The organism is Oribacterium sp. Sow4_G1_1 (assembly GCF_052116105.1).
Taxonomy (GTDB): domain Bacteria; phylum Bacillota; class Clostridia; order Lachnospirales; family Lachnospiraceae; genus Oribacterium.
The window spans coordinates 54,812-105,822 of record NZ_JBQKLS010000012.1 but is presented as its reverse complement, the minus strand read 5'-3'; the positions used below and the strand labels follow the sequence as shown (position 1 = coordinate 105,822).

Here is a 51,011-nt window from a genome sequence, read left to right as displayed (position 1 = left end):
TTTTCCATCGTTTCCGCTCTTTTTCGGCACAAAAAAACTCCACCCCGTGGAATTTACTCCTACAAGGTGGAATTTAGTCTTACAAACTGGAATTAGCTTTTACAACTGACCTAAGTTTACTTTTTTGTTACTGTTCACTCGTAGTTCCAAACGTTGGTGAGATCGCCGAAATTTAAATTTTTTATTTTAACTGGTTTTTCTTATCCGGAAGGTTGTTTGTGGACAGCCTATCCGGATTTTCTTATCCCGTTTTCCGGATAGAATCGATATCCACATTTACCGGTCTCCTTCATGCCTACACGCCCCAAAATGTGGATATCAGTTCGGTCTAGTGGCTAAAAAGCGCCTTCTGCAGGCACCTGTACACATGGCATTTTGACTAATACTGAAACTCCTGCGATTCGCGTAAATACGTGCTTTTTTCTATACTTTTCGCATTGGGAGGTGACGAACTATGGGCATTGAAAAGATTATGCATATGCAGGAAGAACTGATCAAGACATATAAGAAGCAGATTTCTGGCCTCGAAAAAGAGAACGCAAGTCTACGCAAGATGCTGGATATGCAGAATGAAATCATAGAAACACAAAAGCAGGAACTTGAAGTTTTCGAACGGTTTTGGGATAAGGTACAGAAAGCTCATGAAAAAGCGGGATCTGATCGGAACGCTGCAGATGCAGCTGAAAGCGGCACAACATAAGATTGATGGTTACGAGTCTGGAAAAAGATACCAGAGGATCGAAGAAAGTCATCGTAAATCCAGAAGACACTATCAGCGGATCATCGAGCAGAAGAATGCCCGTATCCGCGAGCTTGAGCATACACTTGAAAAAGTCTGGAAATGGGTAGAGGAAATCTGCGAGGATCAGGAAAAAGAGCATCAGAAGGTTGTCAAAGAACTTAGGCGACAGCTTTCCGAGGCAATCGAACGATATCAGGCTGAAGCCAGAAAGTGTGACGAGGAGCATGCAATCAATGCTGCTCTTCGTCAGAAAAAATATGCACTCGAAACCGAACTGGAGGATGAGCGGGAAAAGAATAGAAAGCTGATCGCCCAGATCCGACGTGATTACGAGAATTCCTCGAAGCCATCCTCCCTGTCCCCTAATCATAAGAAGATCACCAATAACCGTGAGAGAACTGGGAAAAGACCGGGCGGCCAGCCTGGTCACCAGGGTCATAGACGTGCAAAGCAGGACGCAACCGAGGTGAAATACCTTGAAGCCGCTCCGGAAATCGTGAATGATCCGGATTTCAAGAAAACCGATAAGGTGATCAGTAAGCAGCTTGTCAACGTAAAGCTTGTCCTTGAAGTGACCGAATTCGGGCACACATCTACAGAAACTCAAAAACCGGCGAAACCTATCACGCTCCGTTTCCTAAAGGGGTGGTCGATGATGTCAACTACGGAGGAAGTGTCAAAGCTTTCCTGTATCTTCTGAATAATGACTGCGACACTTCTATCGATAAAAGCCGGAAATTCCTGTCCGAACTCACCAATGGAAAACTGAACATCTCCAAAGGCATGATCAGCCGGCTCGGCCATGAGTTTGCCATAAAAACCGAGGATGAACGTAAGAAGACCTTTAAAGATATACTCCTTACGCCTGTCATGCATACCGACTGCACCAATGCCCGCTACAACGGAAAGAGTGCCTATGTATTCATCTGTGCGGATCCGCAAGGGAACGCGCTCTACTTTGCGCGGGAGCACAAAGGACTTGAAGGCGTAAAAGGAACCGTGACAGAGGATTACCAGGGAACACTGGTACATGATCACGAGCTTACGTTTTTTAATTTCGGATCCGAACATCAGGAATGTCTCGCACACGTCCTCCGCTATCTGAAAGACAGCATGGAGAATGAACCTGACCGAACCTGGAACCAGGAAATGCATGCACTCGTGACAGAAATGATCCATTATCGGAATGAAACTGCCATCCATGCTGAACCCGATCTTAGCCAGATCTCTGCATTTGAAGCAAGGTATGACGAGATCCTGAAAAGGGCAACAGACGAATACGAATACGTGCTGCCCAGCAAATACTACCGAGATGGATACAACCTCTATCGCAGGATGGAGAAGTTCAAGGAAGCTCATCTCCGGTTCCTCTATGATTACACGATACCAACGACAAACAATGCTGCCGAGCGGTATCTGAGAAACTACAAAAGAAAGCAAAAGCAGGCTATATCGTTCAGAAGTTTCACATCTATCGAAGACCTCTGTAACGGAAAAAGCGTGCTTATTAAGATACGAAATAATGATGGAGCCAATGTGTTCCAGGAAGTCGCACAAAGATTTGACTCATAATAGCCAGAAAGGCCGGTCCGCATCAACTGAGATCAGTTTAGCGGTCCGGCCTTAACTATGCAAGGTTACGAGTGAACAGTAACTTTGTTGATGCTACCCGTAAGCACCAGCAGCTTCTTCACTGGTTCCTGTCCTTTTGTTATCGGAGTATTAACGCCATTTTTAGTGCCAAAATTAACGTCATTTTCGACGCCAATGGCGTTAATTTGTAAATCATCCCCAACTTGGGGACGATTTGCATCTGTAATCAATCGTCCTCAACCTGAGGACAAAATACTGCATCCTTATCCAGTTCATATGTAATGATGAATTCCACCTTTATCTAAAATCTGATGGCTTAAGTTCAGTGTATCGTGAAATCCAAGATTATCTAAATCATTTGTGGCATGGTTCAGTGCATCGGCAAACTTATCTACCATGTCATCGAATCGGCGAAGTGCCATTTTTACGCCGAGACCACATAACTTTGCTTCATTTGCAAAATGATCTCGAGATATTTGGCGGATGTCATAAATCCCATCGATACTAAAGGCCATATTTTCGGTGCTGCGTTCATAAACTACGGTACTTACGATATCATAAGCCGGTGCGATATGAATGGATCGTAAATCTTCGCTATATAGTAGTGAAACATTTTTTATATGATTATCGGTGTTGCCGATAAGATAGTTGAAAACACAAAGATCCCATAATTTCAGCTGGTCATGTAGTGGGTCCGAACAGTTTTTTCGGATCGTATCAAACATTCTTTTGAGATAATGCTGCCCATTTTTTTCATATTTATTTATGGCGGCAATCCCTAATGCCTGTGAAAAATCTTCTTGATGTAAGCGGTACGGAACCGGCATATGATTCAGCATTCTTTTTGAATCCTGCATTTTTCGATCGTAACGCTCAGTTGCAAAAAGAATATCTGCGTCATCACTACCGTTCAATTGTAAAATAAAGCTGTTTGGGACATCAATCCCGACATTCTTTGCGGTCAGCAAACATAATTGCTCATTTGCGACAATTCTCTTTAATCGAACATGGCTCTGCTTTATGATATGTGTGCTTGGTGCATCTCCGATAGGTAAATACCACTGATGTTTCTCATAATCATAATATAAACCGACTTTTCCAGATGCACCAGTGAGCGAAAGATGGGATTTACTTACAAATTCTGCGGATTCGCTTGCGCCTTCCGCCGCAAGTGCAGTTATTTCGTGATCTTCTAAAGGTCTATAAGCTGCTTTGATTTCGCCATTTATCGGATCAACTATTTTAATAGCCCCCAGGCACTCGCTGCCGAGAACGGAAAGAAGTGTCAAGTAATCTGATTCATCAGCGCAAAGTCTCTCTGCGACACATCTGCGTGTAAAACCTTCTGGCAGTAATCCCTCGAAGAAACATTTCGTCTCTTCGGGACTGAAACGCTTTTTCTCGATCGGTAGACTGATCGATATGGGGCGACAGTCAGGTGTCGATAAATAGATATCGTCATACGAAAAAAAAGAATTAGAAGAATCTGTACCGGTAATGTGCCCGACACAGGTGCTGATTCCGCATATTTCCATCATAACAGTAAGATTAAACATGGCTATCCTCGTTTCTCGGCAATGATGTCCATGCCTAAAATGTTTGCAAGGTGTATTGCTTTTTCAAGCTCTGCCGTAGGTTTGCCACGCTCCAGATCAGAAATATAGCTTATACTGAAGCCGGTTAACTCAGCAAGAGTACTCTGCGTATAGTGAAGTTCTTTTCGACGATTACGAATCGCAAGTCCGAAATCGCTTGAATCATAAAGCTTCATAAGGTTGCCTCGATTCTGCCGTACGGCTTATTTTAAAGTTGAGTTTGGTTATTTGGTTCGTACGGCTAAATTATACTTGCATTTATAAATAATGAGCCGTACGGCTAATTTATCACAAATGAATTATATAATTAGCCGTACGGCGTAGTCAAGCGATATACATCATCATTATTCGCACCATTCCGTCAGCAGGTTGCCGTCCCCTTCGGTCCTCTGCCGGATCAGTACACGAGTGAACTATAACCAGTAAACTTGACCGTCAGATCATCGCCTAGAACTGTGTATTCCGGTGCAGAGGAACCCAGCTCTCTGCCATGTTCAAAGACTCCTCTTATATATGGTTTCGTCACTTTATCTTCGCCAGCACGTCTTGGAACTTCGCATAGTTCACCTTCACTCCGTCATTAAAAAATCTCGCCCCACAAAATTTGCACTTTCGCCCCAATTTTTCATGCTGTAAACGTTCATCCAGTGTGAATACACCGTTATGTAACATCGATGGATGAACATACAGAAAGAGCCCGGAAACAACGTATTTACGTCATTTCCGGGCTCTCTTCCAAGTGATTTCTCACCCTATAAAGAAAGCTGGCAACCGGAATCGGACCGGTGACCTCCGCACTACCAATGCGACGCACTACCGACTGTGCTATGCCAGCATTCCGTTCCCTCTCGAGAACTTCTATACTTTATCATGGAGACCCTGCTCTGTCAACCACGAATTTACTTTTTTTGTAAAAAGTTTATGTGGACATTATTTTGCACATAACGGCACGGCGCAGATATACGGATACGGTGCTTATCTGCGTTGTGCAGGGCGTTTCCTGCGTGCTCTTAGCCGAAGCCGATATGAGGGCCAGTTAAGCTGTGAATTATTCCGAGAAAAACTTCGCCTTGATCTTCTCCGTCGGCATCCTCTCGCCGGTCCAGAGCTCGAAGGCAGCTGCGCCCTGGTACAGCAGCATGTTGATGCCGTTGAAGGACTTGAGGCCGCAGGCCTCAGCCATCTCGAGGAGCTTCGTCTTCCGCGGATTATAGATGACGTCGGCGACGACCAGCGGAGCCGCTGCCCGCTGCGTAAGCCAGGACGGATCCTGGATGATGCAGGCATCGGTATGCGGTGCCATGCCGACATTCGTCGCGTTGATGAGGAGACAGGACTCCGCGATCTGCTGCTGCATCACAGCATCCTCATAGTCATAGACCGTGACATGGCAGTGGGTACGTTCGTTCAGCTCGGCGACGACACGAGCGGTCCGATCGTGGAAGCGGCTGGTGGCGCGCTCGAAGACCGCTACCTCGCGGGCACCATCGAGCGCGAGCTGCACGAGGATGGCGATCCCGGCCCCACCGGTACCGAGCAGCGTCACCTTCTGTCCGCGGAAATCGACGCCTTCCTGACGTGCCGACTCCGTGAAGCCGATACCGTCCGTGGTATGTCCCGTCGCCGTGCCATCGTCCTCGAGGACAACGGTATTGACTGAACCGGCGATCTCTGCTGCCGGACTCAGCCGGTCACAGAGCGCGACGGCCTCCGTCTTCAGCGGCATCGTGAGGTTGAAGCCGCGCACGCCCATCCTCCGGAAGCTGTCCATCACGCCGGCGAGCTCCCCCTCTTTCACATCGAAGGCGAGGTAACGGTAGTCGAGCCCGAGCTCCGCGAAGGCCTCGTTGTGCATCGCCGGGGACATGCTGTGCGCCACCGGGCTGCCGAGCAGACAGATCATTTTCGTGCGTCCTGAAATTTCCATATTTCCTCCATCATCCAGAACAGGGAACCCGGCGTCCCGCCTGCGATTCCCTGCCATTTTCTTCCTATACGATTATATGTGGCCAATGTTTACATCAGCCCACATGCCGTCAGTTCAGTCGCTGCCGTACGATTTCGTACGCGAGCACGCCGCACGCGACGGATGCGTTCAGAGAGTCGATGTCGCCCTTCATCGGGATGGAGGCGACCATATCGCACTTCTCCTTCACGAGGCGGGAAACGCCCTCGCCCTCGTTCCCGATGACGAGTCCGATCGCACCCTTCAGATTCAGCTTATACATGAGCTCGCCGTCCATATCCGCACAGACGAACCATATGCCCTCCTTCTTCAGCTCCTCGATGGTCTGGCCGATGTTGGTGACCTTCGCCACACGGGTATGCTCCAGCGCGCCGGCCGAGCTCTTCGCCACGGTCGAGGTCAGCCCAACGGCACGCCGCTCGCGGATGATGACACCATGGGCGCCGGCGAGATTCGCCGTACGGATCATCGCGCCGAGGTTATGCGGATCCTCGATGCCGTCGAGGATGAAGAGGAACGGATCCTCGTTCTTCTCACGGGCAGCGTCGAGCATCTCCTGCACGCTGCTGTAGTGGAATGCCGCAAGGTAGGCCGCTACACCCTGGTGGCTCGCCCCCTGTCCGGCGATCTCATCGAGGCGCTCCTTCTTCACGAATTCCGGCTTCACACCGGCCTTCTTCGCCTCACGTAAAATCGTGGAAATCGGGCCGTCGTGGAGCCCGTCCTGTACGAACAGACGATCGATCGCCTTGCCCGCACGAAATGCTTCGATGACCGGATTTCGTCCGATCAGTGTAAATTCTTCGTCTCTCATGCTTAGATCCTTCTCCTATGCTCACATCCATGGCCGACTCCGAGAGCCGGTACACATCGGAGACGGTCTCCGATACAGGATGTGATGTTTGAACCGAAAAAACGCAGTTTTTCAACTGGCTTATTCTTTTTCTGCTTCTGCCGCCGGCTCGTGCCGGATCTCGCCGTAGCGGTCCTCCAGCGCCTGCAGGTGGGTGATGCCTCTCGCCTCCAGATCGATCATGCGCTCGTACTGCTCCGTCAGATACAGGTATCCGATCAGCGCCTCGAAGCCTGTCGCGCGGCGGTACTCCTGGATGGAGCTGTTCTTGCTGTGCGTTGCAGACTTCTGATTGCGGCCACGACGGTAGACGGACATCTCCTCGTCCGTCAGCACGCCCTGTCCGATGAGAAAGCCCATGATCTCCGACTGCGCATGTGCACAGACGAAGGTCGTCTTTTTCTGGTTGACAGCATTGACCACACCCGGGAAGTTCGACACCACATACTCCCGCACGGCGAGGTCATAGAGACAGTCGCCGATGTACGCGAGAATAAGCGGTGAAGTCGTCTGGACATCCACCGCTTTCAGATTCAGCTTTTCCTTATAGAGCTTGAAAATCTCGTAATCCATCAGGCACGACTCCACTTCACGCCTTCTCTGGTATCCTTGAGAACGATACCCATGGCGAGCAGCTGGTCACGGATTTCATCCGCCCGGGCGAAGTCCTTCGCCTTACGTGCTGCCTGACGCTCCTCGATCAGCTTCTCGACCTCACTGTCGAGATCATCCTTCTTGAGCTCCGTACGAATGCCCAGGACACCCATGAGAAGCTCGAGTTTCGCAAGCACATAGTCCACGTATGCCTTCGTGCTCTCCTCGGTCGCCGTGATGTTCGCCACACGAACGAGCTCGAAGATCGCCGTGATCGCATCTGCGGTGTTCAGATCGTCGTCCATCTTGCTGTTGAAGGTTTCCTGCAGCTGATCGACCGCCTTCTGATCCTCCAGCTCCTTCTCCGTCATCGCATCGCCCTGTGCCTTCGCACTCAGCTCACGCAGACGATCCAGCGCCGTGTAGATACGGTCGAGGGAGGTCTTCGCAGCATCCATGAGCTCCTTACTGAAGTTCAGCGGATTACGGTAGTGGGCGCTCAGCATGTAGAAGCGGAGCACCATCGGATCATACTGCGCGGTGATGTCACGGACGGTAAAGAAGTTACCGAGGGACTTACTCATCTTCTGGTTGTTGATATTGATGAATCCGTTGTGCATCCAGTAGTTCGAGAAGGTCTCGTGGTGTGCACTCTCATACTGTGCGATCTCGTTCTCGTGGTGCGGGAAGATGAGGTCCTCACCACCGGCATGGATGTCGAGACGTCCGCCGCAGTACTTCGGAGCCATGACGCAGCACTCGGTGTGCCAGCCCGGACGACCCTCGCACCATGGAGACTCCCAGTACGGCTCGCCGTCCTTCTTCGGCTTCCAGAGTACGAAATCGGTCGAGGTACGCTTGCCCTCCTCACCGGACACCTTCAGATCACGGAAACCGGACTGCAGCTCATCGATGTTCTTGTGACTCAGCTTTCCGTAGCCGCGGAAGGAGGTCGTATCGAAATAAACGGTACCATCGGCAGCGACATAAGCATTACCGCCCTCGATCAGGGTCTTGATCAGATCGATCATGCCCTGGATCTCCTCGGTCGCCTTCGGGTGTGCGCTCGCCGGCTCGATGTTCATCGCATCCATGTCCTTCTCGACCTCGGCGATGTACTTCTTCGTGATCTCGCCGCAGCTCACGCCCTCTTCGATGGACTCCTTGATGATCTTGTCGTCGACATCGGTATAGTTCGACACATAGGTCACCTTATAGCCCTGATACTCCATATAGCGACGGAAGGTATCAAACACGATCATCGGACGCGCGTTACCGATATGGATGAAGTTGTAGACCGTCGGTCCACAGACATACATACGGATCTTGCCCTCCTCGATCGGCTTAAACTCTTCCTTCATGCGGGACATCGTATTAAAAATCTTCATAGTATCTCCTCTGCCCATGATTTCTGCCCGCCCGGTAAAATTTCTATGACGGCACATCCTGCGTTCGCCAATGCTTCTGGCGCTACATCATCGCTTCTCATAGGGTCATATAAAACTATTTTAAGGCTTAAAGACGCGCGCGTCAATGACAATGAGGCCCTGCCGGACGGCCCTCTCATGGAGTAACAAAGAAGCCTTGCCATAGGCAAGGCTCTGAATACGTTCGCCACTAGGGCATCCATGCGCCGCTCCGTCCTTTGGACGGCCCTCTCATGGATTAGCAAAGAAGCCTTGCCATAGGCAAGGCTCTGAATACGTTCGCCACTAGGGCATCCATGCGCCGCTCCGTCCTTTGGACGGCCCTCTCATGGATTAGCGCTGATACTGGTTGAAGAACTGCTGGAACTGCTGCCACAGCTGCTCCTGGTCGCTGCTGCCGGAGCCGTTCGAGCCCTGGCTGCCGTCCGAGCCGTTGCCGTTTGAGCCATTACCGTTCGAACTGCTGCCGCCGTTCTGAGAGAACGGGTCGTTTGCGGAGCCCTGGTTCTGCTGACTCTGTGTGCCGGACTTCTTGTTGGTGTTCGAGGTCTCGGAGGAGCCCAGGGTGACGTCGACGGTTACCTCGTCATACTGGCTGCCGTTCGGACGCTTGACGGTGACCTTGACAGTCTCGCCGGCCTTATACTTCGAAAGAAGGTTCGAGAGATCGTCGAAGGTGTTGACGCCCTGACCATCCAGTGCGGTGATGATATCCTTCTCCTGGAGGCCGCTGTTCTCAGCATTGGAGCCCTCAGTGAACTTATAGATGAAGACGCCCTGCGGCATGTCGAAGGTCTGTGCGGTCTGCGCATCGATGTTCTTGACCTGGATGCCGAGGTAACCACGCTCATCCTCCGGAACGGCCTGACGTGTAGTCAGTGTGGACAGTGAGTCGATGACCTTCTTCGCCTTCGCGGATGGGATGGAGTAGCCCATACCCTCGACATCGGTATCACTGTACTTCGCGACGTTGATGCCGATCAGCTCGCCCTGCATGTTGAGGAGTGCGCCGCCGGAGTTGCCCGGGTTGATGGCGGCATCCGTCTGGAGAAGTCCAGACTCGCTGCTCTCACTGGTCTGTACATCTCTGTCCTTCGCGGAGATGATACCGGTGGTGACGGACTGACCGTAGCCCAGTGCGTTACCGATCGCCACGACCTGATCGCCGACCTGTATGTCATCGCTGTTGCCAATGCTGATGACCTTCAGCGCATCCATCGTCGCCTGAGGAATATCGGAAAGCTTTACAGCGACCACGGCGAGATCCGCGGAGGCATCGGTACCCTTGATTTCAGCATCGACACTCTCGTTATCACAGAAGGTGACGGAGAGGGAGCTCGAATCAGCGACCACATGGTTGTTGGTGACGATCAGAAGCTCGGTATCATTCTTTCCGACGATGACGCCGGAACCACTCGCCGGTACCTCGGTCTCATAATTCTGGTAGTTCCCGAACAGGGAGAAGCCGTTCGCCTGATACTTCATCATATTGGTGATGGCGACAACCGACGGCATCGCGTTCTTCGCGACCTCACTGACGGAGCCATAGCCAAGCGTGGATGCCGGAGCGGTACCACTGCCCGCTGCGCCTGCCGCCTGTGTTTCCGCGGCAGCCTGGGTCGCGGCGGCGGTGGTCTCCGGTGTGACGGCCTGGGCGCCACTGTCACTCTGGTAAGCGATGCCGGCCTTCTGGGCGGCGACATTGACCCCGACCATGGATGCACCGGCGACGGCACCGAACAATACAGCACCTAAAACTATTCCTGCTACTTTTTTCATCATGAACCTCCTGAGAAAGTGTAGTTCCTGATCGATCGTATATGTTCATTCATCGTGATCTGGTAAAGCCGGACTGCGATCGCAACAGACCTTCTGCGTTCTGCTGCCGACCGCCGCTTCGACGATCACGGATGATGCTCATGCACATCAGCTATCTTTCTGTTTACATCGAGTATGATACGTGATTTCTGTGTTGAATTTGTGTCTTAGATTTGGAGAATTTGTGAAAAACGCGCTCGTGTACAGTCGATATAGAAGGTATTCTGAAGCGAAGATTTTCACAGGTGAAGCATAGAATTTCGAAGGGATTCGAAGGGGCAGTTTATAGTCTTTTTAGAGATGAAGCGACTGAAAAATGCTATAATTTTTTCATATAAAGCTTCGGAGGAAGTATGTATTATTTCATCATCAATCCGGAGGCCTCAGGTGGCCGCGGACGAAAAATCTGGGATAAGGTACTCAAATATTTAAAACGGACACATAATACGGAGAACTACGAGGTATATCTTACGGAGAAGGCCGGCGATGCGCGCCGCTACGCACAGCAGCTGTCCGAGCGCTGTCCGGAGAAGCGGACGATCACCGTCATCGGTGGCGAGGGTACGCTGAACGAGGTCGTGGACGGACTGCACATGGACGGTGACCGTGTGTCCGTCGCCTATATTCCGACGAAAACGGATAACGACATCGCGCGCTGCTATCGGAAGCGCTATACACTGCGCGCGCAGCTGAAGCGTCTCCGGAATCCGTCGGATGAGCTGCTGCTCGATTATGGTGTGCTGAACTGTGCGACCATGAATCGCCGCTTCGCGGTGAGCTCCGGGATCGGCTTCGATGCGGCGCTCTTTCCAGCGCTGTATGCCGAGGGGTATGACGGTGCGGGCGACACGAAAAAGCCGTTCTTCCAGCGACGGCGGGCGAGCTATTTCCATATCTTCGTGCGGGAGCTGATCCATGCGCGTCCGAGTCATGGCTATGTGATCCTCGATGGCGATAAGCGCCACGAGTTCAACAACATCCTGTTCATCTCGGCGCATGTACATCCCTTCGATGGTGGCTATATGGTCTGCCCGAAGGCCGACGGAGCGGATGGTTACCTCGATATCTGTATCGTGAGCACGAAGTATAAGTGGCGGCTCCTCCTGATCATGCTGGCGAGCATCTTCGGAAAGCATGTCACCCATACCGGTGTGCATCTCTACCGCTGCCGTGAGGCCGTGATCCATACGGATCGGGCACTTCCGGTGCATGTGGATGGCGAGTCGATCGGTGAGCAGACGGACTATACGCTGACCTGCATTCCGAAGAAGCTGCGGCTGCGGCTCTGAGCGGATATACACTTTCGTCAAAAGACCCGGAGGGCCAGCCCTCCGGGTCTTTTGACGGAAACTTAAATCAGCAGTGCGACGGCCTGTGCGCTGATGCCTTCGCCACGACCGGTGAAGCCGAGATGCTCCTCCGTGGTGGCCTTGATGGACACCTGGTCGACGGAAAGGTTCAGGGCCTTCGCGACATTCGTACGCATCTCCGGGAGATAGCTCATCAGCTTCGGACGCTGCGCGATGATAGTAGAGTCGATGTTCTCGATGCTGTAGCCATGAGCGGCGAGGATGAGGCCGACCTCATGAAGCAGCTGTACGGAATCAGCGCCCTTATAGCGCGGATCCGTATCCGGGAAGTGCTGCCCGATATCACCGAGGGCGGCTGCACCGAGCAGTGCATCCATGATGGCATGCACGATAACATCCGCATCACTGTGACCGTCGAGACCACGCTCATACGGGATGGTCACGCCGCCGAGGATCAGTGCACGTCCCTCGACCAGTTTATGTACATCATATCCTGTTCCGATTCTCATAAAAACCTCCATTACATAAAATTCTGTGGATCCACATAGCTTCCGTTTTCACGGATGCCGAAGTGGAGATGTGGTCCGGTTGAGTAGCCGGTGGAGCCGACGGAGCCGATGCTCTCGCCCTGCTTGACTTCCTGCCCCTCGGAGACACCGAGGTTTGCCATGTGCATGTAGACGGTATACACACCGCTGCCATGGTTGATCATCACGTAGTTTCCGGCCGAGGCAGAGTAGGTTGCGATCACGACCTCACCGCCGGCGGCCGCCACGACCTTCGAGCCACTGGATGCCGCGATGTCGATGCCCTTATGATAGGTGCTGGCACCCTCGGTCGGCGCTTCACGGGAGCCGAAGGTACTGCTGATGCGGCCTCCCGACGGAACCGGCCAGGTGAATCCGCCACTCATCGTTCGCGTCGTGTAGTCCGACTTCACCTTCTCGACCGAATCCGGATCCTTACCGGCAGCGACGGCCGCCTTCCGGGCCGCCTCTTCCTTCGCCTTCGCCTCGGCTTCGGCCTTCTTCCGTGCCTCCTCTTCCTGCCGTTTGATTTCCTTCTCCATCGCGGCGATCGTGCTCTCCTGCTCCTCGATGTCCGCGTAGAGTGCATTGATCTCACCCTGCTGCTGGTTCGCCGTCGACTGCGCCGAGCGGATCTTCTGATTATAGGCGGCGAGCTCCTGGTTCTTCTGTGCGAGCAGGGTCGCCACGCTCTGCTGCTTCGCGCTCGCGGATGCCTGCATCGTCACCAGCTGCGCCTGCTCCGCCTCGAGCTGCAGATTCGTGTTCGTGATAAACTGCTTCGTCGCCGCAAACTCGTCCAGCTTCTGCCGGTCATACTCCGTGATCTTCGCGATGTACTCCGCCTTGTTGAGGAGATCTGCCCAGCTTTCGGCATTCAGGATCATGTCGATGAAGCTCGTATCACCCTTCTCGTACATGAAGCGGATGCGCAGCTTCATGCTGGCATACTGGTCCGACTCGGTCTGCGCCGCCTCGGCGAGCTGCCCCTGCGTGAACTGGATGTCCAGCTGCTTCTGCGCGATGGAAGCATTGAGCTCGTTCACCTCGTTCGTGAGCTCCGTCATGCTCTGGTCGAGTGCTTTGATGTAGCTCGCGGTATCTGCCTTCTGGTCCTTGAGCCCGCTGATGGTATCGTTCACCTTCGCCTGCTCTTCCTTCAGTGCATCGATGGCCGCCTGATTCGCGTCGATCGTTTTCTGCGCCGACGCGATCTGCTTCTTCTCCGTCTCCGCCGCGAGGTTCGGCTTCGCCGTGCAGCAGAGGGACAGCACGAGCGCCGCCGCAAGCATATTCAGTTTCGCTGATTTCTTTTTTCTCATGTCTTCTTTCTTTCGGCTGATGCCTTCGTCCTTCGCATCCGCATGTCGCGGATCGTCTTCCAGACCTCGATGCATCGACGAGGCTTCGCGCCGCCTTGTATTATACCCGGAGCGACTTTCGGATCGTCACGAAGGAGACGACGAAGCCGACACCGACACCGAGGCCCAGCGCGACTGCGACCATCTGCGGATAGATGGTGCTGATCGGAATAGGCTGGAACAGCGTCGAGATCGAGACAAAGTGGCTTGTGACATAGTGGACAGCCTTTTCATAGATGAAGTAGATGCCGGCCAGCGGGATCAGTGCACCGACGAGGCCGAGCATCACACCCTCGACGAGGAACGGCAGGCGGATCATGAGGTTCGTCGCGCCGATCATCTTCATGATCATGTTCTCGCGTCGACGGAACTGTGCCGCGACGGAGATCGTGTTGCTGATCAGGAAGACCGACACCGCCAGCAGTACCGCGATGATCACGGCGCTGAGCAGCGAGATGATGCGGTTCAGCGAGCTCAGTCCCGTGACGGCTGCGTTCGAGTAATTCACCTGACGGACGACCGGGAAGCTGTGAAGCCAGTCCACGATGCTCTGCTGATCCTGGATGTTGTTGAGGAAGATCTCGTAGCTTTGGGAGTTCGCGAGCGGGTTGTCCTCGGCGAATGCCTCTGCGAGCAGCTCGTTGTTATCGAAGTAATCGCTCTTAAACGTTTCCCAGGCCTCCTCGGCAGAGGTATAGTGGGAGCTCTTCACCTCCGGACGCGCCGCGATGGCCTCGCCGACAGCATTGACCTCCTCAGAACTTGCGTCATCGGTAAAGAAGACGGTGATGCCGACGGTGGTTTCTGCGGTTTTCGCGATGTGCTGTACGTTCGTCACGATCGCGAAGAACAGACAGAACAGGAAGATGCAGGCCGCGATCGTCGCTGTAGAGGCGGCGGAAAACAGCTTGTTATGCAGTATGTTTTTGAATCCGGAATGGATACAGTAACCGATGGCGTTCGCTTTCATCTGATGTCACCTCCCTTTCTCCGGCTGACATGACGCGGGCGGTGGCTGCCACCGAGACCGCGCGGGCGTTCCGTGGAAACTGTTTCAGAACTGAGCTCCGACACGTTTTCACGGATGGACGCGGTCTCTTCCGACATACTTTCCTCCGCTGTCGATCGTTTGCGTGATCGACGACGTTGCATCTCCGGGACAGCCTTCTCTGCTTCTGCAGAAGCGACAGACTCGCTCGCCTCTTCTGCAGCGGAATCCGAGATGATCTCGCCGTCGGCCATGTGAACGGTGCGCTTGTTCATCATACGGACGAGCTCGAGGTCGTGCGTGATAACGATGACCGTGGTGCCCTGCGCGTGGATGCGCTCGAGCAGCTTCATGATGCTGACGGCGTTCTCGTGGTCGAGGTTGCCGGTCGGCTCATCTGCGATCAGAATCTCCGGACGGTTGATCAGTGCGCGGGCGATGGCGGTACGCTGCTGCTCGCCACCGCTGAGCTCGCGCGGATAGGCATCGTGCTTCTCGCTGAGACCGACGCGTTCGAGCATCTCCGCGACATCTGCGCGGATTTCCGGGGTGGATTTACCGGCGATCAGCTCGGCGAAGCCGACGTTCTCATAGACGGAACGGTCCTCGAGGAGCCGGAAGTCCTGGAAGACGACACCGAGACGGCGACGGTACTTCGGGACGAGACGTCGCTTCATGTGCTGCAGGGCGAGCCCGTTGACGGTGATCTCGCCCTCCGTCGGCTCGAGCTCCTTCGTGAGGAGGCGGACGAGCGTGGATTTACCAGAGCCGCTGCGCCCGACGATGAAGCAGAACTCGCCATCCGCGATGGTGAGACTGACATTTCGGAGGGCCTCAACGCCGTTTTTATAGCTTTTGGAAACGTTTTTGATTTCAATCATTCTTATAGAAGGTCCTTTGGTGGGGTGTTGCACATCGTATATCGCGCAAGGGCTCGATGCACCTTGCGTCCGGGTTGCCTTCAGAAACAACGCAAGGGGGCTTCCGGAAGACGATGCCGCACTATATAAAATAATAGCAAAAACCGGTCCGTGGTGTATACACCATGGACCGGCTAATTCATGTCAATAATCTTAAGATTTTTTCAGAGACAGGGCTGTCTCCGGACGCTGAGTGAAGCGTCGATGGATCGAAGACTCGAAGAATTAATAGTCGATGGTCTCCATATACTTCATGTACTTTACAACCATGAGTGCGATCTTGAAGGTAATCGCGTCATCAAATACACGAAGGTCCAGACCGGTGGAGCGCTGCAGCTTATCGAGACGGTATACCAGGGTGTTTCTGTGGATATACAGCTGACGGGAGGTCTCGGAAACGTTCAGGTTGTTCTCGAAGAACTTGTTGATCGTGGTCAGGGTCTCCTCGTCGAACTCGTCCGGAGAGACGGTCGTGAAGATCTCGCGGATAAACATCTTGCACAGTGGCAGTGGCAGCTGATAGATCAGACGGCCGATACCGAGACGGTTGTAGGCGATGATGTTCCGCTCTGCATAGAAGATCTTACCGACCTCGAGGGCCATCTTCGCTTCCTTGTAGGACTTCGAAACATCCTTGATCTCGTTCACGACGGTACCGTAGCTGACACGGGCATCGATCATCGCCTCGGTCTCGAGCATATCGAGGATCGTCTCGGCTACATGGTGGAGCTCATCCGAGGTCTCGGTCGGCTTCACTTCCTTTACGACGATGACATTTTTCTCATCGACCGCAGTGACGAAATCGTGAGTCTTTGCAGCGAACAGTGTCTTCAGTGCCTCGAGGGCGCCGGAATCGCTGGTGCTCTTCTTGGTTTCGATGATGTAGACCACGCGCTTCACGCTGACATCGATATGCAGCTTCTTCGCACGGTTATAGATGTCGACCAGAAGCAGGTTGTCGAGCAGGAGGTTCTTGATGAAGTTGTCCTTATCGAACTTCTCCTTATATGCAACCAGCAGGGTCTGGATCTGGAAGGCGGCGAGCTTGCCGACCATGTACACGTCGTCGCTGTCGCCCATCGCGATCAGCACATACTCGAGCTGGTGCTCGTCGAAGATCTTAAAAAACTGATATCCGCCCACGGCCTGGCTGTCTGCCTGTGATTCCGCAAAGGACGAAACCATAGATTCTGTATACTGGTTATCGGTAAAGGTCGATGCAAGCACCTTTCCATCAATGTCCGCAATGGCGATATCAACTCTTGTAATACTCTTGAGAGAATCAATCGTGCTCTGTAAAACCTGATTTGAAATCATTCTCTACTCCTTCTGCACTTAACGACTAGATACGACTAGTACTCCATAATTATTGATATTTTACTAGATTCGATTTCTAAAATCAATCATTGTATCGACCTGATGACTGTCATTTTCCGTCATTTTGTAAGCGTTCAGGCAGTGCTGCCCCGCCCTCCCTGAGCGTTTCCGTCATTTTTCAGCCTCTTTCGGCCTCTTTTCCATGCATGGCTGTATAAAATGATACGATGAACGAAAAAACACCCGGTGGATCTCCCACCGGGTGCGCTGTGATTCTTTTAGTTTGTGATGGTCTGCTCTGTTTCCTTATCGAAAACGTGGATCTTCGCCTCATCGAGTGCGAAGGTAACGGTAGAACCGGTACGAGCAGCGGTCTTCGGGTTTACTCTTGCAACCCAGCCTGCATCGGCGAGGTCGAAGTAGAGAAGGGTCTCTGCACCGAGCATCTCGTATACCTTGATCTCAGCCTGTACGGTCTGCTTCGGGTGAGCAGCTACGAAATCTGCCTCATCGTGCAGATGCTCCGGACGGATGCCGAGGATGACGGTCTTACCGATGTATCCGCCGTCCTTCAGCTTGGCAGCCTTGGCAGCGTCGAGGGTGATGGTGTGGCCTGCGAAGGTAAGGGTTACATCATTACCCTCGGCCTTGCACTCTGCGTCGATCATGTTCATCTGCGGAGATCCGATGAAACCTGCAACGAACTTGTTGCACGGTGTATCGTAGAGGTTCTCCGGTGTATCTACCTGCTGGATGATACCATCCTTCATAACGACGATTCTGGTACCCAGTGTCATCGCCTCGGTCTGGTCATGTGTTACGTAGATGATGGTGGTCTCGAGGGACTTGTGGAGCTTTGCGATCTCTACACGCATCTGTGCTCTCAGCTTCGCATCGAGGTTACTGAGCGGCTCATCCATGAGGAATACCTTCGGTCTACGAACGATCGCACGTCCCATCGCTACACGCTGTCTCTGTCCACCGGAAAGAGCCTTCGGCTTTCTGTCGAGGAGATGCTCGAGATCGAGGATTCTCGCAGCCTCATGCACCTTCTGATCGATCTCTGCCTTCGGAACCTTACGAAGCTTCAGACCGAATGCCATGTTGTCATATACGGTCATATGAGGATACAGAGCGTAGTTCTGGAATACCATCGCGATATCTCTGTCCTTCGGCTCGACGTCATTTACTCTCTTGCCGTCGATGATCAGGTCACCGCTCGAGATATCCTCGAGACCTGCAATCATTCGAAGGGTGGTTGACTTACCACAGCCAGATGGTCCGACGAAAATGATGAATTCCTTATCCTTGATATCGAGGTTGAAATCCTTAACAGCGACGAAGCCGTTCGGATACTTCTTGGTTACATTCTTAAGCTCAACACTTGCCATAATTTTTTCTTCTCCTATAGGGCACAAACGTTTAGTGATCAGGTTCCCCAAGCCTTTTTCAACTGTACTCATCGTACACTTGTGGAAACATTTTCTCAACGGCATTTGTTCCTAGAAAAGACCGGTTGAATTTATACAAACTGTCGAGCGATTTTTTAAAACGGTCAATATACACAAAGTTTTCGGATGCAAGCTGCACAAACAGGGCTAAAATCCGTCATTTTTCCCGCGTTTTGGCCACTTTTCACAAGATTTAAAAACATAATTTGTTACTACCAGATATCGTCTATTCGAACTTATGCAGACTGTACAAAATAAGAACCGGAGCGCGTGCTCCGGTTCACAAAAAGGAGAATATTATGGAATCAACAAATTATTCCGGCTTCAGAATAAGCGCTCCGCGCTCGTTCGTCCGCATCATGGCTCCCTCGTGGGATCCTGGCACTGCGCAGAAGAAATAGCACTCGCCATCGACCACGTGTGCGCCGGTCAGCATATAACCGTCCGCACCTACATAGTACCAGTAGCCTCCGTACTCGATCCAGGAAGACTTCGAGAAGGTGCCGTCCCGTTTCATATACTTCCACTTGTCGCCGATCTTATGCCATCCGTAGACGATCTCCTTCTCTTCCTCATAGCTCTTATACCAGCGGTCGAGATCTACGTACCCGCGGATGCCGTCGATCCGGCCCGTCCAGGAATACTGCTGACCGGCAATGCCGTCGACCGGTTTATCCTTATTGGATGCGATCCAAAGGTCGTAGTCTTTCAGTTTCTCCGGGATCACGTGGTTCTTGTACCAGTTCATATTCATGTAGAGGCCGACGCGATAGTTCGAGTTCGTCCGGATCTCCTCAGAGAATGCGATCGCGATCTCCGTGATCGCATCTTTCGCCATTCGTTCCATCGCGATCCATTCGAGGTCGTAGAATACCGGGAGTTCGAGAGAACGTGCGCCCAGGAGCTCGAGGAGCCTCTTTGCGCGGGCTTTTGCCTGCGTCACCGACTTATCATAGCAAAACGCGTAAACGCCGACCTTCAGGCCTGCTGCGCGTGCATTCTGGTAGTTACGTTCAAACTGCTTGTCGACGCCTTCCTTCGTGATTGCACGAAGGACCACGTATTTAACGCCTGCTGCCGCTACCTTTTCCCAGTCAATGACGCCCTGGCACTCTGAAACGTCGATGCCAGGGATCGAAATATCCGCCGGTGCTTCCTCTTTTACGTGGTCGTCAAGCTCAATCGCGACATGGTGGCCTTCATAAAGCCAGATGTCGCCGCGAAGAGACCCATCTTCTGACTCAAGGTCTTCCGGAACCGATGAAATATCTGCATACGGCTCCAGCTTCTTCCGAAGATCTCTTGTCGTTGCCGCATTTCTTCCGTTATAGAGGACCTCCTTCGGGATGCCTGCGTAGATCAGCGCGACTACCATAAGAGAGCTACAGTCGCAGTTACACTTCTTCGTTACGAGGCCAGGATCCCAGCCGACCTTCTCCGCTTCCGATCCGAGTGAGTTCCGGTCGTTCTGGTTATATCCGATTCGGTCGTTCACAGCTGCGCGCTCTGCTGCATACGCTGCGCGTTCCCGCATGGTCTTGTCTTTCAGACGGATCCGGTAATTCCACGGGCGCACGTACCAGCTCCGGATGAGGACTTCCTTTCCGGTCTGGTCTCCTGCTTTTCCGCCTACATATTTATTATTTTCATCATGGCTTGCCTGCGCAATCATGTTGCCTCCTTAAATGCCGGGCAGATGTGCTGCCCGGTTTTTGAATTTCTATGATTTCGTTTCTTAAAATTATGATCAGGTCTTCTTGTTCTGCTTCACGGACTGATCGAAGCCGACCGCTGCCCATCCTGAGACGATGCCCGTGATGGCTGCTGTCAGCCAGTCCGCATTTTCGAATCCGGAAATCCCCGTCTGCCAGCATACGATCCCAAGGATCAAGCCGATCACGCCTGCTGCCAGCGGGATCCACTCGTCCTTGAACTTACCGGAAATGCTTAATGGCATGCAGCACAGGAACGTCACCACGACGATCCCGACTACCGGTGCTACTCCAAAATCCATTCGTTTCCTCCTTTCAATGCAAATATTGTGCTATCGCCATCCCGAGAATGCCCACAAGGCCTCCCGCGAGGGCGCTTACCACCGTCGTAAAGATCGTCTTCTGCATCGTATTCCAGGCTTTCGCCGGTTTCTCCTCGAGCTGCCGAAGACGATCATTCTGAGAGCGCTGCTCTTCCAGCATCGATTTCATGTTGTCGGCCAGTTTGGAAACTGTAATCGTCAGTTCGTTCATATTTTCCTGCTTCTTTTCTATCTGCGCGATTTCAGAGTCTATATGTTTCACATGCTCTTCTATCGCGCAGTACTTCGCATAAAGCTCTGCTGTGTCCATCCGCGTTCCCTTTCTACTTCTTTCGCAGTTTTATACTACGGCATTTAAATTCCTCGTTCCCAAGCAAAAGGCGGATGCCGAAGCACCCGCCCTTTTTCATTATTTAGCCCATTTAAGGCCCTTCGAACTATCCACGATAAACTGTCCGGTCGCCTTATCCTTACTTCCGTAATAGAAGTCCTTTACCGTGTAGATATTTTCTTTCAGTACCTGGAGTGTTTCAAGTCGCTGCTCGATCTTCCGCTGCGTCGCTCGATCCGAAGACTTATAAATCGCTTTATACTTCTCCGTCATTGCTTTCTGCACGTTCTTCCGGATGTCGTCATCCGACTTTCCGATGTTCTGCATATAGTTTATATATGCATCGACCGTATCCTTGTTGTTTCCTTCATAGATCGCGGTCGCCACATCTGCCACGCCTGCCGGTGCCAGCTTGTCGATCGCCGAGTCCAGTTTCTTATCGACAATTTCTTCCGAGTAGCCCTTCTGGATCAGCTGCTGCCGAAGGCTTTCGTAGTCGTCCTTTGCGCCGTTCGCGTAGGATCTCGCCGCAAGCTCGAGTTCTGGCTCTGCTGCAAGCATGTCCCCGACCTTTTCCTGGATCTTTGCTTCATCGATGCCAGCCTTCACGAGGTCCTGCATGATCTTGTCGCCGAGGTCCTTGTTTCCTCGCGCATATTCTTTCATGGCTTCTGCCACAAAGGTCTTCGTATTCTTGTCGTTTTTAATGCTGAGCATCAGTCTATTCCGCACATACTCCGCATCTGCGAACCCGGCATCCATGATGACTTCATCAATGATGGCACCTGTCCACTTCATCATGTTCTTACTTGAAATATTGAACAGATGAAGTATCGGCGACAGTTTGTAGATGGATCCAAGCACACCCTCTGACTGTTTCCCTGTTGCAATCTTGAACAGCATATTCGCACCACGCGCAAGGTCTGCAAATGACTGTGTCTCGATATTTGAAGTATAGCCGTTAATTGTGTCGATGATATTTCCCACATACGGCATCGTGGAAAGAATTGACAGGTCTGACCCTGCAAAATTAAGCGTTGCTCTTATCCATCTTTCTGAATTCTTGTTTTCCGGATCCAGCGCGTCCAGGAATCCCCCGATTCCGATGTTATCGAAGAATGCGTCTAACCACCGGTCTCCGTACGTTCTATCCTTGTCTGGATCACGAAGCGCACCCATGACAGATTTTGCTGCGTTTGTCACGAGAATATTCCCTACAATTACCGCGACGATTTTTCCGATGTTTGCTCTTGCCTTTGCTTTCATCTCTTCCGTTCCGTGCGTTGCCTTGTAGATCTCGCGGTAGAGCATGTCGTAGGTCTTCATCGGCTCCGATTTAAATGCGGTTGCTATTTTTGCAAGATCCGACTTCGATTTCATCATCTCTGTTCTATGGAGCGGCGAGTCGACGACCTGCGTGAAGTCAATCACGTGGTCGTATACTTTCTTTGCTGCTGCATAATATCCCGGAGATCCCACTTCGAGATCCTTCCTTGTATCCTTCACCTCCTCTTCTGCTGCCTGCCATAGCGTCGTCCAGGTTATCCGGTCGCCGATCTCTGCGCCTTTCATTCCCCATTCGTTAAGTGTGTCAATAATGCCCGTTGACCCGAAGATTGCACTCTTCAGTGTTCTTCCGGTGGAGATGTCCGGGCCTCCGATCTGCTTCCAGATGGTGATCGGCGCATACTTCTGCGCGGTCTTCCACGCTTCCTTTCGCTTTGCAAGGTTTGCCGGGCTCATTGCCGCCGCGATATACTTTGGATTCATCTCCGCCGCCGCGCGCACGATTGAGAACGGCTGCTGGATCGCGACGGATAGTGTCCACGATACAGCTACGCCCTTCGCTTTCCCCAGGAAAATATTCGCAAGGTTTCCCCACTTGTCCGCTCTGCCTCTCGATCCATTCAGGTCGAGGATCAGATTATTCATGAAGTCGAGCGCGTCTTCCGACATTGCGTCCTTGATTACTACCTTCATCGACTGGTAGCCGTCCTGGTAATTTAACCACTTCTGCATATCCTCGAGGGCTGGTAGGAAGGCATTGTAAGACGACATCTTATCGATGTGGTTTGTGAAGGTGTCAAAGATGTTTCCGATGACGATCGGGTTCTGTGCACTGTTCACGGTCGCTTTCGTGAAGCCCATGTTTGCAAGCGTCGTCATTCCGCGTTCAATGTCTGATGTTTTCGTCGCCCGATAGTCCGACGCTGTCCTGATCGGCCAGTATGAAGGCTCCAGGAACTTTTCATAGCCGTACAGATTCATCGATGTTTCGTTTCCCCAGTTTGAAACACTCGTTGCAAGGAAATGCTGCATCCTTTCTGCAAGCTGCTTCTGCTTCGGGGAAAGAAGGTCTACTACGGCTGCGACATCCGCTTCCGAGATATAGCGGGCCGCTTCCGACCGGTTCAGTTCCTTTTTATTCTTTCCACTTACGGAGTCAAACTGTATACCTCCATTTACTCTTGTAGTTTCAAGGTTTTCGGAATTTCCGTACATGTGCTTCCGTGCCTGCTCACGTTTATTGAGAACATAGAGTTCCATCAGCTGCGCATCCGTCACGGTCAGTGTCTTATTCCCAAGCTTTACTGTCCTTGTTTTCTGCGACCACTGCTGCACTTCCTTTCCAGAAATGTCAAGTTCATTCATCGTGCGCTCAATATATTTCATCGACTCGTTTACGGCTACTGCTTTCTTATCAAGGCCGTTTCGAAGTGCTGCATACATCTCGTCGCCGGTTCCGCCGTCTCCTCCGATCAGGTTAAAGAAGGTCGGAGAGTCTAGCATTCCTTCCCGTAATGTACGCTGAATTTCTTTACGAAGCTGCGCCGATGATGAGTAGGTAGCGGTCGCCTTCCTGCCGCGAAGTTCTCCCATCGTTCTTTCTGCGAATGCGGATACCGTCGTATTCCTGTCGAGGGTCGTGAACTTGTTTGCATATTCCAGCATGTGATTAATCGACTGGATCATCTGGTAAAGCTCATGCACCCGCTCGTACGGCATCTTCCGTACCTTCGGGATTCCCTCATGTTCCTTCGCCATCTCTTCGATATATGCTTCCTGGTTCTCAAGCCTCGTAAGGAAGTCCGGGTCCAGGGTGATTCTCGTATCGATGCCGGTCTCCGGGTCCGTCAGGATGCCTTCATCCTTCATAACCGCATTTACGACATTCTTGAAATCGCCGAGTGCATTCGTGAAGTCCAGACTCTGAAGGCGCTCATAGTCCTTCCGTCTAAGCTCGTTTGCCTTTCCTCCCTTGTAATCAGTCGTGAGGTCAATCGTACTGAATAGCTGCTGGATGCCCTTTGCGAGTGGTGCCGGTACGTGATTCTTATCGGTCGGCTGCTCGATCATCTTCTGTATCTTCCGCATGGAAGATTCCATTCTTTTGATGTCCGTTGCCTTCCGCTGCCGCTTCACATAGTCTTCCTTATGTTTCCGAAGTCGCTCTGCCATTGCTGCGCGGTCAAGGCTTGCAGCCTTCAGTTTTTCGTCGAGCTTCGCTTTTTCTGCGACGTAATCCTCGATAGCCAGGTTATTCGCAGCATACCTCTTCTTCAGAAGCGCCAGGTTACGGTTGTATCTCGTTTCCAGTGCCGCACGCGTTCTCTTCAGTTCTCTCGACGATGCAACCCGGAGATCGATAATCGCGCTATGGTAGGTATCCATGTACTGTTTTCTCGTATCCTGATCAGCTTCATCAAAGAATGTCTTCAGGATCCGCTCGCCGAGTGCGTAGGCCGTTTCGTTATAGTCCTGCGCGTTATTCGGCGTGCCGCTCTCAAGGACCGGGCCGCCGTTATCGCGCACGTTCATGATCTCCTGCACGGCGTCGACGTCGTACATCTGATCCGGATTCAGCGTGAAGTAGTCCGGGAACTGTTGCTTCAGCTCTCTATAGGCATCTGCACCGGTGTGCTCCATGTACTTCTGATCTGTCGTGAAATTAATCTTCTGGAAATAACGCTTTCGAAGAGCATTAAATCCTTCCGGCTCGATGTCATGGATATTGGAAGCTGGAATATAGATAATCGTGTTCCGAAGTGTCTTCTTAAAGCTGCTCCATCTTTCTTCCTGCTCCGCATCCTTGATCACCGCGTGATCGAGGATCTCGCCGCCGATCGCTGCTGCCGTGTCCGCAAACTCGTGCCCGTTTGCATTCGTTGAAACAGCCATGCTCGCATAGAGCTTCTCGATCTGCTGGCGGACCATCGTACGATCCACGTTCGAGTTCCACTCCTTCGCGAGTTCACTCGTGAGACGCGTGATCTTCTGGCTTGACGGCATCACGTTTCGCGCATTAATGATGAGCTTCGAGAGGTCGTCCGTCGCCTGATCGAGCTTCTCGCTTTCTGCGTATACCGGTGCCGGCATCGCCGTCTCATCGATCCCGAGCTGGAAGCGGACGCCGTCGAGAGATTTTAATTTCTCTGTGCGATCTCCTTCCACCTCAGAATCGTAGGTCACGACATCGAGACCCTTATCCGCAAGCTTTGTGAGAATGTCCTCACTTATTCCGTCCGGTACGAGCACATGCGCCACTTCCGAGAAATCGACCGTGCGTTCCGGCTTCGCCTCGAACATGTCGGTCGGAACCCGGCGCGCTTCCTTAATGATGTCAAGGATCTCGTTCACATCGCTTTCTGTGTACTTGATCCATCCATACCAGTCAAATGCCTTCCGGATCGCTGCTGCCGTCACCCGTTTCTTACCTGCTGCCTCGGTGATCGCGTCCTCGATTGCGTCGATGTCCTTATAGCTTCCCTGATCGGAAATCTTCTGTTCTACTTCCTGAAGCCGGTTTTCAAGTTCGTCGATGTTCACATCTTCGTCCTTCGGCTGCAGTCTTCCTTCATCTTTATGGATCTCATCAATGCTCGAGAACTCGCTCGATCCTGCAGCGATGATGCCACGGATGCCAGGAGGCGTCGTGACAGCCTTACTCTTTCCATCACGTGACTCGATCATCGCGCGGACGATATTCTCCGGGGTCACGCTGTAATGCGTCGCCGCAAATGAGCGCCGGTTGCCAGACGGCGTGTACGGATCCACGTTATTGCGAATGCCTGAGCCCGTAATGATGCCCGAGAACAGATCTTCAAGCCAGGACTTGAAGCCGTCCTTATCGAGTTTCTTCCTGATTTCGTCTCTCGTCGCCTCTTCGTCTCGAACGATTCTTTCTTTATACTGAATTCCCGTTTCCTTGAACTTTTCTGCCCCGGTGAAAGCATTTACTGCTCTCCAGCCAGTATAGCCGCCCATTCCAAACTTCGAGTTCAGGAATGCGTTTGATCGTTTCTCTACAGTTGCTGCATCGACACCCGTTTCAATGAGATGCTCTTTATACACTTTCTGAATGCGCGTGCCGTAATCCTCGAGGATCTTCTTTATTGGCATTTTGCTTGCGCCGTCAAGTTCCGAACCGAACTCCTTAATCATCGCCTTGTAGAAAGAAATCTTTTCTTCTGTGATCGTCGGCTCGTTTACCGTCTTTTCGTTATCACTTAAGGTTTCGCCCTTTGATGCTATGTAGGCCGCCTGCATTCCGCGATCATGCGTCGCCTGGTCAATCAGGTCGTCGAAGGTCCCGTTTTCTGCAATGTCATTTGCACGAGCATCGATGAATTGTGTTGCTTCGCTCGCAAGGTAAGCCGGAATCTTTCCTTCTGTCTCCTTCTTGATGATGGCCCGAGCGTTTGCCCGCACATCATCGTCAACCTCGTTCTCGATTGATAGGTTCGCAAATGTTGGTGTCCAGGCGTCCGCGCCATAGACTCGGTTTCGACGGTCCGCCTTCGGGTCGATCGTCGACTTCCGGAAGACAAACGATACTGATCCGAAGTCGTTCCAGCCCATGTCTGCCTTCGTGATCGCGATCGACGGCATCGGAAGAGATGACATGTCGAGCATCTTCCCGATCTTATCAAGATTTACATTGTGAACCGCGACGAGGTTTCCGGTTTCCTCTGCGTCGACGCCATTCTCTTTCAGAACTTTCTGATACCGTTTCTTTGTTTCTTCAGCCAGAATTCGCTGGCTTTCCTTCTCTTCTGATGATATATTTATATCAGAAGTCGTAGGATGAAGCTCGTTTCGGACGTACAGGGCATCGCCGTTTTCGGTATTGCCTACTTGATCTACGGCTTCTATTTTTATGTCCTCAATGAATGCAGTTATAGTATTCATTTTTCTTGCTTTTGTCACCGGTACAGCCTCTACCACATGGTAGATTGAGTTTCCTATTCTCTTTTTAATTTCTACTGTCTCCGCCAGCGTGTTATCAGAGTTCTTGAATGCCTTTGACTTTCGACCTCCTGGAACTGCATCGTCAAAATTATCAAGTACATATCCCATTCTCGCGATGTTCTCGATCTTCTTCATGCTGTGGTCGGCAGCGCCCTTAGTTCCATGCCTATTCCATATGTGAGTAACCTCGGTCGGACGGATCTCGACCCTGTAATTTTTTGCATTTACGCCCACCGCACTTTCAATCGCTTCTGCCAATCTGTCTGTGACTTCGTCCTTGACTGTGAGTGCCGGAATTACCTTTTCCCCGTTTATTACATCTTCAATATACTTCTCGAGCTCTTCATCCGTGCTATTCTTATAGTCTTCGACGATTTTCTGCATTCGGTCTTCAGACTGTGGAGCTATGGTCGATGTCTTCATCTTCTCCGACGCTTCATCCACTGCGATCATCCACATATCCCGAGTGCTTTCGTACGCCTTCAGGTCTTCCTTCAGTGCTGCTGCAGCCTTACGGATATTCTTTGTGGAAATGAGCTCCTTCAGAGCGTTGGCCATCGATTTTAGCCACTCGACGATTCTTGTCGCCATCTTCGGTTGATTTTCCGCGATGTTCTTTGCAAAATCGGCATCATTAAGAAACGTACCGGTCGAGTCCGCTACGATCTCATCTGTGATCTCTTCTCTTGTTCCGGTATAGCCTGCTGCCCGGCGCTTCTCGATCTCCTCATCAAGCGTCGTACTGCTTGACTTCATGATCGCCCGGATCGCTTCCTCCTTAAACATCTGATACTCCATCGGAGCATATTCCTGCAGCCAGTGCGTCATCTCATGGCTCGTCGTCTGCATGATGTTCGCGCCATCCTGGTTCGGGTTCACGTCGACCGTGATGATGCCGTCTCCTTTATAGGATCCGAGTGCATTCTCGCCGGCGCCCTCGTCATAACGTGAGTCCACCAGTACGAACTGAATGCCTGTCTTCTTTCCGAGTGACTCAAACACGCCCTTCACATCCTCCGGAACGGTGCGATATGCGTCCAGCACACCTCCGATCCGCTCCTCCTGGCGGTCACGGTATGAAAGCTTCGTCGCCTCATCATAGAGTGTGCGCGCATCGTTTGCGCCGGCCTTATAGATGTTCTCGAAGGTATCGTTATTACTGATCAGTGCTGCATAGCTCTCGTCAATGTTTCCGATCGGGACATTGTACCGGCCTGCATCGTAGATTTTATTGAACGCACGTACATAGTCGGTTGTCCGCATGCCGGACTGGAAGTTGTCCTTAAATGCCTGCTGCCCGGAGGTGCCATATTCCTTTGACCAGGAATCGAGTGCCTTCGTCTCCATGTCCCGGATCTGGGACGCCAGGCCCACCTCTGCAGCGCGGTGCTTCAGGTTTTTCGAACGCTCTTCGTTTGAAAGCATGTTGTAAGGCTCCGCCGTGATCTCTCTCCAGAGCGCGTCGGAGATTCCCTCCGGTTTCTCGCCATAGCCGTTTCCAGTTGGTTCCGGTGTTGTCTCTTCCTCTGGCGATTCATCCGCTGCAGCTTCCAGAGCCTCTTCATTTGCCTTCCGGAGGAAGTTGTCCTCCTCTTCTGTGTACTCCTCACCGTTTCTTGCGGCTTCCGCATACTCTGCAGCTGCCGCCCGCGTTCTCTCATCGAGAGACTCGTTTGCAGCGATCTCTTCGTGCTTCTCTACACGCTTCTGTTCCGATGCAGCATTGTCGATTGCGTTCTGCAGAACGCCCTTCTCCATCGCCGATACGGTTCCGCCGTTCTTTACGCGCTCCGCGTACTCCTCCGCGGTTCGTTTTGCATCTACGCCGCTTGCGGTTGATGGGTCAATCGCGTCTGCGATCTCCTGGTACGCGTTATTATAAGATCCGCTATAGTGGTTCCAGGTATCGTTAAAGTCCATCGAATTTGTGAGCGTGCCGGTAAGCTGACGAGTTCCGGTCGAGCCGATACCGGAAAGTGCGCCGCCGATCGTCGCCTGGCCGATACGGCCTGCTGCAGATACTACCGTGTTCACCAGTGCATCTCTTGAATCTTCTCCGGACGCGATGCGGTTCTTATACTCCTGCATGTACTGCGACTTATCCCGAAGAATCAGCATTTCGCCGATGATGTTTCCGATTTCTGTTGCTCCCTCTTCTTCGCCCTCTACGGCCATCGTCTTTAAAAGGTTCTGCTTAAATGCCTTCAGGCTGTTTGCCGGAGACATCTTCAGATAATTCTCGATGGAGAAATGCTCGAAGAAGCCCTCGTTAAACGCATTCACGGCAGCAAGTGCATTCGCCTGCCCCGCGCTTACGGAATCATCGTGTGCTGTATCAAGATACGAGTCATTCGCCGCGGATCCAGACGCCTGCAGTGATCCTCCGACGCCGCCAAGCATGTGTGCACGTGCTACAGAGTTCGCCATGTCAAGTCCGACGCCCGTCAGGAAATCCGTTACGTTCTCCTTCCCTGTCCGCACGCCATCATATTCATTTCCAGTCACATCACGTACGCCGCGGAGGATTCCTTCGCGAAAACCCGCCGCCTGGGAAGCTCCGTATAGGTCATTATCAGATGGCTTTTCTCCAGTCACGATACCCTTCACATTATTTGCGAGGCCTTCCATGCCGCTTGCCATGTTGGTGCCGATCTCTACTCCGACCGCCGCCGGGAGGCCGAGCATGTTGTGGACCGTGTTGTAGGCTGCATTTTCCACAGCTGACATGTTCGGGTTGTTCTTCCGAGGGTTGATCAGCTTCTGCATCGCCTGGTATTCCCGTGTATTTTCATAAGAATCGCTCGTGAGGTCCCGGACACCGAGGGTCTTCTCAGGACGCACGAAGGAAGTTGCATCCTTCTTCCCGGATGCAATGTACGCCGCCAGGTTCTTCTTTGCCTCATCTGAAAGCACCGTCGGTGTAACGCCTGCTGCAGCTCTCTTCTCTGCCGCATCCTTATCCGCGTTTAGCTGGTTCACGTAGTGTTTCGCCGCGAGTTCGCCTGCTGCAGCTGCCGATGTACGTGCAGCTGCCTTCCTTCTTTCCTCTGCGATCCGGTTCGCTACGTAGTTATCCGTCTTAAAGCTATAGTCATCCTTCCGGAGGTCGCCGAGGTTCGTGATCTCCGGGTTTGTCGCTTTCGACCCGGCAAGCGCATACTGACGCGTGATCCTGGCCACGTTATTGTCTCCGGTGGCCGCTACGCTCCGAACGAGGGATGCCGGCACAGTTCCGGATGTTTTATTCATCGCTGCCGTTCCCACGTGTGCGGTTCCGGTTACCGGATAGCGCCTGCTTCCAGTCACGACCGGCTGCGGCGCATCCGAGTTTCTGCGCGCCTCAAGGTAGTCGTTCACCATATCGTTATAGCTTACCTGTTTATTCAGTGACTGCGTGCCCTCGCCTGCCTTCTGGTAGACTGGATACCAGGTGCGGCCTTCTTTCTCCGCTTTCTTCTTCGCGTAAGCGCGCTTTCTCGCGCCCGCCTTATAGGCCGCTGCCTGTTCCTCCCGCATTTTATAGTTTACGGAATTCTTATAATCCACCTTTGCTCTCGATCCCGGGTTGCTTCCGCTTTTCGATGTGGAAGATGCGGAAGAAGCACTTCCGGTTGTGGAAGTGCTTCTCTTCTTCAAATAATCGTTAAAAAGGTTCTTTGCCATGGCTACTCCTTATCGTCCATTCAGAATCGACTTTTTACTGTTAAATACCTTGTCACTTATTGTCTCCGGGAGATGCGTGATCTCGTAGTTCTTCGTCACGTAATCAAGGAAATCCTCTTTTGTGGTTGCGACCGGTGCTGTGCCGTTGTCGACTTTTGCAAGCTTATTCAGTGCGTTCAGGACATCCACGTTCTTTACTTTTCCCTTCGGGGCTGCAGTGAGCTTCGAGCTTGCCGAAGACGACGATTTTGATTTAGACCCGTAGCTCCGGCCTCGCGAAGACCTGGAAGAGCCAGATGCTGCAGCATTTCTCTTTTTCAAATAGTCCTCGTACTGAAGCTTTGCGAGCAGCGTGTCATAGCCACCCTGCTCGATCTTCTGCTGCGTCAGCATGTTCTCGTAATCCTGCGCCTGCTTATTCATCTCGTACTGTGCAAGCCACTGATCGTTTGCGTTCTCCTGCTGGTAGTTCCCCTGGAGCGCGCCGAGGGCGTTGTAGTAGTTATTGTTATTCGCGCTATAGATATTAAGGTCGTTCGCCTGCTCGCCCTGGAGAGCGCCCAGGTAGTAGTTCCGGTCTGCCTGCCAGTCTGCGACGGTATCTCTATAACGCCCATAGTCCGTGTTGTCCTGCGTCTGGAACGCATTCAGCTGGTTGTAGCGATTCGACTGATTGTTTAAATAGGTCTGATAAGCCCGATCCCGGAAGTCGAGGACCTTATCATTAAGGCCGGACATCGTCTGATCGTAGGCCTGCTGCCCTACCCGCTGCGCATAGGTTGAGCCATAGCCTCCGGAAGCTGCCTGTGCCTGTCCCATGGTGTCTCGCATCGCGCGGGATGCAGACTGCTGATACTGAGACGCATACATCTTATAGAGATCGTCGTTCTTGAGGTCTTTCGCCGTGTAGCTAAAGCCCTTGTCGCCGTAGATCCGGTTTAATAGATCGTCGATCTGTGCCTGGTACTTCGATGTGAAGTCCGCCGGGTGAGCGTTTTCTACCTCTGTGAGCTTATCCCGCCGGTCCTTTACGTAGTCCGACTCCTCGTAGTCGTCCGGGAGATCCGCGAGCTTATTCTGATAGTTCCGGTAGGCCGTCGATGTCTTCTCCGACTCCTTATAATTTGTCGGGTAGCTCGTCGTGCTGGCCATTCCGTAGTCGGAAGTCGTCGGTGCGCCTGCATTTATGGTCGGCGCCTGCGTTGCACCCGTCAGATTAAGAGCCGTCGCTGGTGTGTCTCCGACGCCCGCCAGCACGTTCTTACTTGGACCGGATCCCGAGGACGATGCTGCAGCATTCCGGAGACTATTTAGAAGCGACGTGTTCTGCCGCGCAGATCCTGTATAATTTGAGATCCCCTGCTGCTGCGCGAGGCGCTTCCGTGCCTTATATGAGCTGTCCTGCCCTGCAGAATTCAGATAATCAACGATTGAATTACTGATTGCCATCCTTTTCCTCCTCTTTCTTCTCTACGACTTTCGCAGCGCCCGTCAGGAGCTGCACCGCCGTCACGAGATTCATCATGTTCTCGATGCCCTTCACTTCGACCTTCTCCAGGCGGCGGATTGCCTCGTTTACACTTCTATCATCAATTTCCATTCTTAAGTCTCCTTAGTTCCTCGATCTTCTTCTGGTTCCGTTTGACCACCGCGATCCGGAACGCGATCAGTTCTTCGTACCGGATGCCGTAATAGCCCCGGGACTTTGTCGCGATGCCCTCGAACCCCTCTTTTTTAAGTGCTGCTGCCATGTCCTGCGCGATATAGCCTGCCGCATGCGTTCCTGTTTTCTTTATATCAAATTCAACGGGTTCAATCGCTAGCATGACGGACTCTGCCTTTTCTTCCTGGATCGTTACGATATTTTTCTTAAGCCGCCGGTCAGACCAGGTTTCTCCTTTATTTCGTGACTCGATCGTGTCGCAGGTGATTCGGTTCTTCGTCGAATAGGCTCCTGTTTTTGACTGAAGATACAAGTACCTACAGTTTATGTAGTTATATTTCATTGAGAACGGGCAGCCGTGTTCTACGTCATTCCAGCCGTTTGTCGCGTAGATCGCGCCGTTTGAGACGATGCCGAGGATTGTCGTCGTCGATTCGTCCTTCTCTTCGTCGTCCAGTGACTTCATTCCGGTGAGTGTCACTGCTTTTCCCGAGATATTATCGGGGTTGCAGTCGATCTGGTCGGCGATCGCGTTCCCGAGACGGAGATACGAGGTCTTTACAGTACCCGTCCGAAGTGAAGATCCTGCCATCGTGTTTCCATTTATTTTCCAGCCGCCGATCACGCAGCTGTCGCTTCGCACTTCTCCCGTGAATGTCAGAGATGTTTTCGTCAGCTTAAAGTTATTGGTGTCCACCAGGAACCATTTCGAGGCTGCCTCGATCGTCTTTCCGATCTTAAGCTCTGCTTTCAGTTCTGAAACCACATCCGTTTTCTTCACACAGAGATCGATCCCGTCTTTCGTGATGGAAATGATTGACTGATCAGTCTCGTTCTTAAAGTCCTGGAAGCGGAGCGTGAATTCCTTCTCTGATACGCGGAGCTCATGCACGGTATCTGCATCTTTTTCATAAACATGCAGAATAGCGTCCTCGAATGACTGCAGGTTTACCGAGGTAGACGCAAAGCGGATGATCTTCTGATTCTGCTCTAGCAGCGCTTTAATTTTCGTTATGTCGTCCATTTTTCGCCTCCAGGAGCGTGTTATTCAGTGCCAGGGTACACTTCTTCATCTCGGCATCTAAAACCGCCGAAATGGACCGGTATTTTAAGCCATAGAAGCCGTTATTTAATGTCGTCCTATATTCTTTCGGTACCTCTTGTGCGATATATCCGGTGAGGCGTTCATCGGACCCGTTCATCGAATACACGGACGGTATAAGCATGTCGAGAAGTGCTGCTGCCTTCTCTTCTTTTATCGGCCTTATGTTTTTCTTCAGGCGTCGGTCCGACCACGACTTTCCCGCGAGCTTTGAATAGCATGTCGTACACGATACGGTCGACGTGAGCAGGCCGCCGGTCGGATCCGAATTCTCGTTATAATCCGTTCTGTTAGATCCTTCATACGGGGGCTCGTCCGGGTGCTGCGGGGTCGAAGGCGGCTGATGCTCTCCAGGTGAACGGAATGTCGTATGGAGATGTAGGCTGCCCTTTATATTCAGCGTGTCTTTATCCCCGCCCATCTCCTCCATGCAGGAGCATGTGAAACCGCCGGATAATGTTGAGTTCGTGAAATCGATCGTGTCGAAGTTCCCCTTTGCCGTCGCATTCAAGTTCACCGGGCCATAGCCTCGTACGGTAGCTGCGGATCCGGAGTCCGCGTTTATCGATTTCACGACGATCTTCGAGTTTGCCCCTCCTACCCACTCATTATTTCCAATCGTCCATCCGCCGAACGTGCCTCCCGTCGCAGTGATCGTTCCTTTGGCGTACGTGCGACTGCCTGATACCTCGAAATTCGTCGTGCTTATGCTAAATCTGTTTCCAGAGATCACGATGTCGCCACGCTCCATGTTCAGCTGGTTCACGACATCGCCGGTGTGAACCTTCAGAGACAGCTTTTCTTTTGTCTGCTCGACTGTCGCTGCCGTCGTTTTTTCTGTATCTTCAAACAGGATGTGAAGGTCGGAACTGCTAAGTTCTACCATCGCTACCCTTTTTCCGGCCTCGTTATATCGTTTCAGTTCTTCTTCTGTGAAGTTATCGTCCGGGTCCAGCGAGTTAAACACGTTCTGGACCGCTTTATTGATTCCGAGGATATAATCGCGTACCTCATGATAATCTTTTAAGGCATCCGGGGAATTATTCTTATAGACTGACATTCAGCTCCTCCAGTTCCTTTTTCTGGTACTTCAGTGCTGCTGCAATTACGGCGTCGAGAGAGCGATAATTTATGCTGTAGAGCCCGCCATGCTCTGACACGATGTGGAACGGGTCGCCCGTTTCCAGCACTTCCTGAGCGATCAGACCATAATGTGGGCAGCCGTCGTTCCCTTCCTTCAGTTCATAGCTTATCGGCCGAAGTTTCACGAGAAACGCGAGCGCTTCCTTTTCGTCGATTCTCACGATGTTGTGCTTTAGTCTCCGGTCGGACCATGCAATCCATTCATCCGTCGAGAAAACGTCATAGCATCGGATGGTTGATTCCACATAGACTTCGCCCGGGGCATAGGCGCAGTTCCCGTAAACATCGCTGTTTACGTCTACATTGTCCGAATAGAACCAGCCGAGGTAGGTTGATCTTGACGTCGCCACCTTGCAATTTGACATATCAATCGAACAGCCATTAATGTAGGTGTCCGTCACCATGTCGAGTGTTCCCATGACATCGATGTTCGTTCCGGAGAGGTGCGCTGCTGTGATCTCGCCGTCCACGTTATAGACATAGGGGCCTCCCCCGTCGGACTCTGCTCTGAAGTTTCCGAACGCTCCGCTTGTTGCATTGATCGTGCCCTTCATCGTGAGATTTCCGTTTCCGTCCAGGACGAAGTTGTCGGAATTCACGACAAGCTGGCCGCTCGAGAAGTGAATTCCCTCGCTCGAGAGATTCACTTCGCTTGTGACATCGCCCTTCGACACGAGGAGGTCGATTTCCTGACTCGTGACGGAAAGTTTCGCCGAGACATCATCCGAGTAGTTCTTTAGCTCGATCTTAAATTTCTCGAGATCGTAGGACAGCTTCAGCGCATCTTCTCCGTTTTTATAAAAATATGCATATGCTTCCGGATCGAAATTATCTTCATCGACGTTTAAGCTCAGGAACCGGACCTTTTTCGTGAGATTGCGAAGATACTCCTTCACGGACCGGAGGTCGGTTAAGCTGTCAATCGAGATCGCCGGTGCTGTAAATGTACTCATCGTTCACTCCCCTGCTCCACAATCCTCGAGAGACCATAGAGTTTAAACTTGCCCTTCCCCTGTAGCCTGTACTGGTAACGCTCCGCGCGGCGAAGTTTTACCGGGATCTGGTATGAACCGCGGCGATCCGCTGTGATCGAGGCCATGCGGATCCAAATCGGAGAGTTATCGTAGCGTACGAGGAGTTCCACATAAGCGTCTGGGACAAGTTCCAGGTTTAGCTGCATCCGGTGAATTTTCTTTTTATTCATGGAGCCTTCCTCAATGAAGCCGGACTGCAGGCTCCAGTCAATCAGGCTCTCCTCCCCTTCCCCGTAGATCGTTCGGAGGTTTCCGTTCTGGTCAATGAGATAGAGCTTTCCTTCCGCGTAGCACGAGAAGCGAAGCTCGAGGTCGTCTTCTGTGTACCAGAGTTCCGCGCCCTGCTGCGATGATTTACGCATGTCATAGACATAGAGGTGCCACGTGTTCTTCTCATCCTTCAGAGAAAGGAAATATTTCGAGTCATACTGGTTTCCACGTGCTTCCGTGTACCGGATCCGGAGCTTATCGGATACCGATTCCGGGGTTGAGCCCTCGAATGAGACGATCGCGTTACGTGCTGCATAGAACACTGTCTCATCGACATGGCAGAGCGACTTCTCGCAGCCCTTCGCCGGTCCTCTGGCCTCGATCGTGTCGAGCGTGAAGTTCGACGGCTTCGTGCCGTAGATCGTGTGAATGTAATCCTCTTTAAAGGCGACGACATAACCCTGGTGTGCGATCATGCCCGTGAAGTCTCCGTCTGATCCGATTGATACTGCATAGGAGTCTGTACTGATGCCTTCAAAGCTGTTCCAGTTCAGCGGGTCCCCGAGCTTCGACGCATAGATCTCATGATTCTTCGAACTGCAGCCCCAGAGACGGTTGTTGAACTCGCAGATAAAATCCATGTCCGGGCACGAGCGTTTCGCACTGATCCCGGCGTCCTGCGTGAAGCTTTTTAAGGCAGTACCGTTCCCATCCGTCGCGATTATGACGATATAGTCGTCGCCTTTCTCCTGGATCACCTTCGAAACGTTCAGGTAGTCGCCGTAGCTCGTAAAGCCGGAGAGATTCACCGCGTCGTAGCGTTCAAAATTCTTCCCGATCCCGGTTGAAGAGATCTTCACGTAGGTTGAGCCATCCGAAACCGGTGTGACCGTTGCTACCGTAGTCTGCGTCCAGGAAGCCTCGATTTCCTTAAATGTGCCGTCATTTGTGTTGAAGACCACCTTATCCGGCCAGATGCAGACATAGGCACCCATCCCGACCATCGTTTTATCGGAGGCCGCAACCGTGCCGACCTTCTCGTCCTTATAGAAAAGTTCCGTTCCGTCCACGTAGAGGAGCCCGTTCTTCCAGCAGAGGCCGTGCGGATCCGCGAGTGTCTTCAGTGCGTCGCCCCGCTTTTTCCGGCAGGTGAGCCCCGGGAACATGTCTGACGAAATGTTCTTCATTTCCGAAAACTCGCCGTCCTTCAGGATCTCCGTTTCATTCACGCCCAGGAAGACACCGATATTTGTTTTTGAAACATTTATTGATGAAAGATTTGGAAGATTCATAGTCCCTTCACCTCCGGCTGCCGGTGCGTATGTGTCCGTGTCATCCAGGAAAGCCACGCATTCTTTTCTGCGTTATGCATTGCTGCATCGTTCATATAGTTCTCCGTCTCATCCTCGAGGTAATCGATCTTCGCCTTCACGTAGCTCGTATAGACCCCGGAGAAGCGGTCATCGAGGAGCATTACGGCGTCGCCCTCCGTCACATCGTATGGTATAAACTTCCAGACCTTCCGGAGCCGTTTCTTTCTGATGCCCATATTAAGCGGGTCTCCGATGTCGGTTCCGCCCTCTACTGCAGGCGAAACCATAAATGTGTGCGTTCCTTCCTCTGCGCCCGCTTCCCTCTTCTCCCAGAAATACTTCCGTGCCTCCAGGTTATTCTTTAAAGCCTCTTCCGCCGGTTCAAATTCAAGGAAGAGGTCAAAGATCTCCGCCTCAATCTCATTTAAAAACTTAAGCTTTAATGCAGCATCGACCGCGTTTGGCCGCATCAGGTCCACTTCATGTAAAATCTCAGATACTGTAAGTGCCATGCTTCACCTCCATCATTTTCCTCATCATCTCACACAGAGCGTTTCCATTTCCAAGAACGAAAAAGCGAGTGCCTAAGCGCCCGCCTTATCCGCGTTCACGATTTCTGTTACCACTTCCTGAAGGTTGAAGATCTTCGGCACCTCTTCGAGTGTTGATGTGCCTGACTCGACTCTACGCACCCAAATTCTTACAAGTCCACTCTTTTCTGTGAATGTCATAATCCATACCTCCTTACTCCATCATGCCCGCTACCAGCTCAGAGAGCTCCGCGACTGCATTGTTTGCATCCGCGAGCTGCTGGAGAAGGTTTCTCTTTTCTAGTTCCTCCGCCGTCATTTCACGCAGCACGAACCAGTACTCAGTGCCATACTGCATGCACTGTACGAGCTCAACGTTCGTCAGTTCCGTTGTGGTCTCTCCGTCTGTGATGGTCACATGCTCGAGTTTTCCCGCGAAATCTGCATCTGTGAGCTTCCTCGTGCTGATGAAGTTGTTACCGTTGAGGCCGAGTCCCTCCAGGGCTGTCCCATCAGCCAGCGTAACCGTCCATGTCCTTTTTTCCATGTTATCCTCCTTTTAAAAAGTTGATAGTATAGCAGGCTCATGCTGCTAATTTGTTGACGCGACATCCGTTTCCAATTGCCACCCATCCATGACTTAAACGAATTTTCTACATCCTTGTAGCTGATAAGACCGGCATCCAGCAGCCGCTTGTAGGCTTTCAGTTTTCTACGTTCTCTCGTGACGCTCTTCGGGTTAATCTTCCGAATCACTCTGCCAGTGCTCGTCAGCGAGTAGCCGATCTGCAGATGCCGGTAGAAGCCGGACAACTTGCAGATCCGTGTTTTCTTTTCGTTGATGATGATGCCATATGTCTCCGCTATCTGCTTTACGCCATTCAGGACGTTCTTCAGAAGTTCTTTACTGTCGCTGATCACGTACGTGTCATCCGTGTATCGTCCGAAAAACCGGCAGTCCATCACGATCGAGATATAGTTGTCGATCCGATACGGATGGACGATGCCGACGTCCTGGGATATCTGGTTCCCGATGTCGACGCCCTTTCGGAGCATCTTCTCGCCGGTCAGCAGCTTCGGATCTGCGAAGCGGTTCATCATCGGGTCGACCTTTCCGTGGTACATCTCAGCGATCTCTTCAGCAGAAAAGCGCGAGACGTCCGTCTCGAAGGTCCTGAAGATGTCACCGATCAGCTCCATGGCCACGTCCGCGACGTCCGGATCCTGCTCTCTCCGGATGAAGTAGTCGAGCGTGGTTAGGATCGGCGCGTGCCGGATATTGCCGTAGTAGCCAGAGAAGTCAACGAAGAGCACCCAGCCGTCATTGCTGCCGTTCTTCATGTAGTAGTGGTGCAGATCCTCCTCGAAGTGCCTCCGGTGGAAGCTGACGCCTTTGCCCTTCTGACTCGCGCTGTTCGTATAGGCCAGATATTTGTGGATCGACGGGCTGATCACTTCATCACAGAGCAGATGATTGACTGCCTTGTCTCTCATGATGTTGCTGGTGATGTACCGGCTGTGTCCTCTCTCATTGATCGGAAACTTTACGCCGGCTGCCGGCTTATACTTACCATGCATGAGATCGTCCTGGATCTTCGCCGTCTGAAGCAGCTGCGTCATCTCATAGAGTTGCGTCTTGTACTTGAAGCGGCTGCCTTTCATAGCCTTTGTGCCTTCCTCGTAAATTAAATTTGCGTCAAATAGTTTATTCATAGATTTTAACCACGCGATAGTGGCAGCGATCGTAACCGGCCACGTCGTGATTCGTGTTTATCGGCATCGCTGTCGAACGGATGACCCTTCCTTTCCCATTGCCGTGCGCGGGATCCAGCCCGATTGTATGCACGGTTGTGAAATCCGGGCGGACGCCGATCGAGTTCGAGGCGTTCCAGTTGTTGGCATTGCCGTTGTCGTTGACATTGCAGAAATTCGTCGCAGACTGAACATACAAGAGCCACCCGATGTTATTTCAAATGCTTCTTAAAACGATTGTCAGACTGCCGGAGGCCTTTTATCGTGTTGAACAGATGCTCGATCTCCAGCACGATGCCCGTGTACTTATTCTTATCAGCCGGAAGTACTTCTGCGATGTATTGCAGCTCATCCTGGAGCATGTTGCAATTCTCCATCGCTTTATCCCACTGCAGCCGCCGTTCCTCGTACTCTGGCCAGTACTCCGGCCAGATCGTGTTGGCTGCTCTCATGTGGACGCTGATGTCCTGGCAGAATGTCATCACTCGAGACCGTTCATGCTCGATGAACCAGAGGTTGAAGCCCTCCTCCTGCTCGCGTATCCTGCCGGCAAGCTCTTCCCGCTCGTCGTCTGCAGCGTAGGCGGTCACGGCCTTTAGGTGCTTCTCGAAGTGCTTCTCACTGTAGCCGAAGGTGGCCATCAGCTCGGCGGTGATCCGTTTTCTGATGTTGTAGACCATGTGCTGCGCTCGAAGCGGTGACTCCGATCGTTCACTCTTTGGGATGTCTGACATGCTTTGTTATCTCCTTATCCTCCCGGGCCACAAGGGCCCGGGGATGATTGATCAGTAGATCAGGAAAGCCGGGCGGACGCCGAGCGAGGCCGAGGCGTTCTCGTTGCCGGCATGGCCGGCGGCGCGGACATTGCAGAAAGCCGTCGCAGACTGAACATCGCGGAGCCACCAGATCTGCCTATTACCGATCAGATCCGGTCGTGCCTGGAAGAGTGCGAGCTGGCTCTTGTCTTCTCCGGTGTCGTAGCCGTTCTGCGCTCCACCGCCCCATGCGTAAGAGCCATAGACCATATGCTCGTTCATGAGATCAATCTGGCTATCGTACCAGGCCCATCCGGAACCCATGCCATTCGAAACGGCATTCGTCAGCAGTATCCGGTGCGTAAGGATATGGTCTGCGCCGAAGTCAGCTTTCACCGTCGCAAGGGCATTAGCGAGGCCGGAGGTCTTCATCTTGCTGCCGTTATATCCGCCCGTCGTGACGTTCGTGTCATTCATGACGCCGTCATAGAAGGACTTGTCAGGGATGACCAGCATATGGTGCGCGGTCAGCTCCGTGTCTCCGCAGTGGAGACGATAATCAGCGTGAGCTGCCCAGTACTTCCGTCCGTTGATGGTCCAGTAGCCACCGGTGCGGACCTTCTCGAACTTGCCGGACCGAATATCCGCGGACTGCTCCGCCGTGAAGCTCGTGCCGAGGTCATGCTCGAACGGCAGCGCGTTGGCACGGGCTGCGCCGTCTGCCTTGAGTGCCTCGATGAAGCCGTCGATCGTCTCAATGCTCTTGGCGTTGTTTCCGGCCATGCCGAAGACCTCATTCACAGCGGCGCTCAGATCGGTAGCGTTGGTAGTAAGTACAGCATCACCAACCTTAGCTGTCAAAGTTTTTATGTCGCTCGAGACCGTCTCCGTCTTCTTCTTTAAATCGCCTAAGAACTTTAGAACTTTTCCCGCGAAGACATGGATTTCCTCCCCCGCGTTAAACTCCGGGTATTCCGTTGCGACCGTGTCGACCGTGTTCAGGGTCAAGTCGGAGGCATCGGTGATGGTTGGTCCCGGATCTCCGCGATCACCCTTCTCCCCCTTCAGCTCTCCGCTGTCGAGTTTTGTCTGAACAGTGTTCGCGACGTTCGCTGCATTCGTTGCCGCCTCGTTCGCTGCTGCGACTGAGTTATCAATGTTTACCTGGATCGCCGTCACAATGTCTTCAGACGCTTTTGCGCTTGCAGAGCTTGCCGATGCCTTTTCAGCGTAATACTTCGCATTATCCGTATCTTCCCCGGTTCTCGTGCCAGTGTTTCCATGTGCATAGGACTCAGACAGATTTCTATAGTCCTTCAGTTCCTGACGGTCCCTGTTGAAGTCGGTGATTGCAGTATCGAAAGCCTGCTCTCGTTCTATTTCTCCGTTTACACGTGCTGTTTCTGCAGCTACGCGGCCTTCCTCTGCCGTGACTCTCCCGTTTTCCGCTTCTACGCGCGCTGCTTCACTCGTGTCGAGCGCACTTGTTTTTTTGTCGATACGTTCTTCGAGCTGTTCGAACTCTGTCAGCTGATCTTTCGATGCCGTTCCGCCGCCGATGACCGATTCCACGTAGAATGCGCCCTGGAATGACGCCCAGCGTATATTTCCATCCTCGTTTACAGCTCGGATGTTTGCGAATATCGTGCCCAGGTGCCGGCTCGTGCTGCTCTTCACCGTCCACGTGAGCGTGATCTCATCATCCGTCACCTCTTTATCGACGAGTGCAGTGTCCGTCGAGTTCGTGTCTGTGTAGCGCAAATCCAGGCGGAAGCTAAGATTAGCGAGGTCTATTCCGTCCGGGCACACGCGATCCAGTTTGAACACGCGTACGGCAGAATCCGTATCGCCTGCTGCCGCGATCGAAAGCTCCGACTCCGGGATAAACAGGGTTTTATTTCGTACCTTGATCATGTTCCCTCCTAATAGTCAAAAATGCCGGAATATATCCGGCATCGTCCATAGTTTCGCATGTTTAGTTCATCTTTGACTCGTCGAACGCCATCTTGTCGGAATAGCGGATCGCCGCCACCTCCTGGTCCTGTGCATTCTCGATCGCCTCCGCGAACATCTTCGGCACCATGACGGTCTTTCCACGCTTAATCCGCATGGAACGTCCGTTTACACACACGAAAAGGTCGCGCTTATGATTATCATCATACACGAGGCGCACCGGAACCATGCCGGTGTCTTTCTTCTCTTCAGATTTCTCGGTCTCTACCGCCGGAGCTGCATCCTCTACTGCCGGAGCTGCATCCTCTACTGCCGGAGCTACTGTCTCCACTACCGGAGTCTCTGCTGCCGCCGCCTTCTTCTTTGTCTCAGCCATATTTCCTCCTTGTATTTCATCCATGCAGGGGTATGCTTTCCACATACCCCTGCATTTCATTCGTCGCTACTTAGTTCTCCTCATGCTCGTTAAAGTGAGAGCATGTCTCGATGCGCACCATATACTGCTGCGTCAGGATCGCTACGGCCTTCAGTGCCTTCCAGCCTACGGTCGAACGCTGGTTCAGCGGATCGTTTGCGCCGGCGGAGCCGAGCTGCTTCACGATCGTCTCAAGACCCTCGCCCTCGAGTTTGGTAACTGCGAATGCGTCCTTTCCGACGATCAGCGTAGAGTACACGTCCTCCTGGTTCTTTCCGGCAGATGCCCAGATCTTCGCCTCTGATGTCTCGTAGAACTCAACACCGGAGAGGTCGAAAATATAGCCGTTCTTAAAGGACGAGTTATCCGTATAGCGGAACATGTCCTTATATTCCTGCGTCTGCATAAGGTCGAAGGAAACGTCCTGGTTGATGATACCCATGAACTTTCCCTTGATTCTCGGCGCGTTATGCTTCTTCAGGGTACGTACGGCCATCGCGATCGCGGTCGGTGTCAGCTTATTTTCCGCTGTCAGCGCTGCTCTCGATGTAACGGAACCGTCTGCGTACTGTACGTTCGTGCCGGCGTTAATTACCTCACGGGTTACAGTGTCAAGCGTGCGGCCCGCCTGATCACCCAGGCGCTCCTGTGCCTCCAGCACGTGGTTGTCGATCGCCGTCATCTGGAGAAGGTCGGTCAGTGTTACATAGTCGCCGTACTGCTTGAGCGTTGTGGTAACTGTGTACATGTCGAGCTTCTCACCGTTCGGTGTCACGCCCTCAGTTAATGCGGTCATTGCCTTCGGCAGCGGCTCAAAGCCTCTAAACTCCATGGTCTTTCCATGGTTCTTTGGGATCGACACCTGCTTGCCGAACTGATCGTGGATCAGAAGCGGTCCTACGAGACGGATCAGGTTGCGGTCATAATAGACCTTATTGTTTGAAGCCGAGAGGTCATTTCCACTCGCCTTCGAGTCCGTCGTGTTCATCGGAGTCGGATCCGGGAACTGTAGCGGTGCGAGATAAATTAAATTTCTTGTTCTAAACTTCATAAGTCCTCCTTCAGCCGGAGGACAACGTCAATCAAATGACACATGTCCACCTGCTGCTACCTGTCTATTAATTCGTTCAAAGTCTTCATCGGTGAACTTGGTAGGGTCCATAGTCACATTGACCTTTGACTGCTTCGAGGCCCCGTTCTCAAGCGGGCGTCCCTGTGCGGCGCGGATCTGCTGCGCGGTCGTAGCGGCTGCCTGCTGAGACGCTGCCTGTGCGGTCCGGTTCATCAGATCATTCACGTGGATCGCCTCGTAGGCCTGGAGCATGTTCCATCCCATGCCGAGGAGATCTGTGAAGCGCTGACCGGTCGTCGGATCATTCGCCTCCATCTGGACGTCAAAATCCGGGTACTTTGCCTGTACCTCAGGGATCTGCGCGTCCCAGGATTCAAACATCTGCTGGCGGCGCATCGCCTCCTGCTGCGCGCGCTGCTCGCCGAGAAGCGCTGCGTTCTGACGTTCGTAGGACTTCATCTTCTTAAACGCCTCGACACTCATGCCCTGCTCTGCAGCGGCCTCCGCCCAGAGGTCGTTCTTTCCCTCCAGGTACTGAATCATCGATGCTGCGGATCCATCCTGCGGCGCGTCCGGGTATGCCTCTACGAGGAGCTGAGCCATCCGCTTATACTCCTCGTTACTCTTCGTGAGTGCCTCCTGATCCTGAAAGCGGCGCTTAATCGCAGAGCTCATCTGCTGATCGTACTGTGCTTTCAACTCCGGATCACTCTTTAAGAGCGCCTTCAGATCTTTCGCTACCTTCTGTTCACCATTACTCTGCGACGGAGCGTGATCGCCTTCTCCTGCTCCATTACCTGCAGCGTCGTCTGTTCCAATGTCTCCGGTTCCAGCATCACCGCCGGCCATAGCGACTCCATTACCGGATGCTCCGTCTCCACCTTCACCAAACTGTAAGCTGCCTAAAAATAACTTTCTCATGATCATCTTTCTCATGATTTCTCCTGCGCGTCGGTGCGCGACCCCATAATCTCGGATCTCTCTCCGGTGTCTAAAATCTTTATAGCAAAATTAATTTTCGTATTCCCAAGCAATAGTAAACGAGGACGGATATTGGTACTCCACGATGTCGAGGCCTGCCTTCAGCATGCCCCACATCGTGCGGATGTCTCGTAGATCCTCCGGGAGGTATCCTTCCTTCTTCACGTGAATGTAAAGGAATCCCTGGCTCCCCCGGTAGTCGATTCCCTTTGCGTGCTCGCCCAGGCGGTCGAAAAGGTAAGCAGAGAGGCTCTGCGTCAGTACGGAGATCTTCGCGCACGGGTACTGGTGCCCATCCTTATCCGCTTTCGCGTGACCTGACACTTCCAGGAAGAATTCTTTCTCGTTCTCTCCTCCGCGGATCTCCATTACTGCCCACCTCCTACTGCTGCCCGGTTATTTGTTTCCTCCCGCATCTTCGCAGCCTGCGAGTTCTCCTCTTCCTTCGTCGTTTCCCCGAGCTGGTTCGTCGATAGTTTCTTCTCACCCGCGCTGGATCCTGCCTTTGGTGCCGCCGCACTTGCGTCCGGGAACATGTCCATGATCCTTGTGTCTCCGGTTATTTCTGCGATGATCTGACCGAGGCCCTGTACAAGCGCGGTCAGCTGCTGGAGCTTTAAGAACATCTGCTGATTCTTCGATACCTCCTGGATGATCTCATCCTTATCGTCGAAATCCATCATGCGGAGCATCGGGAGCACCTGATCCGCGAGCTGTGGATTGAAAGCGCCGATGTTAAAGAGTTCCTTCGCGAACTCGTTCTGTGCAATACGTGAGTACGGGGAGCTCTTCTCCGCGCCGACCTGGATGTCGTAGATCGGTTTCCGGCCGCCGGCGAAGCGACCGAGGGTCTCGTCAAAGACGGATCCAGGCACGAGCTCTGCCATGTTCTCGTTCTCCTGGGCGCCGTTCTGCCCGATCCCGACCATCTGGTAGTAGGTCTTGTTATCCATGATGATCCGATAGGTACGCGGGACCGTGTAGAACTGCTGCATACGGTTAATCACCATCTCGACCATGTCCTTAAACGAGTTATAGGACATCATGTTCATCGCGCGGGAGGTCTTCGAGGATGCCTCCTGAAGTGCTGCGATCGCCGAGGCTGCCGTTACGCCTCCGGTTGTCGCTCCCTGGGAGAAGTCACGGTTACCGGAGTTCTCCTTCAGCTCCTCCTTCTTGTTCTCGAGGGTCTCCACGTAGATCGACGGGAGCTCTGCTGCCGTGATCGGCTTAATGTCGTCCGGATTTCCTGTATAGTGCACGAAGGCCTTTGTGAAGTCCGCGTATTCGTCCTCCGAGATGTCTGCGCCTTCCTTCGCAAACCAGCGCGGGCGGGATGCTGCGAGTGCATTTTGCATGATCGCAAAATCGAGCTTATCGATGTATTCCTGCGGTTCCCGCATCATGTCGATGTAACCGAAGCCGTATGGTGCATCCTTTACCGGGAACATGACATCAAACACGAACGGATAGAGGCCGTCCTCATACCAGCCGCCAGCACACCGATCGTCATTCTCCGACGCATATAGGACCCTCCCGTTACAGAACTTACAATAGTGCAATACCGTTTTCGGGAAGATCTGTCCCGCGATCTCGACGCCTACCGTCTTCTTGTAGTACCAGTCATAGACGATCGTCTTTTCCGAGAGGTTCAGGTCATCGTCCGAGTCATAGTGACTAAGCTCCGACGTCGTGATGCCGCCAGAGAGATTCCCGAGGATCTCCGGGTAGGTGTCCCGGAGAGTCGTCGTGTCGTACTCCTGGAGGATGAAGACCTCTTTCGATTCCTGGATACTGTTTATCCCTGGCTCCCAGCGCATGTTGAGAGGGTCGATGCGTTTCACCTCGACTTCACCGATATTATCCTTCAGCGGGTTCCAGAAGATGCCATAGACGCAGAAGCCGTCCTTTATCTTCTCAAGCTGCGCCTCGTAGTAGACGCGCTCAAAGTTGTTTCGGCCCAGGATCACCGGCACCACCTTCGAGAGGATGGAAGCCATATCCTCGTCGGACTCTTCACGCGCGAGGATCGTCGGCTGCGGATAATTATCCATCGCGTCCGCCAGCTTATTATTGATCGCGTTTAAGAGATACGCGGATCCACGCTCCGGGAGGCTCTTCTTCTCAGCTTCCGTCTTCATCCTCGTGTACTGCTGCCGGTAGTAGCGCTCGTTCTCGATGAGCCGGCTCTCCATCATCTTCATCTTGTCCCAGTACTTCTCACAGCGGCTTTCCGCTTCCCTCACTGTGTAGTCCGTGATCGGGAGGGGGCTCGTCACGTTCGTGACGCTCCCCTTCGCCTCACTCTTCGTCGGGTCCTGCATTGCCGGCATCCCGCCGTCCTGATTCCTAGCCCGGTTCATGTTCCGGGCGGATAATGCCTGCTGCCGGGACCGCTGCACCTCTGCCGCCGCTGCTTCGGCAGCCGCTGCATCCGCAAGCTCTCTAAATGCTGCATCCTCAATATTCGTTCGTTTTGCCATCATTCCTCCTAGATTCTGTAAGTCCTTGTCAATGCATGCCCGTATTTATCGTGATACTGGTTCAGTGGATCCCAGGACGGGGTCTTCGCCTCGATCATGTTCTTTCTCGATGCGATCGGGTTTGCCATGCAGCCATAACGCCACTCATCGTAGATATGGTCCTCACCTGATGTATCGACATCCTCCACGTTCCGTTCGTCGTACACGAGGTTCGGGATTGTGCGGATGAAGTCCTGACAGGTGTTAAATACCTGAAACATGGGATAGCCCATCTTGTCGAAGGCCAGGCGGTAGTGACATTGCATGAGACCGGCGATACGTTCATGGTCGCCCGGCTCAAAGTAGATGTGCTCTGCTTCCATCGCCTCCGCGACGGAGACGCCGGTCGACTTATTCCAGATCGCCGGGTCCGCGATCGATCCCGTGTTTATCTTTCGGCCTTTCAGAAGTGGATCCGAATGCTCGATCTCGTAGATCTTCCGTGCCTGCTCGTGCGGATCCTGCTTTACACCTTCATTTGGGGTCGATGTGCAGCCGTAAAGCTCCCGGATCCGGAACATCCGGCCATCGCCATCCACCGCATACCAGCCGACCGCGTACGGACGCGCATAACCGAAGTCGTAGGTCCGGAAGACACGCCACCAGTCCGGGATCTCAAACGGCTTAATGACATGCGTCCACTGATGGGAGTCGTAGCCTGCCGGATCGTTCCGGAACTCTGTGAAGACCTGTCCGGTGAAAGAGTCCCAGTTTCCGTAGAGGAGCGCGTTCCTTTCTGCCTCCGGGAGCGCCGCCAGGTGCGTTACGTAGTTTGGGTCGTTCTCCATCAGCTTTTTGTTGTCGAAGACCGACGCCGGGATATAAACCCGGGACTGTGCCTTATATTCAATGCTTCCGTCCGGTGCTTTTACGCGGACTACCTCTACGATCGGCTTTCCTGCTTCTCCTGCTGTCACAAAGCGGCTTTTCACCCAGCCGTGGCCTACGCCGCCCGGGTTCGCGGTCGACCGGATGTAGACCTCTGTATCCGGGCCGTTCGGTCGGTTACGGGACTTCAGATACTCGTACTGCGTGCTTGTGAAGTGCGTAAGCTCGTCGAAACCGATGAAGTCATACGCGAGACCCTGGTACTTATACTTGTCGTTTTCTGAGTTCAGGGAGCCAAAATCGATCTTCGCGCCACTAGGGAATGTCCAGCGGTGCTCCGTCATGTTGTAGGACGCAGACGGGTAGATACGCGGGTAATAGTTATAGGCCTTATCGATGATCTCCTTTAGCTGCGGAAAGGTTCTTCGGAGGATCAAGCCCTTATACCACGGGATCTCCACCTGGCGGAGGGCCTCAATCACGAGATAGTCCGTCTTCCCGCCTCCAGCTGCGCCGCCATAGAGCGCTTCATACTCCGGGCGGCCCATCATCATGGCCTGTTTCGGTTGCGGAGACCAGACGACATTCCCGACTTCGTCCGCCCGGATCTCCTTCCCTCCTCGGAAATATTTCTCAACCTCCATTTGCTTCCGCCTCCATGTCCTTCTTCTTTGCCTCCTCGATTGCTGCAGCTTCGAGTTCCTGGAGAGAATCGTTCCGGACTACGATCTCGACGGTGCCGCCTGCCTTCTTCTCGTCTCCCATGTCAAGTTTCAGGTTCCGGTTCATCTGGTAGTCCTTCGGCTTACGGTTCGTGAGGTAGAAGATCATCGCTTTCACATCCGGCTCCAGGAATATTTTCTCCGTGTAGAGCACCGGCTTCCCGTTCTCGTCCACGACCGGAATGCCCGTCTTCTTATCGACGACCTGATTCGTCACTTCCGTGATTCCACCGATCGCGGAATGGAATAGCGCATTCTCCACAAGTGCATCCGCATACGCGCGCCCGTTTTTTAAGGCGTTCGATAAGTCTTTTGATTTTTTCTTCCAGGCGCAGAAGGTCGAGTGCGCGACACCGATGTTCTTTTCGATCTCTTCATCCGTTAAACCGTTACGTTTCCAGGTCGTGATCACCTTTAGAGACTCCGGCGTGACCCACTCGTTCATCAGGCAGCGCCTGCTGCCGTTCTCCGATTTCTTCCTCTTTCGATCCCCTTTCGATGACGATGTTTTTTTATTTTTCGCGTTTAATGAAAGATTATTTACGTTTTCATTTACGTTTTCAGTTTCTTTTTTCACTTTTGGGGGCTTTCTCGTTCGATTTTCGTTCATAAATACCTCCCCTATCGACTCCATGATACGAAAAAGCAAACGTTCATTCCCAAGCAAAGAAAAAGAGGACCCGTGATGGGTCCTCCTCTAGGTGCTGCATGCTTATTATGCCGGATCTGAAGAAATTCGAATGCAGCGGTTCTCAAACTTCTTGTAGGCATCAAAATAAAGCTCATCCTTGTCGCCTTTATAGGTGCACTCATAGTACATGCCGTCCGGTCGAGGCGTCGAAAGCAGCGCCTTCTGATTCTGCAACGTTTTACAATACCAGACGACATACACGTCATCCATATCCATCATCGGTACATGGTCCGTCACATCCGTATGCTTATTTGTGTACTCTGCCACCTCGCTTTTGCATACATCGATAAATTCCTTACTTGTCATTTTGCTTCTTCCTCCGTTTTTTCGTTGTTCATCTTCTTCAGTTCGTCCAGCTCCTCCGCGGATGGTGAGAGGGTGTCGAACGTAAATGTGTTGGTTTCTGTGTCTGAGCTCGTCCAGATGTCCTTCCCAATCGCAGACTTCCACTCCTCCGAGGTCACCTCTACAGATCCGCCCCGCCAATCGATCAGCAGCCAAAGAAGAGCCTGCTGGTTTACAAGCATCGTCTGCAGAGCCCGGATCTGCCCCTTCTTCGTGTCGTTCATCTTCTTCAGCTGCTCCACGAGTTTCTTCTCGTAGCGGAGCTCATTCTTATACCACTCAAGATTTTCTTTCAGGGTCTTCACGAGGCCCTTTCCCTTTTTCGGTTTTACGGCTTTAGCCATCGTTTTCATCCTCCTCTTCCAGTTCCCACGTGATGTGTCTACACAGTGAGCACTTATAAAATTTGTCGGTGCAATATTTTTTCATGTAGTCGTCCCGGTCGGCCTTATTCGTGAACAGTACCTGTGTCCGCACGTCCCCATCCATCGACGGCAGCTTCTCGCAGCTTATCGATGGCGTGGATCCGCATCGATTGTAGCTATGGCTCACGTAAAACGGGCACTTCACCTTTATCGCCATCGAGTTCCAGTCGTTCTTCGTCATTTCTCTACTCATGCTGTCCTCCCTCTTATGTGCTGTAGCGTATGAATGAATACTCCTGGAACGGGAAACCGAAACTGTCAAATCCGGTTTCGACGGAGTCTTTATCGAGTACATAGCCCTGCTCGCGGAGGCGATCCGGGACGGTCGGCTCCTCACGCCAGGACGAAGCGTTTACGACTTCTGTCCGCTCGACCGGATGCTCCAGGTTCCGGCTGCAGGTATAGCGCTGGCGGAACGGGTTCGCAGGATCATCAAATGTCTTCTTCGTCTCCTTCACGAAATACTCTGCGAGGCCCTGGAAGTCCCGGTTTTCGTAGAGCGGCGTCATGTGCTTTCCGCCATGTGGCCACATCTTCTGCAGGAGCTTTCCGATTCCTTCGATCCCGTTCATCACAAGATGATGGTGGATCGCATGATTATGGTATTCGGTGACCGCGATCCACTTAAACGGCTTCCCATGTTTCTTGTAATAATCCCGCATCTTCCGGATGAACCGTTGAAGACATACCTTCGCCGTCTCCGGATCCGGGCGATTCTCTTCGCTATAGGTCAGGACCACGTGCCAGTCATCGGATGTGAAGTTCCCGATCATGAGCCTTGTCAACTTCTTTATCGCCATCTTCTCGTTATTCCG

At 52.5% G+C, this 51,011-nt stretch carries 45 protein-coding genes, 1 tRNA gene and 1 pseudogene (1 of these 47 cut by a window edge); 4 read left to right on the top strand and 43 right to left on the bottom strand.

Translation table 11 applies throughout. The features are described from left to right. Positions 1-454 precede the first annotated feature (454 nt). From ACTQ52_RS09050 to ACTQ52_RS09040, 3 genes are read left to right on the top strand one after another with little or no spacing between them, the layout of a single operon-like run. Positions 455-700 (top strand): hypothetical protein, encoded by a 246-nt coding sequence (locus ACTQ52_RS09050; RefSeq protein WP_441982417.1) that lies wholly within the window; start codon positions 455-457, stop codon positions 698-700. Beyond that, positions 642-1,442, top strand: a complete 801-nt coding sequence (locus tag ACTQ52_RS09045; protein WP_441982416.1) for a DUF6444 domain-containing protein — start codon at positions 642-644, stop codon at positions 1,440-1,442. Before ACTQ52_RS09050 ends, ACTQ52_RS09045 begins: the two co-directional genes overlap by 59 nt. Further along, the gene (locus tag ACTQ52_RS09040) at positions 1,388-2,314 is read left to right on the top strand and encodes an IS66 family transposase (RefSeq protein ID WP_441982415.1); all 927 of its coding nucleotides are present in this window, start codon (positions 1,388-1,390) and stop codon (positions 2,312-2,314) included. Before ACTQ52_RS09045 ends, ACTQ52_RS09040 begins: the two co-directional genes overlap by 55 nt. Positions 2,315-2,379: 65 nt before the next feature. On the opposite strand, the gene ACTQ52_RS09035 is transcribed toward ACTQ52_RS09040, so the two are convergent. The 9 genes from ACTQ52_RS09035 to ACTQ52_RS08995 form a co-directional block, all read right to left on the bottom strand. After that, positions 2,380-2,565 carry a hypothetical protein gene (locus ACTQ52_RS09035; protein ID WP_441982414.1) on the bottom strand — a complete coding sequence of 62 codons (186 nt, stop codon included), beginning with the start codon at positions 2,563-2,565 and terminating at the stop codon, positions 2,380-2,382. A 42-nt stretch (positions 2,566-2,607) separates the two neighbouring features. Next, entirely contained in the window at positions 2,608-3,891 is a 1,284-nt protein-coding gene (locus ACTQ52_RS09030) for a HipA domain-containing protein (RefSeq protein ID WP_441982413.1), read from the bottom strand. 2 nt (positions 3,892-3,893) lie between these two features. Then, positions 3,894-4,106: a helix-turn-helix domain-containing protein gene (locus ACTQ52_RS09025; RefSeq protein WP_410043719.1), complete on the bottom strand. Its 213-nt coding sequence runs from the start codon at positions 4,104-4,106 to the stop codon at positions 3,894-3,896. Positions 4,107-4,692: 586 nt separating this feature from the next. Beyond that, positions 4,693-4,765, bottom strand: a tRNA-Thr gene (locus ACTQ52_RS09020). Positions 4,766-4,978: 213 nt separating this feature from the next. Beyond that, positions 4,979-5,857: a shikimate dehydrogenase gene (aroE, locus tag ACTQ52_RS09015; protein WP_441982412.1), complete on the bottom strand. Its 879-nt coding sequence runs from the start codon at positions 5,855-5,857 to the stop codon at positions 4,979-4,981. Positions 5,858-5,966: 109 nt separating this feature from the next. Then, on the bottom strand, positions 5,967-6,710 hold the full coding sequence (rlmB, locus tag ACTQ52_RS09010; protein WP_410043721.1) for a 23S rRNA (guanosine(2251)-2'-O)-methyltransferase RlmB: 744 nt from the start codon (positions 6,708-6,710) through the stop codon (positions 5,967-5,969). A 120-nt stretch (positions 6,711-6,830) separates the two neighbouring features. Next, the gene (locus ACTQ52_RS09005; RefSeq protein ID WP_441982411.1) at positions 6,831-7,322 is read right to left on the bottom strand and encodes a Mini-ribonuclease 3; all 492 of its coding nucleotides are present in this window, start codon (positions 7,320-7,322) and stop codon (positions 6,831-6,833) included. Next, a complete protein-coding gene (gene cysS, locus ACTQ52_RS09000; protein WP_410043723.1) occupies positions 7,322-8,731 on the bottom strand; it encodes a cysteine--tRNA ligase in 1,410 nt (469 codons plus the stop codon). Before cysS ends, ACTQ52_RS09005 begins: the two co-directional genes overlap by 1 nt. Positions 8,732-9,103: 372 nt before the next feature. Next, on the bottom strand, positions 9,104-10,552 hold the full coding sequence (locus ACTQ52_RS08995) for a S1C family serine protease (protein ID WP_441982410.1): 1,449 nt from the start codon (positions 10,550-10,552) through the stop codon (positions 9,104-9,106). Positions 10,553-10,941: 389 nt separating this feature from the next. On the opposite strand from ACTQ52_RS08995, the gene ACTQ52_RS08990 reads away from it, so the two are divergent. Beyond that, on the top strand, positions 10,942-11,877 hold the full coding sequence (locus tag ACTQ52_RS08990) for a diacylglycerol/lipid kinase family protein (RefSeq protein WP_441226882.1): 936 nt from the start codon (positions 10,942-10,944) through the stop codon (positions 11,875-11,877). 62 nt (positions 11,878-11,939) lie between these two features. Here ACTQ52_RS08990 and ispF read toward each other — a convergent pair whose 3' ends face one another. From ispF to ACTQ52_RS08820, 34 genes and pseudogenes are all read right to left on the bottom strand, one after another. Then, complete coding sequence (ispF, locus tag ACTQ52_RS08985) at positions 11,940-12,407, bottom strand: 2-C-methyl-D-erythritol 2,4-cyclodiphosphate synthase (protein ID WP_441982409.1); 468 nt, start codon at positions 12,405-12,407, stop codon at positions 11,940-11,942. 11 nt (positions 12,408-12,418) lie between these two features. Next, the gene (locus ACTQ52_RS08980) at positions 12,419-13,747 is read right to left on the bottom strand and encodes a murein hydrolase activator EnvC family protein (RefSeq protein ID WP_441982408.1); all 1,329 of its coding nucleotides are present in this window, start codon (positions 13,745-13,747) and stop codon (positions 12,419-12,421) included. Between the two features lie 100 nt (positions 13,748-13,847). Beyond that, the gene (locus tag ACTQ52_RS08975; protein WP_410043728.1) at positions 13,848-14,756 is read right to left on the bottom strand and encodes a cell division protein FtsX; all 909 of its coding nucleotides are present in this window, start codon (positions 14,754-14,756) and stop codon (positions 13,848-13,850) included. A gap of 245 nt (positions 14,757-15,001) precedes the next feature. Beyond that, a pseudogene (ftsE, locus tag ACTQ52_RS08970) lies at positions 15,002-15,655 on the bottom strand (cell division ATP-binding protein FtsE); the annotation flags it as partial. A gap of 264 nt (positions 15,656-15,919) precedes the next feature. Further along, complete coding sequence (locus ACTQ52_RS08965) at positions 15,920-17,011, bottom strand: PucR family transcriptional regulator (RefSeq protein ID WP_410043729.1); 1,092 nt, start codon at positions 17,009-17,011, stop codon at positions 15,920-15,922. A 278-nt stretch (positions 17,012-17,289) separates the two neighbouring features. Further along, positions 17,290-18,402, bottom strand: coding sequence for an ABC transporter ATP-binding protein (locus ACTQ52_RS08960; RefSeq protein ID WP_410043730.1), 1,113 nt, complete (start codon positions 18,400-18,402; stop codon positions 17,290-17,292). A gap of 373 nt (positions 18,403-18,775) precedes the next feature. Beyond that, entirely contained in the window at positions 18,776-20,134 is a 1,359-nt protein-coding gene (locus ACTQ52_RS08955) for a GH25 family lysozyme (RefSeq protein ID WP_441982407.1), read from the bottom strand. Positions 20,135-20,209: 75 nt separating this feature from the next. Next, complete coding sequence (locus ACTQ52_RS08950; protein ID WP_441982406.1) at positions 20,210-20,476, bottom strand: phage holin family protein; 267 nt, start codon at positions 20,474-20,476, stop codon at positions 20,210-20,212. 13 nt (positions 20,477-20,489) lie between these two features. Continuing rightward, a complete protein-coding gene (locus ACTQ52_RS08945; RefSeq protein ID WP_441982405.1) occupies positions 20,490-20,807 on the bottom strand; it encodes a hypothetical protein in 318 nt (105 codons plus the stop codon). 99 nt (positions 20,808-20,906) lie between these two features. After that, positions 20,907-30,740 (bottom strand): hypothetical protein, encoded by a 9,834-nt coding sequence (locus ACTQ52_RS08940; RefSeq protein ID WP_441982404.1) that lies wholly within the window; start codon positions 30,738-30,740, stop codon positions 20,907-20,909. 9 nt (positions 30,741-30,749) lie between these two features. Further along, positions 30,750-32,189 (bottom strand): hypothetical protein, encoded by a 1,440-nt coding sequence (locus ACTQ52_RS08935; protein ID WP_441982403.1) that lies wholly within the window; start codon positions 32,187-32,189, stop codon positions 30,750-30,752. Continuing rightward, positions 32,176-32,340 (bottom strand): hypothetical protein, encoded by a 165-nt coding sequence (locus ACTQ52_RS08930; RefSeq protein ID WP_441982402.1) that lies wholly within the window; start codon positions 32,338-32,340, stop codon positions 32,176-32,178. The genes ACTQ52_RS08935 and ACTQ52_RS08930 overlap by 14 nt, the downstream gene beginning before the upstream one ends. Beyond that, positions 32,330-33,427 carry a tail fiber domain-containing protein gene (locus tag ACTQ52_RS08925; protein WP_441982401.1) on the bottom strand — a complete coding sequence of 366 codons (1,098 nt, stop codon included), beginning with the start codon at positions 33,425-33,427 and terminating at the stop codon, positions 32,330-32,332. The genes ACTQ52_RS08930 and ACTQ52_RS08925 overlap by 11 nt, the downstream gene beginning before the upstream one ends. Further along, positions 33,405-34,565, bottom strand: coding sequence for a tail fiber domain-containing protein (locus ACTQ52_RS08920; protein ID WP_441982400.1), 1,161 nt, complete (start codon positions 34,563-34,565; stop codon positions 33,405-33,407). Before ACTQ52_RS08920 ends, ACTQ52_RS08925 begins: the two co-directional genes overlap by 23 nt. After that, positions 34,552-35,601: a tail fiber domain-containing protein gene (locus ACTQ52_RS08915; RefSeq protein ID WP_441982399.1), complete on the bottom strand. Its 1,050-nt coding sequence runs from the start codon at positions 35,599-35,601 to the stop codon at positions 34,552-34,554. The genes ACTQ52_RS08920 and ACTQ52_RS08915 overlap by 14 nt, the downstream gene beginning before the upstream one ends. Next, on the bottom strand, positions 35,598-37,184 hold the full coding sequence (locus ACTQ52_RS08910) for a hypothetical protein (RefSeq protein WP_441982398.1): 1,587 nt from the start codon (positions 37,182-37,184) through the stop codon (positions 35,598-35,600). The genes ACTQ52_RS08915 and ACTQ52_RS08910 overlap by 4 nt, the downstream gene beginning before the upstream one ends. After that, positions 37,181-37,717, bottom strand: coding sequence for a hypothetical protein (locus ACTQ52_RS08905; protein ID WP_441982397.1), 537 nt, complete (start codon positions 37,715-37,717; stop codon positions 37,181-37,183). Before ACTQ52_RS08905 ends, ACTQ52_RS08910 begins: the two co-directional genes overlap by 4 nt. 72 nt (positions 37,718-37,789) lie before the next feature. After that, positions 37,790-37,936 (bottom strand): hypothetical protein, encoded by a 147-nt coding sequence (locus tag ACTQ52_RS08900; RefSeq protein ID WP_441982396.1) that lies wholly within the window; start codon positions 37,934-37,936, stop codon positions 37,790-37,792. 13 nt (positions 37,937-37,949) lie between these two features. Beyond that, on the bottom strand, positions 37,950-38,153 hold the full coding sequence (locus ACTQ52_RS08895) for a hypothetical protein (RefSeq protein WP_441982395.1): 204 nt from the start codon (positions 38,151-38,153) through the stop codon (positions 37,950-37,952). Next, entirely contained in the window at positions 38,150-39,448 is a 1,299-nt protein-coding gene (locus tag ACTQ52_RS08890; RefSeq protein WP_441982394.1) for a reverse transcriptase domain-containing protein, read from the bottom strand. Before ACTQ52_RS08890 ends, ACTQ52_RS08895 begins: the two co-directional genes overlap by 4 nt. Next, entirely contained in the window at positions 39,441-39,686 is a 246-nt protein-coding gene (locus ACTQ52_RS08885) for a hypothetical protein (protein ID WP_441982393.1), read from the bottom strand. The genes ACTQ52_RS08890 and ACTQ52_RS08885 overlap by 8 nt, the downstream gene beginning before the upstream one ends. Before the next feature lie 13 nt (positions 39,687-39,699). Then, positions 39,700-40,221 (bottom strand): hypothetical protein, encoded by a 522-nt coding sequence (locus tag ACTQ52_RS08880; RefSeq protein ID WP_441982392.1) that lies wholly within the window; start codon positions 40,219-40,221, stop codon positions 39,700-39,702. 51 nt (positions 40,222-40,272) lie between these two features. Further along, positions 40,273-42,156 carry a DUF6273 domain-containing protein gene (locus tag ACTQ52_RS08875; protein WP_441982391.1) on the bottom strand — a complete coding sequence of 628 codons (1,884 nt, stop codon included), beginning with the start codon at positions 42,154-42,156 and terminating at the stop codon, positions 40,273-40,275. 61 nt (positions 42,157-42,217) lie between these two features. After that, positions 42,218-42,571, bottom strand: coding sequence for a hypothetical protein (locus tag ACTQ52_RS08870; RefSeq protein WP_441982390.1), 354 nt, complete (start codon positions 42,569-42,571; stop codon positions 42,218-42,220). Positions 42,572-42,641: 70 nt separating this feature from the next. Continuing rightward, entirely contained in the window at positions 42,642-43,661 is a 1,020-nt protein-coding gene (locus ACTQ52_RS08865; protein WP_441982389.1) for a N4-gp56 family major capsid protein, read from the bottom strand. A 27-nt stretch (positions 43,662-43,688) separates the two neighbouring features. After that, a complete protein-coding gene (locus ACTQ52_RS08860; protein WP_441982388.1) occupies positions 43,689-44,603 on the bottom strand; it encodes a hypothetical protein in 915 nt (304 codons plus the stop codon). Between the two features lie 90 nt (positions 44,604-44,693). Beyond that, positions 44,694-45,032 (bottom strand): ribosomal-processing cysteine protease Prp, encoded by a 339-nt coding sequence (locus ACTQ52_RS08855; protein ID WP_441982387.1) that lies wholly within the window; start codon positions 45,030-45,032, stop codon positions 44,694-44,696. After that, positions 45,032-47,146: a portal protein gene (locus ACTQ52_RS08850; protein WP_441982386.1), complete on the bottom strand. Its 2,115-nt coding sequence runs from the start codon at positions 47,144-47,146 to the stop codon at positions 45,032-45,034. The genes ACTQ52_RS08855 and ACTQ52_RS08850 overlap by 1 nt, the downstream gene beginning before the upstream one ends. Positions 47,147-47,154: 8 nt before the next feature. After that, positions 47,155-48,657 (bottom strand): terminase large subunit domain-containing protein, encoded by a 1,503-nt coding sequence (locus ACTQ52_RS08845; RefSeq protein ID WP_441982385.1) that lies wholly within the window; start codon positions 48,655-48,657, stop codon positions 47,155-47,157. Next, on the bottom strand, positions 48,647-49,180 hold the full coding sequence (locus ACTQ52_RS08840; protein WP_441982384.1) for a helix-turn-helix domain-containing protein: 534 nt from the start codon (positions 49,178-49,180) through the stop codon (positions 48,647-48,649). The genes ACTQ52_RS08845 and ACTQ52_RS08840 overlap by 11 nt, the downstream gene beginning before the upstream one ends. A 270-nt stretch (positions 49,181-49,450) precedes the next feature. Then, positions 49,451-49,732, bottom strand: a complete 282-nt coding sequence (locus tag ACTQ52_RS08835; RefSeq protein WP_441982383.1) for a DUF6275 family protein — start codon at positions 49,730-49,732, stop codon at positions 49,451-49,453. Then, the gene (locus ACTQ52_RS08830; protein ID WP_441982382.1) at positions 49,729-50,115 is read right to left on the bottom strand and encodes a hypothetical protein; all 387 of its coding nucleotides are present in this window, start codon (positions 50,113-50,115) and stop codon (positions 49,729-49,731) included. The genes ACTQ52_RS08835 and ACTQ52_RS08830 overlap by 4 nt, the downstream gene beginning before the upstream one ends. Continuing rightward, complete coding sequence (locus tag ACTQ52_RS08825; RefSeq protein WP_441982381.1) at positions 50,108-50,389, bottom strand: hypothetical protein; 282 nt, start codon at positions 50,387-50,389, stop codon at positions 50,108-50,110. Before ACTQ52_RS08825 ends, ACTQ52_RS08830 begins: the two co-directional genes overlap by 8 nt. A 13-nt stretch (positions 50,390-50,402) precedes the next feature. Further along, positions 50,403-51,011, bottom strand: the 3' portion of a protein-coding gene (locus ACTQ52_RS08820) for a rolling circle replication-associated protein (protein WP_441982380.1). The gene runs 126 nt beyond the window's last position; only the last 609 of its 735 coding nucleotides appear in the window; its start codon lies beyond the right edge, outside the window; the stop codon is at positions 50,403-50,405.

What these genes read in the sequence shown, in the direction of transcription:
- ACTQ52_RS09050 (WP_441982417.1), top strand. Translation starts at nt 455, where the DNA reads ATGGGCATTGAAAAGATTATGCATATGCAGGAAGAACTGATCAAGACA.
- ACTQ52_RS09045 (WP_441982416.1), top strand. Translation starts at nt 642, where the DNA reads ATGAAAAAGCGGGATCTGATCGGAACGCTGCAGATGCAGCTGAAAGCG.
- ACTQ52_RS09030 (WP_441982413.1), bottom strand. Translation starts at nt 3,891, where the DNA reads ATGTTTAATCTTACTGTTATGATGGAAATATGCGGAATCAGCACCTGT.
- ACTQ52_RS09025 (WP_410043719.1), bottom strand. Translation starts at nt 4,106, where the DNA reads ATGAAGCTTTATGATTCAAGCGATTTCGGACTTGCGATTCGTAATCGT.
- aroE (WP_441982412.1), bottom strand. Translation starts at nt 5,857, where the DNA reads ATGGAAATTTCAGGACGCACGAAAATGATCTGTCTGCTCGGCAGCCCG.
- rlmB (WP_410043721.1), bottom strand. Translation starts at nt 6,710, where the DNA reads ATGAGAGACGAAGAATTTACACTGATCGGACGAAATCCGGTCATCGAA.
- ACTQ52_RS09005 (WP_441982411.1), bottom strand. Translation starts at nt 7,322, where the DNA reads ATGGATTACGAGATTTTCAAGCTCTATAAGGAAAAGCTGAATCTGAAA.
- cysS (WP_410043723.1), bottom strand. Translation starts at nt 8,731, where the DNA reads ATGAAGATTTTTAATACGATGTCCCGCATGAAGGAAGAGTTTAAGCCG.
- ACTQ52_RS08995 (WP_441982410.1), bottom strand. Translation starts at nt 10,552, where the DNA reads ATGATGAAAAAAGTAGCAGGAATAGTTTTAGGTGCTGTATTGTTCGGT.
- ACTQ52_RS08990 (WP_441226882.1), top strand. Translation starts at nt 10,942, where the DNA reads ATGTATTATTTCATCATCAATCCGGAGGCCTCAGGTGGCCGCGGACGA.
- ispF (WP_441982409.1), bottom strand. Translation starts at nt 12,407, where the DNA reads ATGAGAATCGGAACAGGATATGATGTACATAAACTGGTCGAGGGACGT.
- ACTQ52_RS08980 (WP_441982408.1), bottom strand. Translation starts at nt 13,747, where the DNA reads ATGAGAAAAAAGAAATCAGCGAAACTGAATATGCTTGCGGCGGCGCTC.
- ACTQ52_RS08975 (WP_410043728.1), bottom strand. Translation starts at nt 14,756, where the DNA reads ATGAAAGCGAACGCCATCGGTTACTGTATCCATTCCGGATTCAAAAAC.
- ACTQ52_RS08965 (WP_410043729.1), bottom strand. Translation starts at nt 17,011, where the DNA reads ATGATTTCAAATCAGGTTTTACAGAGCACGATTGATTCTCTCAAGAGT.
- ACTQ52_RS08960 (WP_410043730.1), bottom strand. Translation starts at nt 18,402, where the DNA reads ATGGCAAGTGTTGAGCTTAAGAATGTAACCAAGAAGTATCCGAACGGC.
- ACTQ52_RS08955 (WP_441982407.1), bottom strand. Translation starts at nt 20,134, where the DNA reads ATGATTGCGCAGGCAAGCCATGATGAAAATAATAAATATGTAGGCGGA.
- ACTQ52_RS08950 (WP_441982406.1), bottom strand. Translation starts at nt 20,476, where the DNA reads ATGGATTTTGGAGTAGCACCGGTAGTCGGGATCGTCGTGGTGACGTTC.
- ACTQ52_RS08945 (WP_441982405.1), bottom strand. Translation starts at nt 20,807, where the DNA reads ATGGACACAGCAGAGCTTTATGCGAAGTACTGCGCGATAGAAGAGCAT.
- ACTQ52_RS08940 (WP_441982404.1), bottom strand. Translation starts at nt 30,740, where the DNA reads ATGGCAAAGAACCTTTTTAACGATTATTTGAAGAAGAGAAGCACTTCC.
- ACTQ52_RS08935 (WP_441982403.1), bottom strand. Translation starts at nt 32,189, where the DNA reads ATGGCAATCAGTAATTCAATCGTTGATTATCTGAATTCTGCAGGGCAG.
- ACTQ52_RS08930 (WP_441982402.1), bottom strand. Translation starts at nt 32,340, where the DNA reads ATGGAAATTGATGATAGAAGTGTAAACGAGGCAATCCGCCGCCTGGAG.
- ACTQ52_RS08925 (WP_441982401.1), bottom strand. Translation starts at nt 33,427, where the DNA reads ATGGACGACATAACGAAAATTAAAGCGCTGCTAGAGCAGAATCAGAAG.
- ACTQ52_RS08920 (WP_441982400.1), bottom strand. Translation starts at nt 34,565, where the DNA reads ATGTCAGTCTATAAGAATAATTCCCCGGATGCCTTAAAAGATTATCAT.
- ACTQ52_RS08915 (WP_441982399.1), bottom strand. Translation starts at nt 35,601, where the DNA reads ATGAGTACATTTACAGCACCGGCGATCTCGATTGACAGCTTAACCGAC.
- ACTQ52_RS08910 (WP_441982398.1), bottom strand. Translation starts at nt 37,184, where the DNA reads ATGAATCTTCCAAATCTTTCATCAATAAATGTTTCAAAAACAAATATC.
- ACTQ52_RS08905 (WP_441982397.1), bottom strand. Translation starts at nt 37,717, where the DNA reads ATGGCACTTACAGTATCTGAGATTTTACATGAAGTGGACCTGATGCGG.
- ACTQ52_RS08900 (WP_441982396.1), bottom strand. Translation starts at nt 37,936, where the DNA reads ATGACATTCACAGAAAAGAGTGGACTTGTAAGAATTTGGGTGCGTAGA.
- ACTQ52_RS08890 (WP_441982394.1), bottom strand. Translation starts at nt 39,448, where the DNA reads ATGAATAAACTATTTGACGCAAATTTAATTTACGAGGAAGGCACAAAG.
- ACTQ52_RS08880 (WP_441982392.1), bottom strand. Translation starts at nt 40,221, where the DNA reads ATGTCAGACATCCCAAAGAGTGAACGATCGGAGTCACCGCTTCGAGCG.
- ACTQ52_RS08875 (WP_441982391.1), bottom strand. Translation starts at nt 42,156, where the DNA reads ATGATCAAGGTACGAAATAAAACCCTGTTTATCCCGGAGTCGGAGCTT.
- ACTQ52_RS08870 (WP_441982390.1), bottom strand. Translation starts at nt 42,571, where the DNA reads ATGGCTGAGACAAAGAAGAAGGCGGCGGCAGCAGAGACTCCGGTAGTG.
- ACTQ52_RS08865 (WP_441982389.1), bottom strand. Translation starts at nt 43,661, where the DNA reads ATGAAGTTTAGAACAAGAAATTTAATTTATCTCGCACCGCTACAGTTC.
- ACTQ52_RS08860 (WP_441982388.1), bottom strand. Translation starts at nt 44,603, where the DNA reads ATGAGAAAGTTATTTTTAGGCAGCTTACAGTTTGGTGAAGGTGGAGAC.
- ACTQ52_RS08855 (WP_441982387.1), bottom strand. Translation starts at nt 45,032, where the DNA reads ATGGAGATCCGCGGAGGAGAGAACGAGAAAGAATTCTTCCTGGAAGTG.
- ACTQ52_RS08850 (WP_441982386.1), bottom strand. Translation starts at nt 47,146, where the DNA reads ATGGCAAAACGAACGAATATTGAGGATGCAGCATTTAGAGAGCTTGCG.
- ACTQ52_RS08845 (WP_441982385.1), bottom strand. Translation starts at nt 48,657, where the DNA reads ATGGAGGTTGAGAAATATTTCCGAGGAGGGAAGGAGATCCGGGCGGAC.
- ACTQ52_RS08840 (WP_441982384.1), bottom strand. Translation starts at nt 49,180, where the DNA reads ATGAACGAGTGGGTCACGCCGGAGTCTCTAAAGGTGATCACGACCTGG.
- ACTQ52_RS08835 (WP_441982383.1), bottom strand. Translation starts at nt 49,732, where the DNA reads ATGACAAGTAAGGAATTTATCGATGTATGCAAAAGCGAGGTGGCAGAG.
- ACTQ52_RS08830 (WP_441982382.1), bottom strand. Translation starts at nt 50,115, where the DNA reads ATGGCTAAAGCCGTAAAACCGAAAAAGGGAAAGGGCCTCGTGAAGACC.
- ACTQ52_RS08825 (WP_441982381.1), bottom strand. Translation starts at nt 50,389, where the DNA reads ATGAGTAGAGAAATGACGAAGAACGACTGGAACTCGATGGCGATAAAG.